The organism is Lentzea rhizosphaerae (assembly GCF_042649515.1).
Classification (GTDB): domain Bacteria; phylum Actinomycetota; class Actinomycetes; order Mycobacteriales; family Pseudonocardiaceae; genus Lentzea; species Lentzea aerocolonigenes.
Window position 1 is genome coordinate 233096 of sequence record NZ_JBHRZI010000046.1, and the last position, 54565, is coordinate 287660.

General features: G+C 67.6%; 43 protein-coding genes and 1 tRNA gene (1 of these 44 only partly in view). 13 read left to right on the plus strand and 31 right to left on the minus strand.

The window, feature by feature from the left end:
- A protein-coding gene (gene metG, locus ACFOWZ_RS42905) for a methionine--tRNA ligase (RefSeq protein ID WP_382379729.1) crosses the window boundary here: on the minus strand, positions 1 to 42 show its beginning. The gene continues 1749 nt to the left of window position 1, outside the view; only the first 42 of its 1791 coding nucleotides appear in the window; it begins with the start codon at positions 40 to 42; the stop codon falls past the left edge of the window.
- Between the two features lie 41 nt (positions 43 to 83).
- On the opposite strand from metG, the gene ACFOWZ_RS42910 reads away from it, so the two are divergent.
- The 3 genes from ACFOWZ_RS42910 to ACFOWZ_RS42920 are packed head-to-tail and all read left to right on the plus strand — an operon-like array spanning position 84 to position 2341.
- Complete coding sequence (locus ACFOWZ_RS42910; RefSeq protein WP_382379730.1) at positions 84 to 647, plus strand: PadR family transcriptional regulator; 564 nt, start codon at positions 84 to 86, stop codon at positions 645 to 647.
- 58 nt (positions 648 to 705) lie between these two features.
- Positions 706 to 1638 carry an ATP-binding cassette domain-containing protein gene (locus tag ACFOWZ_RS42915; RefSeq protein WP_382379731.1) on the plus strand — a complete coding sequence of 311 codons (933 nt, stop codon included), beginning with the start codon at positions 706 to 708 and terminating at the stop codon, positions 1636 to 1638.
- Positions 1628 to 2341: an ABC transporter permease gene (locus ACFOWZ_RS42920; RefSeq protein ID WP_382379732.1), complete on the plus strand. Its 714-nt coding sequence runs from the start codon at positions 1628 to 1630 to the stop codon at positions 2339 to 2341. Before ACFOWZ_RS42915 ends, ACFOWZ_RS42920 begins: the two co-directional genes overlap by 11 nt.
- Before the next feature lie 56 nt (positions 2342 to 2397).
- On the opposite strand, the gene rsmI is transcribed toward ACFOWZ_RS42920, so the two are convergent.
- Complete coding sequence (gene rsmI, locus ACFOWZ_RS42925; RefSeq protein WP_030467634.1) at positions 2398 to 3243, minus strand: 16S rRNA (cytidine(1402)-2'-O)-methyltransferase; 846 nt, start codon at positions 3241 to 3243, stop codon at positions 2398 to 2400.
- Positions 3244 to 3267: 24 nt separating this feature from the next.
- Here rsmI and ACFOWZ_RS42930 point away from each other — a divergent pair, with 24 nt between their 5' ends.
- On the plus strand, positions 3268 to 4806 hold the full coding sequence (locus ACFOWZ_RS42930) for a dolichyl-phosphate-mannose--protein mannosyltransferase (RefSeq protein WP_382379733.1): 1539 nt from the start codon (positions 3268 to 3270) through the stop codon (positions 4804 to 4806).
- Positions 4807 to 5058: 252 nt separating this feature from the next.
- On the opposite strand, the gene ACFOWZ_RS42935 is transcribed toward ACFOWZ_RS42930, so the two are convergent.
- The 5 genes from ACFOWZ_RS42935 to ACFOWZ_RS42955 form a co-directional block, all read right to left on the minus strand.
- Positions 5059 to 9519 (minus strand): ricin-type beta-trefoil lectin domain protein, encoded by a 4461-nt coding sequence (locus ACFOWZ_RS42935; RefSeq protein ID WP_382379734.1) that lies wholly within the window; start codon positions 9517 to 9519, stop codon positions 5059 to 5061.
- A gap of 33 nt (positions 9520 to 9552) precedes the next feature.
- Positions 9553 to 10158, minus strand: a complete 606-nt coding sequence (locus tag ACFOWZ_RS42940; protein WP_382379777.1) for an SMI1/KNR4 family protein — start codon at positions 10156 to 10158, stop codon at positions 9553 to 9555.
- A 2-nt stretch (positions 10159 to 10160) separates the two neighbouring features.
- Positions 10161 to 18872, minus strand: a complete 8712-nt coding sequence (locus ACFOWZ_RS42945; protein WP_382379735.1) for a DNRLRE domain-containing protein — start codon at positions 18870 to 18872, stop codon at positions 10161 to 10163.
- Between the two features lie 344 nt (positions 18873 to 19216).
- Complete coding sequence (locus tag ACFOWZ_RS42950; RefSeq protein ID WP_382379736.1) at positions 19217 to 19876, minus strand: hypothetical protein; 660 nt, start codon at positions 19874 to 19876, stop codon at positions 19217 to 19219.
- Entirely contained in the window at positions 19866 to 20387 is a 522-nt protein-coding gene (locus tag ACFOWZ_RS42955; protein WP_382379737.1) for an RNA polymerase sigma factor, read from the minus strand. The genes ACFOWZ_RS42950 and ACFOWZ_RS42955 overlap by 11 nt, the downstream gene beginning before the upstream one ends.
- 64 nt (positions 20388 to 20451) lie before the next feature.
- Here ACFOWZ_RS42955 and ACFOWZ_RS42960 point away from each other — a divergent pair, with 64 nt between their 5' ends.
- On the plus strand, positions 20452 to 21042 hold the full coding sequence (locus ACFOWZ_RS42960) for a hypothetical protein (protein WP_382379738.1): 591 nt from the start codon (positions 20452 to 20454) through the stop codon (positions 21040 to 21042).
- 143 nt (positions 21043 to 21185) lie between these two features.
- Here ACFOWZ_RS42960 and ACFOWZ_RS42965 read toward each other — a convergent pair whose 3' ends face one another.
- From ACFOWZ_RS42965 to ACFOWZ_RS43010, 10 genes are all read right to left on the minus strand, one after another.
- Positions 21186 to 23135: a serine/threonine-protein kinase gene (locus tag ACFOWZ_RS42965; protein WP_382379739.1), complete on the minus strand. Its 1950-nt coding sequence runs from the start codon at positions 23133 to 23135 to the stop codon at positions 21186 to 21188.
- 264 nt (positions 23136 to 23399) lie between these two features.
- Entirely contained in the window at positions 23400 to 23828 is a 429-nt protein-coding gene (locus ACFOWZ_RS42970) for a hypothetical protein (RefSeq protein WP_382379740.1), read from the minus strand.
- A 189-nt stretch (positions 23829 to 24017) separates the two neighbouring features.
- A complete protein-coding gene (locus tag ACFOWZ_RS42975) occupies positions 24018 to 24392 on the minus strand; it encodes a cupin domain-containing protein (protein ID WP_382379741.1) in 375 nt (124 codons plus the stop codon).
- Between the two features lie 71 nt (positions 24393 to 24463).
- Entirely contained in the window at positions 24464 to 25102 is a 639-nt protein-coding gene (locus ACFOWZ_RS42980; protein WP_382379742.1) for a DedA family protein, read from the minus strand.
- Between the two features lie 214 nt (positions 25103 to 25316).
- Complete coding sequence (locus tag ACFOWZ_RS42985) at positions 25317 to 26303, minus strand: glycoside hydrolase family 5 protein (RefSeq protein ID WP_382379743.1); 987 nt, start codon at positions 26301 to 26303, stop codon at positions 25317 to 25319.
- Positions 26304 to 26459: 156 nt separating this feature from the next.
- On the minus strand, positions 26460 to 27299 hold the full coding sequence (locus ACFOWZ_RS42990; protein WP_382379744.1) for a helix-turn-helix domain-containing protein: 840 nt from the start codon (positions 27297 to 27299) through the stop codon (positions 26460 to 26462).
- Between the two features lie 43 nt (positions 27300 to 27342).
- A complete protein-coding gene (locus ACFOWZ_RS42995; protein WP_382379745.1) occupies positions 27343 to 29106 on the minus strand; it encodes a copper resistance CopC/CopD family protein in 1764 nt (587 codons plus the stop codon).
- Between the two features lie 77 nt (positions 29107 to 29183).
- Positions 29184 to 29897, minus strand: coding sequence for a YcnI family copper-binding membrane protein (locus tag ACFOWZ_RS43000; protein WP_382379746.1), 714 nt, complete (start codon positions 29895 to 29897; stop codon positions 29184 to 29186).
- A gap of 54 nt (positions 29898 to 29951) precedes the next feature.
- The gene (locus ACFOWZ_RS43005; protein ID WP_382379747.1) at positions 29952 to 30935 is read right to left on the minus strand and encodes a multicopper oxidase family protein; all 984 of its coding nucleotides are present in this window, start codon (positions 30933 to 30935) and stop codon (positions 29952 to 29954) included.
- Between the two features lie 77 nt (positions 30936 to 31012).
- Positions 31013 to 33727: a cupredoxin domain-containing protein gene (locus tag ACFOWZ_RS43010; protein ID WP_382379748.1), complete on the minus strand. Its 2715-nt coding sequence runs from the start codon at positions 33725 to 33727 to the stop codon at positions 31013 to 31015.
- A gap of 567 nt (positions 33728 to 34294) precedes the next feature.
- On the opposite strand from ACFOWZ_RS43010, the gene ACFOWZ_RS43015 reads away from it, so the two are divergent.
- Positions 34295 to 34765, plus strand: coding sequence for an MmpS family transport accessory protein (locus ACFOWZ_RS43015; protein ID WP_382379749.1), 471 nt, complete (start codon positions 34295 to 34297; stop codon positions 34763 to 34765).
- A 297-nt stretch (positions 34766 to 35062) separates the two neighbouring features.
- On the opposite strand, the gene ACFOWZ_RS43020 is transcribed toward ACFOWZ_RS43015, so the two are convergent.
- The 5 genes from ACFOWZ_RS43020 to ACFOWZ_RS43040 form a co-directional block, all read right to left on the minus strand.
- Positions 35063 to 35135 (minus strand) — tRNA-Ala (locus ACFOWZ_RS43020).
- A 58-nt stretch (positions 35136 to 35193) separates the two neighbouring features.
- Positions 35194 to 35907: a divisome protein SepX/GlpR gene (sepX, locus tag ACFOWZ_RS43025; RefSeq protein WP_382379750.1), complete on the minus strand. Its 714-nt coding sequence runs from the start codon at positions 35905 to 35907 to the stop codon at positions 35194 to 35196.
- Between the two features lie 155 nt (positions 35908 to 36062).
- On the minus strand, positions 36063 to 36716 hold the full coding sequence (locus ACFOWZ_RS43030) for a GNAT family N-acetyltransferase (protein WP_382379751.1): 654 nt from the start codon (positions 36714 to 36716) through the stop codon (positions 36063 to 36065).
- 13 nt (positions 36717 to 36729) lie between these two features.
- Positions 36730 to 37953 carry a molybdotransferase-like divisome protein Glp gene (gene glp, locus ACFOWZ_RS43035; RefSeq protein WP_382379752.1) on the minus strand — a complete coding sequence of 408 codons (1224 nt, stop codon included), beginning with the start codon at positions 37951 to 37953 and terminating at the stop codon, positions 36730 to 36732.
- Positions 37954 to 37969: 16 nt separating this feature from the next.
- Positions 37970 to 38854, minus strand: a complete 885-nt coding sequence (locus ACFOWZ_RS43040; protein ID WP_382379753.1) for a UTP--glucose-1-phosphate uridylyltransferase — start codon at positions 38852 to 38854, stop codon at positions 37970 to 37972.
- 38 nt (positions 38855 to 38892) lie between these two features.
- On the opposite strand from ACFOWZ_RS43040, the gene ACFOWZ_RS43045 reads away from it, so the two are divergent.
- From ACFOWZ_RS43045 to mscL, 4 genes are all read left to right on the plus strand, one after another.
- The gene (locus tag ACFOWZ_RS43045; protein WP_382379754.1) at positions 38893 to 39459 is read left to right on the plus strand and encodes a 5-formyltetrahydrofolate cyclo-ligase; all 567 of its coding nucleotides are present in this window, start codon (positions 38893 to 38895) and stop codon (positions 39457 to 39459) included.
- A gap of 94 nt (positions 39460 to 39553) precedes the next feature.
- Positions 39554 to 39856 (plus strand): FmdB family zinc ribbon protein, encoded by a 303-nt coding sequence (locus tag ACFOWZ_RS43050; RefSeq protein WP_382379755.1) that lies wholly within the window; start codon positions 39554 to 39556, stop codon positions 39854 to 39856.
- 72 nt (positions 39857 to 39928) lie between these two features.
- On the plus strand, positions 39929 to 40483 hold the full coding sequence (locus ACFOWZ_RS43055) for an SAF domain-containing protein (RefSeq protein ID WP_382379756.1): 555 nt from the start codon (positions 39929 to 39931) through the stop codon (positions 40481 to 40483).
- Entirely contained in the window at positions 40483 to 40920 is a 438-nt protein-coding gene (gene mscL / locus ACFOWZ_RS43060; protein ID WP_382379757.1) for a large-conductance mechanosensitive channel protein MscL, read from the plus strand. Before ACFOWZ_RS43055 ends, mscL begins: the two co-directional genes overlap by 1 nt.
- Positions 40921 to 42041: 1121 nt before the next feature.
- On the opposite strand, the gene ACFOWZ_RS43065 is transcribed toward mscL, so the two are convergent.
- The 8 genes from ACFOWZ_RS43065 to ACFOWZ_RS43100 all read right to left on the minus strand — a co-directional run bounded on the left by ACFOWZ_RS43065 (position 42042) and on the right by ACFOWZ_RS43100 (position 49878).
- Positions 42042 to 42233 carry a hypothetical protein gene (locus ACFOWZ_RS43065; protein ID WP_081902122.1) on the minus strand — a complete coding sequence of 64 codons (192 nt, stop codon included), beginning with the start codon at positions 42231 to 42233 and terminating at the stop codon, positions 42042 to 42044.
- Positions 42220 to 42720, minus strand: coding sequence for a MogA/MoaB family molybdenum cofactor biosynthesis protein (locus tag ACFOWZ_RS43070; RefSeq protein ID WP_030467661.1), 501 nt, complete (start codon positions 42718 to 42720; stop codon positions 42220 to 42222). The genes ACFOWZ_RS43065 and ACFOWZ_RS43070 overlap by 14 nt, the downstream gene beginning before the upstream one ends.
- A 5-nt stretch (positions 42721 to 42725) precedes the next feature.
- Positions 42726 to 43586 carry a sensor histidine kinase gene (locus ACFOWZ_RS43075; protein ID WP_382379778.1) on the minus strand — a complete coding sequence of 287 codons (861 nt, stop codon included), beginning with the start codon at positions 43584 to 43586 and terminating at the stop codon, positions 42726 to 42728.
- Positions 43587 to 43609: 23 nt separating this feature from the next.
- Positions 43610 to 44296, minus strand: coding sequence for a response regulator transcription factor (locus ACFOWZ_RS43080; protein ID WP_382379758.1), 687 nt, complete (start codon positions 44294 to 44296; stop codon positions 43610 to 43612).
- Between the two features lie 164 nt (positions 44297 to 44460).
- Complete coding sequence (locus ACFOWZ_RS43085) at positions 44461 to 45951, minus strand: S1C family serine protease (RefSeq protein ID WP_382379759.1); 1491 nt, start codon at positions 45949 to 45951, stop codon at positions 44461 to 44463.
- Positions 45952 to 46014: 63 nt separating this feature from the next.
- On the minus strand, positions 46015 to 47100 hold the full coding sequence (gene galT, locus ACFOWZ_RS43090; RefSeq protein ID WP_382379760.1) for a galactose-1-phosphate uridylyltransferase: 1086 nt from the start codon (positions 47098 to 47100) through the stop codon (positions 46015 to 46017).
- Positions 47097 to 47894, minus strand: coding sequence for a DeoR/GlpR family DNA-binding transcription regulator (locus ACFOWZ_RS43095; protein ID WP_030467666.1), 798 nt, complete (start codon positions 47892 to 47894; stop codon positions 47097 to 47099). The genes galT and ACFOWZ_RS43095 overlap by 4 nt, the downstream gene beginning before the upstream one ends.
- Before the next feature lies 1 nt (position 47895).
- Positions 47896 to 49878, minus strand: a complete 1983-nt coding sequence (locus tag ACFOWZ_RS43100; RefSeq protein ID WP_382379761.1) for a beta-galactosidase — start codon at positions 49876 to 49878, stop codon at positions 47896 to 47898.
- A gap of 239 nt (positions 49879 to 50117) precedes the next feature.
- On the opposite strand from ACFOWZ_RS43100, the gene ACFOWZ_RS43105 reads away from it, so the two are divergent.
- The 3 genes from ACFOWZ_RS43105 to ACFOWZ_RS43115 are packed head-to-tail and all read left to right on the plus strand — an operon-like array spanning position 50118 to position 53274.
- Positions 50118 to 51425 (plus strand): ABC transporter substrate-binding protein, encoded by a 1308-nt coding sequence (locus tag ACFOWZ_RS43105; protein WP_382379762.1) that lies wholly within the window; start codon positions 50118 to 50120, stop codon positions 51423 to 51425.
- Positions 51422 to 52375 (plus strand): carbohydrate ABC transporter permease, encoded by a 954-nt coding sequence (locus ACFOWZ_RS43110; RefSeq protein ID WP_382379763.1) that lies wholly within the window; start codon positions 51422 to 51424, stop codon positions 52373 to 52375. Before ACFOWZ_RS43105 ends, ACFOWZ_RS43110 begins: the two co-directional genes overlap by 4 nt.
- Complete coding sequence (locus ACFOWZ_RS43115) at positions 52372 to 53274, plus strand: carbohydrate ABC transporter permease (protein WP_382379764.1); 903 nt, start codon at positions 52372 to 52374, stop codon at positions 53272 to 53274. The genes ACFOWZ_RS43110 and ACFOWZ_RS43115 overlap by 4 nt, the downstream gene beginning before the upstream one ends.
- A 708-nt stretch (positions 53275 to 53982) precedes the next feature.
- Here the strand turns inward: ACFOWZ_RS43115 and ACFOWZ_RS43120 are convergent.
- A partial coding sequence (locus tag ACFOWZ_RS43120; protein ID WP_382379765.1) for an HNH endonuclease signature motif containing protein occupies positions 53983 to 54565 on the minus strand: 583 nt, incomplete at its 5' end.

Below are 54565 nucleotides of genomic sequence, written 5' to 3' on the forward strand. Positions count from 1 at the left end.
GGCGTAAGGCCAGGCCACCGCGGTCAGTACGGAGGCACTCATGCGCATAGCCTACGGAGGCGGTGCCAGCCGCTTTTCACTGCATGGGAGGTCTGTTGTCCGCGACCCGGATGCTCGTCCTCGGCGTCGTCGAGCTCGTCGGTGAAGCACACGGTTACGTGGTGCGTCGCGAGCTGAAGTCCTGGGCGGCGGACAAGTGGGCGAACGTGCAGCCGGGCTCGATCTACCACGCGCTGAAGTCGCTGGCCAGGGACGGACTGCTGGAGCCGGTCGGGGTCGAGCCCGGCGAGGGCCCCGCCCGCGTCATCTACAAGATCACGGCGGCCGGCGAACGCGAGCTGCGGAACCTGCTCGGGCACGCGCTGGCCGACCCGGCCGCCGGCAACGACGAGGTCTCCGCGGCCGTGGCGATGATCAACCTCGTCCCCCGCAAGCAGGCCGTCGTGCTGTTGAAGAACCGGCTCGCGGGTCTCGAAGGGCAGCTCGCGCCGACCAGGCACGGCATCGACTCCATGCCGGAGATGGGCAAACCCGCGCACGTCAGTGAGCTCTTTCGACTGTGGCTCGTCCATCTCGAAGGCCAGGTGCGCTGGACTCAAAAACTGATCGAACGGCTGGAGGCCGGTGCGTACGACCTGACCGACTAGTCAAACTTGATTAGTTCCCGCTAGCCTCTAGTCAAACTTGACTAGAGGGGATTCAGTCATGATCAAGGCACGCGGCCTCGCGCGCCGTTTCACCACGAAGTCAGGCCCGGTGGACGCGGTGCGCGGGGTCGACATCGACGTCGCCGAGGGGGAGCTCGTCGGGTTCCTCGGCCCGAACGGCGCGGGCAAGTCCACGACGTTGCGCATGCTCACGACGCTGCTGCAGCCGACCGCGGGCGAAGCGATCATCGCCGGGCACGACCTGCTCACCGACCCGGCCGGGGTGCGGCGCAACATCGGGTACGTCGGGCAGAAGAACGGTGCCGGCCTCGACCAGCGGGTCGGTGACGAGCTGGACTTCCAGGCCCGCTTCTACGGCCTGTCCAAGCACGACGCCCGCAGGAAGGTCGCCGACCTGCTCGAACGGTTCGAGCTCCAGGGCATGGAGAAGCGGCCGGTCATCACGTTGTCGGGCGGCCAGCAGCGCAGGCTCGACATCGCGATGGGCATGCTGCACGACCCGCGGCTGCTGTTCCTCGACGAACCGTCGACCGCGCTCGACCCGCAGAGCCGCCGCAACCTCTGGGACCACATCAGGCAGCTGAAGGCCGACGGCACCACGGTCTTCCTGACCACGCACTACCTCGACGAGGCCGACTTCCTCAGCGACCGGCTGCTGGTGATCGACCACGGCTCGATCGTGGGCGAGGGCTCCCCCGACGAGCTGAAGAACAGCGTGTCCGGCGACCTGGTCGTGCTCGGCACACCCCAGGCCTCGGTCGTCGCCACGAAGTTCGACAACGCGGTCGTGGACGCCGAGTTGGTCAGCTTCCGCGTCCCGAACGGCGACCGCGCCCTGCCGGGACTGCTGCGCGACCTCGGCGACCTCGGCGTCGAGCTGCATTCCGTGCAGGTCCACCGGCCGACGCTCGACGACGTGTTCCTGACCATGACCGGCCGTTCCCTGAGGGAGGAAGCTGATGCTGCGTGACACCTGGCTCGTCTTCTGCCGCGTGATGCTGCCGGTGCTGCGCAACCCGGTGGCGATCGTGTTCGGGCTCGCCCAGCCGTTGCTGTACCTGGGGTTGTTCGGGCCGTTGCTCGGCGACACCGGCTGGCAGTGGTTCGTGCCCGGTCTGCTGGTGCAGATGGCGTTGTTCGGCACGGCCTACGCGGGGTTCTCGCTGCTGCCCGAGGTGCGCACGGGCGTGATGGAACGGCTGCGGGTCACCCCGGTGAGCCGGGTCGCGCTGCTCGTCGGCAGGGTCGGCAAGGACGTGGTGCTGCTGGTCGTGCAGGGCCTGCTGATCATGCTCGCCGCGATGCTGTTCGGGTTCCGCGCGTCATCGGGCGAGATCCTGCTCGGGCTCGGGCTGGTGGCGTTGTTGGGCATCGCCATCGGGTCGGCGTCGTACGCAATCGCGTTGAAGGTGAAGCTGGAGTACGTCTTCGCGTCCGTGCTGTCGTCGACCATCGTGCCGTTGATGCTGCTCTCCGGCGTGCTGCTGCCGATGTCCAACGGCCCGAAGTGGCTCTACTGGCTGTCTCGGGTCAACCCTCTCGCGCACGTCGTCGACGCAGAACGGTCGATCTTCAACACGGGCTCGGTGCTGCTCGGCCTCATCTCGGCGTCCGCACTGGTGCTGGTCGGCGTCTACTACGGCGTCCGCACCTTCCACCGCGAGTCTGCTTGACCGCACGCGGGGCCCTAACGTGCGCTCCAAGCGAACGAAAGCTCCCCGCGTGCACTTCAGCTCGACTTGATCGCGGCGTCGTAGAGGGTCTTCTTGCTGATCCCCGCTGCCTCCGCGACCTCGGCGGCGGCGGACTTCAGCCGTTCCCCGTCGGCGACGCGCTGCTTCACCTCGGCGACGAGCGTGTCCAGGTCGGGCTTCTCCTCGGCAGGAGCAGGGCCGAGCACAACGGTGATCTCGCCGCGTGCGCCCTCCACGGCCCACTCGGCGAGTTCTGCCAATGAGCCGCGCACGACCTCTTCGTACTTCTTCGTCAGTTCACGACACACGGCGGCGCGGCGGTCCGGCCCGAGCACCTCCACGGCGTCCGCGAGAGTGTCCGCGAGCCGATGAGGTGCCTCGAAGAAGACGACCGTGCGTTGTTCCGAGGCGAGCGGCGCGAACCAACGCTTGCGCTCGCCGGACTTGCGGGGCGGGAAGCCGTCGAACGCGAACCTGTCGCTCGGCAGGCCCGACACGGCGAGCGCGGTCGTCACGGCGGACGGGCCGGGCAGGCAGGTGACCTTCAGGTCCTGCTCGACACACGCGGCGACGAGCCGGTAACCGGGGTCGGACACGCTCGGCATTCCGGCGTCCGTCACGAGCAGCACGGTCTCGCCGCCCCGGAGCGATTCCAGCAGTCCCGGCAGGCGCGCGGTCTCCACCTGGTCGTAGAAGCTGATCACCCGTCCCGACGGCTTGACCTGCAACGCGGCCGCCAGACTGTGCAGTCTGCGGGTGTCCTCCGCGGCGATCACGTCGGCGGTCTCGAGGGCCTCGACCAGGCGCGCCGAGGCGTCGCGGATGTCACCGAGCGGGGTGGCTGCCAGGACAAGACGGCCTGAACCGGATACAGGACTCACAAGGTTCACCCTACGATCGGCGACGTGACAGTCCTCGTGCAGCCAGGAGAGGCGCCCGTCGTCGTCGAGGAACCGCGCACCGATCGTGCGGCCGCGCTCGACCCGCCTCCGTCCGGAGACCGCCTGCGCGGGTGGCTCGTCACGATCGTCGTGACGCTGGTCGGCGCCTTCGTCCGGTTCTGGAACCTCGGGTATCCGACCGACAAGGGCACACCGATCTTCGACGAGAAGCACTACGTGCCGCAGTCGGCGCAGGTGCTGCGCAACGGCGGCTACGAGGACAACCCCGGCTACGAGCTGATCGTCCACCCGCCGCTCGCCAAGCAGCTCATGGCGATCGGCCAGGACCTGTTCGGCTACGACGGCATCGGCTGGCGGTTCGCCTCGGCTCTCGCGGGCACGATCACGATCCTGCTGATCATCCGCATCGCCCGGCGCCTGACCCGCTCGGACCTGCTGGGCGCGCTGGCCGGCGTGCTGCTCATCGCGGACGGCGTCTCGCACGTCCAGTCGCGGATGGGCATGCTCGACATCTTCCTGGCGTTGTTCGTCGTCGGCGCGTTCGGCTGTCTCGTCGTCGACCGCGAACAAGTGCGAGAACGACTCGCAGTGGCCGTGCGCGACGGTTTCATCAACAACTCCGCGTTCGGCCCGTGGCTGGGCTTCCGCTGGTGGCGCTTCGGTGCGGGCGTGTGCCTCGGTCTGGCGTGCGGCGTGAAGTGGTCCGGCCTCTGGTACATCATCGCGTTCGGCCTGCTCACAGTCATCTGGAGCGCGCTGGCCCGGCGCGCGGCCGGCGTCGAGGAGCCGTGGCTCGGCGCACTCGCGAAGGACGTGCTGCCGTCTCTGGGTGGCCTGGTCGCGATCCCGGTGCTCGTGTACGTCGCGACGTGGTTCCCGTGGATGGCGAGCGAGACCGGCATCGACCGGCACGTCGTCGGCGGCAAGGTCAAGGACGTCGCGTACATCCCCGACGTCCTGCAGTCGCTTTGGTACAACGCGAAGAACGTCTACAAGTTCCACGTCGAGCTGGTCACCTCGGAGACCAACCGGCACCCGTGGGAGTCGAAGCCGTGGACGTGGCCCATGGGCCTGCGTCCGATGCTCTACTACTACGACAACGGCGTCACGGGCTGCGGTGCGGCGTCGTGCCTCGGCGCGATCATGCTGATCGGCACGCCCGCGATGTGGTGGCTCGCGTTCCCGGTGATCGGCTGGGCGGTCTTCCGCACCGTCGGCAGGATGGACTGGCGCTACGCCGGCGTCCTGGTCGCGTACGCGGCGGGCCTGCTGCCGTGGTTCCTCAACCTCGACCGCCAGATGTACTTCTTCTACGTCACGCCGATGGCGCCGTTCCTGGTGCTGCTGATCGTGCTGGCGCTCGGCGAGATCCTCGGGCGCAGGGCCGCGGGGTCGGAGCGCAGGGGCACCGGTCTGCTCGTCGTGGCGCTGTACGTCGGCATCGTGGTGGCGAACTTCGTCTGGCTGTGGCCGATCCTGAACGGCAACCCGATCACGCCGGAGATGTGGCAGCAGCAGCTGTGGCTGCCCAGCTGGCGCTGATCCCAGACTCGCCACTTCGGGTCAAAGTGACGGAAATCGTCCAACGTCTTCATGGTCATCTCCGGCTACCTGGTCACCTCGCAGCCAGCTGTTCCGAGAACACAACGCGGCCGGAACGGTCTGTTCCGGCCGCGTTGATGGGGGGGAGCCGCACATCGACAGGGCGCGTCTTCGTCGGCGTGCCCGCTACATGGATCCCTTAGTAACGCCTCGTGGCGTGTGCGTTGAGAGGGAGCCCAACACCTGGGCGGATCAACTCGGGTTCACCGGAGTCGCCCACCGCTGGTTGGCGCCGCGGTGGCAGGCGAAGACCTGCAACACAGCACCGTTGGCCGCTGAACTGTCGCGGTCGTCGAGGCACTTGGCAGCCCACGAGTTGACAAGCGTGCCGTCATGCCGCTGTGTCCACAGCTGACCGGTCGCGGTCCGGCAGTTCTGCAACATCACCGGCGCTGAGTCGTACGTGTCGGCGATGTCGAGACACCTGCCCCACGCACGAATCGCTCCGGTGCCCGTCGACGACCAGTTCTGGCCGATGCCGCCGTTGCAGTCCCAGTACAGAATCGTGTCGCTGGTCGGCGCGTTCGTCCACACATCCACACACTTGTTCGAGACACCCACGATTGGGCCGTGCATCAGCCACTCCGCCGTCTGCCGCCACATCTGCAGCTCGGACGCAGCGCAATTGCTGATCTTCAGCGTCGCGCCGTCCTCGGCAGACGCCGTGGTGAGGCAGCGACCGGACACGGGGTTCACCAGTGTGCCGTCCTGCTGGGCGAGCCACTGCTGTGCCGGGTGACCGTTGCATTCCCACAGCGCCACTGGACTGTCATTGGCGGTGTTGGCACCAGACACATCGAGACACTTGCCCTCGCCGCGCAGCGTGCCATCTCCAGGCGCCGCCCAGCTTTGTGCCGTGAGCCCGTTGCACGTCCAGAGAATCGCTTTGTTCTGCGTCGGGTCGTGGCCTGCTACGTCGAGGCACCTGTCTCCAGGACCCACGACCTTGCCGCTCCTGCCGCTCTGGTTCGGTACCGTCCACACCTGATCCGAACGCGACCTGTCGCATGCGCGCACGGCGAGTTGATCGCCTTCCCCCACGCCGTTCGGTGTGACACAGCGCCCGGAAGTCCTGTTGATCAACCGGCCGTCTGTGCGCAGCACCCACTGCTGGTTGTCCGCACCCGTGCATTCGTTCAGCACAACAGCACTGCCATCGGTGATGTCGCTGGCCGTGAGACACCGGCCACCCGCGAGCACAGCGCCGTCATTCGTGGTCCAGGTCTGCGAGAAACCGTTGTTGCATCCCCACATCCACACGACTGACTGCGTCGGGTCGCTGAACTTCATGTCCAGGCAACGACCGTTGGCGTTCTTCAACGTCCCAGACCGAACCGGGCTGTCCCGCTTGATCCGGACGTTGCGGAACCTGACCTCGCTCGTGTTCAGATCGTTCTGCAGGCCGATGTAGGTGTTGCGGCCGAGGGCCGTCGCGTCCCCCGACGTGTATTCGTTGATCTGCCGACCGTTCAGGAAGACGGTCGCCGTGTTCCACCGGACCCGGATCTCGTAGGTGTTCCACTCACCTACAGGTTTGACCGGGGGCGTTGCCGTCGGCGCCTGCACACCAGCGATGCTGCCGGTCTGACGGTTACCTGTCTCCGACGTCGCACCGATCTGGATCTCGTACCCACTCCTCGTGGGCGAACCAGTGTCTGTGCCGGGGTTGACCATCAACACGAACACACCGGAGTCAGAGCTGTTCGAGGTGGTCTTCCAGTCCACCTTAAGCGTGTAGTCGTTGCCATATGTGTGAGCGCTGTACCAGCTGACATCGTTGGTGTGGCCAGTGACCAGCTCGCAGCCGTCCGCTCTGATCTTCGTACCGGTGCTCTGCCAGCCCTCCAGATCGGACTCCAGCCTGCCGTCGAACGCGCTGTAGAAACCGGGCTCGTCCTTCGGGGGCCTGCAGTTGCCCGCCGCTCCCGAGGTCACCTTTGAGCCGCCGACGAAGTAGCCGGTGACATCAGCGGAAAGCCGGGTCTGGCCGCGCTCGTTGCGCACGTCGACCTTGCCGCTGTCACCGAGCGGCGTGAGGACCAGGTTCGCCTGCGCCTCGGTCTTGCGTGTGCTGCTGGCAGTGACCGGGGACCATCCGACCTCGCTGGCCGAGACGGAAAGCTCGGTGCCGAGGTTGTTGTCCAACCCTGTCATGACCAGCGCCGCGGTGGTCGCCGCCGCGCTCACCCCCGCGACCCCACCCACCTGAAACGACGCCGACTGCCCGTGTCCGATCAGCGCCTTGGGCAAGCCGTTGCCGGTCGCGGTGTCGGCAATGCGTGCGGCCTCCGGTAGAGCCACGTACCTGGCACCGGCGCTGTCCGGAGCAAACCAGCCGACGACGTCGACCGCGACGCCGACCTTGCCGTTGGACTGCTGGACGCCGAGGCGGATCTTGCCCGCCTCGTCGATCGGTACGACCGCGAGATTGGACTTGCGCTCACCCGGCATGACCACCAAGGTCGTCAGGCCCGGCGTACCACCTCCGTACGCGCTGACGTACGTCTGTTCCGTCGCCTCGAAGGCAGTAACGTTCACCACGGCCGACCTCGCGTTCGCAGGTACCCCGGCAACACCGCGCAGCGGTATCTCCTGGATCTCGCGACCGAGCGGCGTGTTGCGCGCGCTGCCCGCAAACCCGCGGGTGTCGAAGATCCGCTGCGGCTGGGGCTTGGCGAAGTACAGGTCCGTGCTCTGGGTAGGGCTGAAGTAGCCGAGTGAATCCACCACGACCCACGCGTCGTTGCTCTTCGTCCTCAAGCGAATCGAGCGGTCAGGCCCCAGGGGCGCGAACAGCGTCTGCGACACCCACGCGTCGCCGCCGCGCACGTGCAACGAGGTCGTCTTCCCCGAATCCAACGCTGCGACCGTCGGAGCGACGTCGATCGTGGTGCCCAGTGCGGACCGCGCGCTTACGGTGATCGCGACAGCCGTGGTGTCCGCAGGCACGCCCGCGAACGTCAACGTCTGCGTGCGGCTGTTGGGATCGTTGACGTTGTAGGCGGTGTTGTGCACCCGTGACGGCGTCGGGTCGACGGTGATGCCCGAGCTCGTGACCACCGGTGCGCTCGTCGGGCCGAGATTCAGGGTGCCGTTGCCCCAGTTGTTGTCGTACGTCTTCGGACTCGTCCTGCTGAGCAGCGCCGACTGCAGCTGGGCCGGGTCGATCCCCGGAGCAGCCGACTTCAACAGCGCCAGCGCACCCGCCACGTGCGCGGCCGAGGCCGACGTGCCCTGCAGCTGGCCGATGGAAGAGGTCGACACCTGGTCGAAGCCCGTGATGTCAGGCTTGAGCCTGCCGTCGATCGTCGGTCCGCGACCGCTGTAGTCCTGGATCCGCCCCGATGCGGGCGCCGTCGCACCGACCGCGATCACGTACGGCGACGTCGCGGGCTCGGTGACACTGCCCGCGGCGGTCCGGGTCTGGAGCTGACCGTTGGAGCTCGGGCCGCTCACGAACAGCTCGAAGGGCGTCGTGAAGTGTGCGTTGTTGTTCTTGACGTAGAGGTAGTACTGCTGCAACACCGAGTCGGTGTTCCTGAACGACAGCTCTTCAGTCGGGCTCAGACCAGCGCCGGAGTCCTTCTGCGATCTGCTGCCGACAGCGACGATGTCGGGATCGTTGGGACCGCTGGGCGCGTGTGGCTGTGCCATGACGTAAATGTCGAGGTCCGCCTTCGTCGTCGGCCACGCGTCCCAGCGCAGACCGACGGTCGCCGTTCTACCTGGGTCGAGCGTGAAACCGTTGTTCTGCAACGAAGACTCGAACTCGACCCAGCTGTCACCGTTGGAGTCCACTGCCTTCCCTGCGAAGTGCAGCCGCGCGAGATTGCCTGCCGCGACAGACCAGAGGATGCCGGCCGCACGGCTCCGCTTGACGACATCGGCCGGGCTGTCCGCAGGCCCTGTGCCATCACCACGGCCGCCTGTCGGACTGAGGAAACCGACCGCCGCCGTGATGATCTGCACACCCTGCGCTCGCAACCACGCCTCGGCAGCCGAGAAACCTGCGGCGTCCTCGATACACGCGAGGTAAAGCGCTGCTTCCGGCGCCATGTCGTATACGATCTCGGCGACGCCCGTGCCGTGAGGCGTCCTGGTCTCGGCCGAGATGCAGTTGTCGTCGTTGATGACCAACCGGTTGCCTGTCGGCAAGTCACCGTTGTTTTGAGCGTCCTGCAGCTTGCCGAATCCGACGTCGATGATTCCGACCTTGACTCCGGCGCCCTTCTTTCCGTCTTGGTGCCACACCCTGGCCTTGGACAATTCGACGCCCTCCGACGTCACGCCCATCGGCACCGCTCGGTCGGGCAGCCGCACCTCGGTGACACCGGGCTGGCGCGCCACAACGTCGAGCTTGTCACCGGGCACCGCAGCCTTGACCCGGCCCGTCGTGGTCACTGAGACCACACCGTCCGCCTTGGCAACAGCGGCCCGTAACTCCTGTTCCTGCGCGCCCTCGACATAGACCAGTGTGCGGCCCTTGTCGTCCTTCGGGACGTACTGGCGAGGTCTCGCGTCGCTCGCCGAGTTCACCACGTCGGGTCTGGCGCCGGTGGACGGCTGAGCGGCCGCCACGCTCGGCGATGCGACGACAGCCGCCCCCAGCGTGAAACACACGGCCATGGCGGCCGCACGTCGCAATCTTCTCATTTCATCCCATTATTCTGTCGCACGAACTGAAACTCATCTGCTGATCGCGGGCACGAACCGCACCCCCACTCCGGCGGCCGGCGCCTCCAGCTCGATGCCGTCCAACTCTCCCGTTGGCGAGTTGAGGTAGTCGGCAATGAATGTGCTGGCCGATCTGCACGGCTGGTACCAGGCGAGCCAGCTCGGGTCGGAGACCACTACCGGCCTTGCATCCGTATCGCTCGTCGGCTTCCAGAAGAACGTGAAGCCGCCGTCCATTTCCCCCCAGGGCACTAGACCACCCTCCTGCGGGTGGAATGGAGCGTTGAACGGCGGTTCCGTCGTCGGCCGGAACTCCTCCGCCTGTGCCTGGATCCTGTCGACGAGCGCGAACAGGTCGTACTCGGGCACGGACGCGTCGGGTGCACACACGCGGATCGAGCCGAACTGCCCCGCGCCGAATCGGTCCACGAGCCGCTTGTAGTCGGCGGGCAGCGTGGCGCCGAGCCGTTCTTCGACCGCCTCCCAGTCCTGTCCAGGCGGTGAGGCCGCAGGCGCGCCGACGATCTCCGTGAGCCGGTCGACAGAGTCCAGCGGATGATCTTCCATGAAGAAGGCCATGTGCGCGTGGACCCAGTACTTGGGATTGATATCAACCATCACTAACACCCCTTGAAGGTCGCTGGCCTGGCGGTCACATTCGGAATGTCGACAACACACTTGAAGCCCATGTCGCCCCTCGCAAAAATTTGCACGGTGTCGGGCACGACACTTTGTCCGCTGTAGACGGGTATGACCTGGTAGTAGATGGACTCACCAGCCTTGAGTCGCTCAGCCACTCTAGCTTCGACGCGGTGGTACATCATCGAGTTGTTCGTGGCGTTCTGGTTCAGTGGCACAAGGTTCTCAAGGATGTCTGCACCGCCGAGACAGTTGGCGATCAGGTGCCCACGCGCGTTCGCGAGTGTGTTATCGCACGAATAGCCGTCCGGATCTTCCAGCGGATTGCGATCCTTGCCACGATATCCGTCCTTGAAGCAGGCCGCCGCACCTTGAGCGCGCTTCTGCCCGGTGTCGACGGATTCCAAGGGCGCGTACCAAATGGTCGTTGGCATACTACTGGTAAGACAGCGGTTGCGGTCTTCCGAAGCAGTGTCACTGTTCGTTGGACGCGGCGAGTTGACTTCGTGTTGGTAACCGTCCTTGGTCACGAAAGTGACCTCGTCGACGATCCGTTGACCATTGTCGATCAAGTCTCGGCCGCGCAATAGCTTTTTGATCGTGTTGACACGTTCGAGAGTGGTGATCGCACCCTCGGCCAGCTTCGGCAGAGCCTTCAGCGCGTTGACGAGCCACGGCGGAGGCGGCGGCGGTGCTGGTGGAAGTGGCGGCGGACAGGACGTGCACCCTGAGGGAGGCTTGGGCTGGTCACCGCGCGGTTTCCAGGGCTCGGGCCGCTCCTGCTTGCACCGGCCGCTGCACGGATTCGGCAGCCGGGCGACGTCGGGTACCGCGACCGTGTCCGTTGTCGTGTCGAAGTCCCAGTCACGCGTCGTCGCGTCCTCGACAATGAACAGACCGGCAGTGAGAGCGGCCAGGCCGACGACGGCCGTGCCGATCGCCCAGCCCTCGACGATGCACGCGTCCCAGAAGCAGTGGCCGCTCGGGTCGGCGCCGTTGACCGGGTCGGCGTTGCCGTAGGTGTAGCGGTTGGCCGCGACCGACGGCACCGGGTTCAGCGTCCAGTCGTCGCGGCTCGCGAACTGGCCCGAGGTCGGCGAGTACCAGCGGGCGGTCATGTTCACCGTGCCGGTGTCGCCGTCGGTCCAGTCGCCCTGGTAGCCCAGCGGTGAGACGTCGCCGGACGACCCGGTGAGCTTGCCGAACGGGTCGAAGGTCTTCAGCCCGTCGACGGCCGCCCCGAGGTAGCGGCCCACCACGTCGCCGCGCTGGTCGGCGAAGAGCATCTTGCCCTTCGCCGTGCTGCCGACGGCCTTGTCGGAGATCGGCTTGCCCGACGGTGACCGGCTGATCAGCCTGGTGCCGTCCGAAACGGCCTCGTTGGACAGACCCGCGTACTGGAAGGCCTTGCCGTTGCGGGTGATCACCCGGTCGAGGCCGTCGTAGGAGTACTGCACCGCACCGCTGGTGACCATGCGGTCGAACGCGTCGAACGCCGAGTTCTTCGTCTGACCGTTCTCCACCACCGACGAGACGGTGCCGCGGGCGGTGTAGGTGTACGTGGCACCGCCGCCCGACGTCAGACGGTTGCGTTCGTCGTAGGTGTAGGTCGTGGCGCCGACACCGACTCGGTTGCCGGAGTCGTCCCACCGGTAGTCGGTCTTCGTGCCGGCGTTGTCCGTCCACGACGTCAGCCGGCCCACGCCGTCGTACTCGTACGAGTTCGTGGAGACGCTGGTGTTGGTGGTGGACTTCTTCGCCCTTACCTTGTCGTCGAGATCGTAGGTGTAGTCGGTACCCAACAGGATCGATGGTGGCAGCCCGCTGTCGATGATCTGGCGCAACTGGTCGGATGCGAGCCTGCCGAGCTCGTCGTAGCTCAGCTGGCGGTTCGCCCACCCGCTCACCGACCGGTCGGAGATGAGCGACAGCCGTCCGGCGCGGTCATAGCCGTAGTCCACCGTGCGCCCGGACAGCGGATCGGCGACGCTGGTGAGCCTGCCGGTCTTGTCGTAGCCGAACGTGGCCTTGCCGGTGGCGTCGTCACGCGTCGCCAGCGTGCGGTCGCCGTTGTAGGTGTACGTCGCCGTACCGCCCGCGCCGTACGACCGGAGCAGTTGACCGCGGTCGTCGTAGCCGAAGCCGCTGTCACCGCGCGCCGATCCGACGCCGATCACGCGTCCGGCGAGGTCGTAGGAGAACGTGCGGTCGTCGCTGGCCGCCTCGGCTCCCGTGCCGCGCTCGACGCTGACCCTGCCCTGCGCGTCGTACTCGCGGGTCACGGTGACACCGCCGGGCTTGACCAGCTTCACCAGCTCGCCCGCCGCGTTGTAGGACGACGTCCAGGTGCGGTCCGCCAGGCTCTGGTTCGCCGCCGTGGCGGGCTCGACCACCGACTCGATCAGACGCAGGGAGTTGAAGGCGTAATCGGTCGCCTTGCCCCTGCCGTCGACGAGACGACTGCGGTTGCCCGCCTTGTCGTAACCGAACGAAGTAGTGATCGACTTCGAGCTGTCGACCTTCTCGACCTGCCGCACGATTCGGCCGATCCCGTCAAAGACGTATGTTCTCGGCCGGCCCTCCGGGCTCACTTCCGACACCCGGTTGCCGGCCGGGTCGTACCCGAACGTCGTGGCGCGCTTCTCCACACCACCCACCAGTTGGGCACTGCGGGTGTTGCGGCCGAGCAGGTCGTAGGTGAGCGCCGTGACAACACCGGCCGGGTCCGTGGAGGTGGCCACGCGACCGGCGTTGTCGTACGTGTAGCTCAGACGTCGGTTGGTCGGGTCGGTTCTGGTGAGCTCGGCACCCGAGAGGTCGAACGTGCGAGTCTCGGTGGCATTCATCGGGTTCGTGATCGCCACGGCATTACCCGCCAGGTCGAACGCGGTCCTGGTGGCGTAGAAGAGCTTCGTACCGGACGACCGGTCGGTCTCCGTGACGGTGAGCTGCCTGCCCAGCTCGTCGTAGGTGTGCAGAACCTGGGCGCCAGACGGATCTGTCGTCCCGACCAGTTCACCGACCCTGTTGTAGGCCTTGCGGATCACGCTCGGCGTGTTCCCGACCTGAGGCAGCGTGGTCGTGATGACACGACCGTACGGGTCGTAGTCGTAAGTCGTGACGCGGTTGAGCGGATCGGTGACCTTCCTCGCCCGGCCACCGTGGTCGTGCTCGGTGCGGACGGTCGACTTGATGACCGTGCCGCCAGGCGGGGTGTAGTCGGGCGCTGCCACTACAGTCGCCCGTCCCATCGAATCACGCTCGGTCGTCGTGACAGCGCCACTCGCGTCCCTGGAGTGCGTCAACTCGCCGAACGCGTTGTAGCCCAACGTCTCCGTCGCGGCGAATCCGGTGGTCATGGCGCCGGCGACCCAGACCTCTGTCGGAGGTTTGGTGGTGCTGACCACCCTGCCGATCGCGTCGTAGCGGTAGGTGGTCGTCAGTTGCCGGCGATCCGTGAACGACTCGACCAGGCCGCGCTCGTCTCTGTCGTACCTGGTGGAAAATGCGGTCGTCGCGTTGAGGGAAGCGTTCTCCCGGATCACGCGGTTGGCACCGTCGTATTCGAATGCCTTGGTCTCGACCCGGTTCGGGTCCGCCGCACCTCTCATCTCGATTCGGACGGGATTGCCGTCCAAGTCGCGGAAATAGGTGGTGGCACGCTTCAGGCCATCGGGGTCGAACGTGCTGCTGGTCAGGTAGTTGGCTGCGTCGTAGGTCTCCACGGTCTTGCGACCACCTGGCGTGACGACCTGCGTGAGGTTCCCCGCGGGGTCGTACGTCCGGTCCTCCAGCGTGACGTCCTGGACGCCACCGTCCGGCCGGACGTAGTTCTTGCGCACCTTCGTGGCGAGCAGACCGTCGTCGTAGTAGGTGAACTCGGTGCGCCTGCCGATCGCGTCGTCGGACGCGCGAAGCACACCTGATACGTCATAGATGTGCGACTCCACCAGCAAACCGGTGGCGGATGGGTCCTCGGGGTCGACGTTCGCACCGGTCGCACCGCGGGACAGCAACAGGCCGTTCTCGTCGAACACCGAGTTCCACACCGTGCCGTTGACGTCGGTGACGATCTGAACGAGGGATTCGTTCCGGTAGGAACGGGATTCCAGCCCACCGTCGGGGAACCTGGTGGTGGCCAACCGGTCGTGTGCGTCATAGGTCATCACTGTGGTGCGCGTCGCATCCACGCCGAGTCCGTCGGACGAGGTCGTCGTGAGCATGTTGCCGTTGTCGTCGTAGGTGTAGGAGGTGACCTTGCGGTGGGACACCGCAGTGACCTCGTTCTTCACGGCCGACTCGGTCACCTTCGCGAGCTGCGATCGCGGTGTGTACTCGAGTGCCACCGAACCGAACACCGCGCCGCCGGCGTTCGCCGTGGTGATGGACTTGCGCCTGCCGATGGCGTCGTACGAGTACTGGACGCGGAGGCCGACCGGATCCCTGACCTCGCCGAGATCACCGTTGGCGCGGTAGGACCGCAGGGTCTCCTGGTCACGACGCCCGGTGGTCTTGATCAACAGCCCGGCTGGGACCTTGCCTCCGTAGACCGAGTCCTCGTTGCCGGTCGAGTACGTGTTGACCTCACGCGGCGCCACGGCCTGACCGTCGGGAACCGGGTACGTGGTCGTGGTGAGACGACCGGCGATGTCGTACTCGAACCTGGTGCGGTACCGACTGTCGTCTTCGTTGGCGGATCGTGCGTCAGACGACGACGCCATCTTGTCTCTGCGCGGGTCAAGCGGGTTCGTGGACTGGATGTACGAGAAGTACGAGGTGTTGCAGGAGTTCTTGACGCGACAGGTCTTGCGGCTCAGGACGTTGCCACGGTTGTCGGTCGTCTCCTCGATCCGACGGTCCACTTCGTCCACAGTGGCCGATCGGAAACCCTCGGTGTTGTAGTAAAAGGAGCGCTTCGCACCGTCGTGGCTGACTGAGGTCTGCCTGCCGCCGTTGTCGTTGTCGAACTCGTGCGTCCACTCACCGTGGTTGCTCGGGCCGCGCAGCACGGCGGTCCGCTTGGCACCCTCGATCTTCGGCGTGTCCGTTGACCAGGTGCGACCTTCGTGGTCGACAAGGGTTTTCACCCTGTCGTTCAGGTCGTCGTAGGTCAGCTTGGCGAACTGCCGGTCGTCCTGCGGCAGGGTGATCGTCGTCAGCTGATCGATGGCCTTGCGAGCCTCATGGTGCTGACGCGCGGCGAGCGACCCCAGCGGGTGCTGGTAGATCGCGACCTCGTCGATGGACCCGTTGAAGTGGAAGTTTCCACCGTTGGTGGCCGGCCAGTCCTTCGCAACGCCGGCACCGAGGCTGAGCTTGCCCTGCTGCCGTGCGTCAACGAACCCCGCCAACTCGCCGACCTTGTTGCCGTCCAGGTAGAGCGTCTGGGTGTCGATCGCAGCCGAAAGCACGGCGTGGTGCCACTGGCCGTTCGCGACCGTCGTGGTGCTCACGATCTGCCGTGGTCCACCATTGGCGCGCAACGACAAACCGCTGTACAGCAACCCGTCCGTGCCGACGTACAACGCAGGGGTCGACCGTGTCGGCGTGCCGGTGGGGAACGGCTGGTCGGCGTAGCTGATCAACGTGCCGTGCGACGTGGTCTTGAACCACAGCTCCACGGCCAGCGACATCGTGCCCTTGGTCAGGTCGTCGGGCAGCGTCGCGAAGCTGCTGTTGCCGTCGAAGACCGCGGCCTTGTCGGACGTTCCTGCGAGCGCACCCGCGCCGCCGAGCACCACACTGCGTGGAGTCGCCGCGTTCTCACCTGGCTGACGTGCCACGACGTTGACGAACGAGTCACCTGTGGACTCACCGAGCCGCCAATACGCGCTCGGACGATCGTCGAGCACCGTACTGAGGTAGTGCGACCCGTTGGCGTAGCTGTAGTCGGTGCAGTTCGTCGCGGATCCAGGAACACAGGCTCGGGTGAGGTTTTCGCCGGTGTAGGTGTAGGTCCACACCAACGGCTGGGCGCCCGGTTCGGGGGCTTCGGTCGACACGGTCGCGACGCGAACACCTTCCCAGGTGAGCAGGAGTTTGCGCCCACTCGTGCCGTTGGTGATCTCACGGACGTGATCGCCTTCGTACGTCAGCTGCTCGGTGAGGCCGTACGAGTCGGTGATCGTCACGAGTCGGCCGAGCGCGTCGAACTCCCACTTGCCGCCGGAGTTGTCGCGCAAGGTGTAGACCCCGGTCGACGCGGCGTACACGAGGTCGGTGCTGTCACCGAGCGGCGACCCGAAGGTGCCGTCGGGGTTCTGGCCGAAGCGGACCTGCCTGCCGGTCGGATAGGTGACGACCACGTTGCCGGACCGGTCGTCGTCCTTCGTGATCCGCATGTCGAGCCTGGACGCCCAGCCGATGCCGAACGCGGTGTCGCGCCGCGGGTCCAGGCTGTTGTAGGTGCGCGTGATCGTCAGGTCGGGGCCGGCCGTGCCGACGGACGCGTCGGTGACGACGGTGGAGTAGTTGCCGATGTTGGGATCCAGGCCGCGACCGTGCTGACCGTCGGGGTTGCCCGCGAGGTGCGAGGTGATCTGGGGCTGCGGCACGCGTGTCGACAGCACGAGCGGCCCGACCCAGTTCGGGGTGGAGTCGACGGTGTCGTTGGTCTTGACGCCCCAGTAGTAGGTCTTGGCCCAGCGCAGACCTGATGGTGCCCAGGACTGCGCGGTCCAGGGCGAATCTTCGCAGTTCTCGGTCAGCTCCGGGTTGGTGCAGATCCGGAACATGTACGTCAGGCCGCGGTTGGGCCAGTTGTCGTCGTCAACGCCCTCGGCGTAGAGCGTGGGTCGGAGCGTCTCGACCACGGCACCGCTGCCAGGCTGCTGGTAGTCAGACGTCGGCGGAACGTTGTTGACCTTGAGGTCGATCCGGCCGTACGGAACACCGTGCGCGACGAAGTAGTCCTGGCCCTGTGGCGTGAACATGCTCAGGTAGAGCTGGTAGTCACCGGGCTCGAGCGGGTCGATCGGCACGTCGAACGTCGTGGACGCCATCGGGCCGACGGAACCGGAGGGGGCGAACGTCGAGGTGCGGACGAACCTGTCACCCTGCTTGACGATGTAGCCGAACCTGACCCCGTTCGACGGCGTCCAGGTACCCGCACCCTGGTTGGTCACGGCCGCCGTCATCTGACCCGCACGGGTGTTGGTCGGCAGCGTGACCTGGGTGACGTCGAACGCGGCCCCCTCCGGCGAGTAGCGGACCTCGAGGTAGGGCTTGTTGCTCGGGGTGTTCGCCGACGCGAACCGCTTGCCGGAGCGGACAGTCTCGTCCGTGGCGCGGACGGACAGGCCGTGGTTCAACGCGCCACCGTGGGTCCACCGCGTCATCAGGTCGGGGTCGAGAGGGAACGGCTCCCAAGCGGGCGCGGCACACGCCGTGCCGGGAGCACCGTGAGCGAAGGAGCGGGTGGACAGCGCCTGGCCGACCGCCGCACCCGGCCACCGCATCGAGCTGCCCCACGGTTGCGTGACCTCGAAGACCGTCACGCCGGTGGCCGCACACGACGACGAGTAGATGTTGGCCATCGCGAGCGACGCGGCAACGACGTACTGGTTTCGCAACACGCCGAGATCGCCGAACCGGAGGTACGTGCGGGACAACGGATTGCCCTCCACGTAACCGACTTCCAGCTCCGGCGCGCCGGACTGGTCCCCGCCGTTGGACCGCACGTAGGTGTCGTCGGCGGACAGGTTGAACTGCCCGATGGTCGGGTCCATCACGACCGGGAAGACGCGAGCGGGATCGCGCAGCCAGGCCTCGTCCAGGTCGACGCGCAACGTCCACGTGTCATCACCGGACTTCTCCAGCCCGTAGCGCACACCGGTCGACCGCGTACCCGCGGCGTCGTCCATGAAACCGGCCGGGATCGAGGCGATGACCTTGCCCCCGTCGACCAGCTCGACGGCGCCGTCCGCGCCGAGCCGCGGCTGAAGGCGCTTGAGCTTCAACGTGAACAGGTGCGAGGCGGGCGCGCTCGCCGACGCGAGGACGACGTCCTCCTTCACACCTCCGCTCACGGCGGTCAGCCGGACGTCGGTGCCCGGCCGCACACCGCGATAGGTGATCTGGGAACCCTGCACGTCACCACGCACATCAGCCGCGTCACGCAGCCCGTAGGACAGCTGGTGGTCACCGTCGAACGCAACCGTGACCAGCGCGGGGTCAGCGCCGGTCGCAGCGAAGCTCAGGTCGAGCGGGAAAACCTTGGGCCGGACGCGGTCACCGCGAGTCAGCGCCGTGTCGACCGGCTTCCAGGAACCGTCGGGCTGCTGGACGTTGACCTGGCCGGTGTGCAGGCGCAACGTGCGACTGCCGTCGGGGTTGTCGAACGTCTGCGTCGTCGCAGTGCGGTCACCGGGCCGTTCGACGGCCTTCGGGTCGATCGCCGGGACCTCAGGCCTGCCGACCTTCGGCGCGGCCTTCTGCTGCTCGTGGGTGTACTTCTGCACCTCGGGCAGCGGCGCGGCCTGGTCCGGCACGGCGTTGCCAGGACGTGGCTGGTCGTGCCTGGGCAGGTCACGCCGGGCGCGCGTCGAGTCGGCCGGTGCCTCGTGCGTGGAACTGTCGGCCTTGCCCGTCCGCTGCTCCGGAGCCGCCGTGGAGGCACCCTGCGGCAACGCCCCCAGCAGCTGAAGCGGCGCCTGGGATCCGGAGACGATCGGCAGCGCGACGATCAGAACCATCAGCAGGCAGAGCTGCCTTCGAGCAGCACGAGATACCGGCACGCGTCTCACGCGGATCCCCCAACGAATCGCCCAGATCCTCCCCAGACCTGGTTGCCGGGCGATTCTGTCAGCGCTCGGTCACACTCCGCACACATTTTCAGCAGGTTGCAGTACAGACCCACGCGCCGGGCCCAGCAAGCCACGGCGGGATCAGCTCATCGGCGAGGCGCCCCAACCGGCCCCGACCTGGTGAGTCCAGCTAGAGCGGACGCCCAACTCAGGAGGGACAACATTGTCAAACGTGGACAGGAACTTCCTCTGTACCGCGGTTCGACGGATGCCGACGAAGTCGGGAACTCCAGTCAGCTCTCGCTGATCTCCAGCGCACGTTCGCGGGTCAGGTCGCCTTCGAGCCTGTTGGTGACCTGACCTCGTTGCCACAGCAGAGTTTGCCCGGCGCCTTGCGGTGCCTCGTCGCGCCACACACCGTTGCGGTCGATGTAGAAGAACACGTGCGGGTACGGGATCCAGACCTTGTCGCCGATCTGCTCGACGCCCTCCTGGTGGACGAGCTTGCCGATCGTCGAGGAGATGGTGCCGTCGAACTGGTCGAGCCTCAGGCCGCCGTAGTGCAGCGAGACGAACCGTCCTTCGTGGACAGTGATCTTGTCCGGGGTGCCGAGCTGGGCCGGCAGGTGGATCTCGAACGGCATCTGCTCGCGGGCCTGGGCGAGCGAGACCTCCTGGCTGGGCAACGGCGGCGCGACGCTGTGCGGTGCCTCGGTGCGGAACTCGACGCCGGCGAACTCCAGGAGGTTCTGCACGCCCGCCCGCACCGCCGGTGACACGGCGAAGGCGACCGCGAACGCCGTGACGGCCGCGATCAGCGCTGTGAGCCAGCGGTTTCGCTTGCGCGGGGCGTTGATCCGCGTGAGCACGCTCGCGGTGAGATCGGGCGGCTCCGGCACGTGGATCTGCCTGCCGAGGTCGCGGAGGGCGGCGCCCAGGTCGTCATCGATCACGGGCCACCTCCTCGAGCATCGGGCGCAGCTTGGCAAGCGCGCGGGACAGCCGCGACTTCACGGTTCCCTTGGCCAGGCCCAGGGTGTCCGCGGTCTCGGCCTCGCTCAGGTCCAGCAGGTACCGGCACGTGACGATCTGGCGGTCGTGCTCCGGCAGGCTCTGGACGGCTTTCAACAGCTTGGCGCGGGAGTCGTCGACCAGCGTGCCCGGATCGTCGTGGTCGACGGTCTGGGTCATCGCCCCGATCCTGAGCTCCATCAGGTTGCGGCGCCGTCTGCCGCGGTGCAGGTTCTTGGTCTCGTTGGCGACGATCTTGAGCAGCCACGGCTTGAAGTCGGCGTCCTGCCTGAAGGTGTCGAGCTTGCGGTACGCCTTCACGAACGCCTCCTGCACCACGTCGCCGGCGTCCGCACCCGCCCCGAGCAGGTACGCCGTCCGGTGCGCGAGCGCGGTGTACCGGGTGACCAGCTCGCCGTAGGCCGCCTGGTCACCTGCGATCGCCCGTGCCACCGCTTCGTCCGTGATGCCCTTCCTACACCGGGAACCCCGGGTTGGTTCCCGGTGTAACCGCTCCATGAGGATTCTCGCGTTGGTATGCGCATTCCTGCTGATCAGCACGCCGTCCGCGCACGCGGGTGGCTGGGCGGTCACGTACCTGGACCCGGTGCCGTCGATCGAGCCGTCGGTCACCCACACCGTCGGGTACTGGGTGCTGCAACACGGCAGCCATCCGTACTTCGGTGACGACCTCGGCAAAACCGGGCTGCGCTTCAGGTCCGGGACGGACGAGCGGGTGTTCACCGGCGTGCCGCTCGGCCAGCCGGGCCACTACGCAGTGACGTTCACCCTGCCCAAGGGCTCGTACGAGGTGTTCGGCGTGCAGGGGGTGTTCCAGGACCACTCGCTCGGCACGCTGACCGTGCCCGGGACGTTCCTGGTCGAGCCGCCGAACCCGGACATGATCGCGCCGGAGCCGAGCGGGGAGTCCCCGTGGCAGGAGATCGCGCCACCGCTGAAGAAGCCGGCTGTGGCACCGGCGGCCGCGGTCGTCCCGGAGAAGCAGCCGGAGCCGGCGCCGGTGTGGCTCGTCGGGCTGGTCGTCGTCGGTGCGGCGGGGCTGTTCCTGGTGCTGCGCAAGCGGTTGCGGCCGTTCGCACGGAGGTGAGTGGTGAGGCGATCGGCGGAAACCGCCTCACCACCCTTCGCAGGGCATCGCCTCCGATGCCGAAGCTTTCCGGGTGAACCAACGCCTAGGTCGTCGAACGGTCAACCACCGTTACGGTCCAATCGGACGTTCACCCGGATCGCCTACATCGGCATGTGCTTCGTGGGCGGCGGCGTCGGCTTGCTGATGATCTTCGTGACCGGGCCTTCCTTGCTCATCCCTGCCTGGTCGAGGAACTGCGCGAGCTGGCCGCGCACCTGACCCAGCGTCGGACGGCGGCCCGGTTCGGGGTCCATCGCGGCGAGCAGGAGCCTGGCGTGTGCGCTGTTCTGCGGCAGCTTGGTGATCGGTTCGCCCTGGGCGGCGGCCATCAGCGAGGAGATCGGGTTCTCGCGGGAGCCGCGCGGCGGGTGGCCGGTCAGCGCGTAGGAGACCGTCGCGGCCAGCTGCCAGGAGTCCGACGCCGGAGAGGCCGTCTCGCCGCGAGCCGTCTCCGGGGCGAGGAAGTCCGGCGTGCCGACCATCATGCCGGTGGCGGTGAGGGTGCTGTCGCCCTTGGAGCGGGCGATGCCGAAGTCGATCAGGTGCGCGGTGCCCTGGTTGTCGACGATGACGTTGGACGGCTTCACGTCGCGGTGCAGGACACCCCGGTCGTGGGCGGCGGCCAGCGCGTCGGCCATGTTCAGCCACAGCCGGGCGGCGAGCTTGTCGTCGATCAGGCCGTTGCGCAGCACCGTCTCGGACAACGATGCGCCCTCGATGTACTCCATGACCAGCGCCAGGCCGTCCGGGTCCTGCACGATGTCGAAGACCCGCACGCAGTTGGGGTGCCGGACCGCGGCCAGCGCGCGGGCCTCGCGGAGCATGCGCGCCTCGGTCTCGTTGTCCGGGGCGTGCGCGAGCTTCACCGCCACCGTGCGGTCGAGCTGCTCGTCGACGGCCAGCCACACCGTGCCGAAACCACCGGAGCCGAGCTGCCGGACGCGGCGGAACCTGCCGTTGCCGGGGTTCCAGACCTTGCCGGACTTCTGCACGGGCGACGGCGCGTCGGCGTTCGCGGCACCCGGCCCGAACGGCAGCGGCCCTGGCGTGTCCGCGAGCACCGCGGGCTGTGAGGGCTGTGAGGGCTGCGGCGGTCTGGGCTGCTGCACCTCGGCGACGCGCGTGGGCGGGTACTGCGGCGGCGGCTGGTTGACGGGCCGCATCGGCCGGTTCATCGGCGCGGGCTGGTACTTCGGCACCTGAGCCGGCTGGTAGGGCGGCGGCTGCTGCCCAGCCGCGTTGATGGGCTTGGTCGGCGCCTTCTTCTGCGGGCCCTGGGGGACCTGGGGCTGCGGCGTGCGCGCCACCGGCTGCGGTGGCGGCGGGTTCTGCGAGTTCCGGTCCTGTGACCGGTCGCGGCCGGGGCGGTTCAGCATGGCGGTAGTCAACCCGAAAATCCGCACAACGATTGAGCCGATTACCGCAATTGGCAGAAAGCCCAGCAGCACATGGCCCACAAGGGTCACGGGGAGTGCCGACGTGGCTGCGAGCAGCACCAGGAACGGCGGCCAGAACACGCGCCGCGGCCAGTTCGGCCCGAGCCGGAACGCCGAACCGGCCTGCAACATGACGAAGAGCAGGCACAACAGCGCCAGCACGACGGTGATGCAGGCCGCGACCAGGAACACGGGCTCAGCCAGCGGCCGCTGGAACACGCCGAGGATCGACGGAGTGCCGTCGACGAGGTAGTTGCCCTGCGAGAACGTCCCGAAGCAGGTGGCCTCGTCCAACGAGCCGGACCCGTCGATGGTCCGCCGGGCGAGCCCCTGCACCGTCCCGCGCATGATGAGCCAGGGCAGCACCAGACAGCTGGCGACGCCGAGCACGGCGAAGACGGCACCCGTCACCGCACCGTAGGAGTTGCCGACGATCCGGCGCACCACGATGGACAGCAGCGCCCCGATCGTGGGGAACAACCCGAGCACCGCGCCGAGCGCTGTGGTGGTCCACACCCAGTCACCGGGGCAGACACTGGCGCCCACGAAGCCGTGCAGCCACGTGAGCAAGGACTCCGCGAGCCCCACGACCCACACCACCCCTTCCGCGATCACCCCCAGCCTAGGCGCCTTGTCAGCCTACGGTGCGTGATTGGTCTGCGGTTGACGCCACAGCAACCCTTTCCTTGATCACTGCGTTGTACCTCCGTCCACACGCGCGTTCGGCCTGTTGGCCTCTACAACGCTGCTGTGCACGGCCCTGTTGACCGAGTCGCCCCGGCTGCACGATTCGTTATCGAAGGCAGCAAAAGGCACCCGGTGGAATCAACGAATGATCGAGGACGGCGAGATCCGCACTTTCGGTACAGGCGGTGAGCGTCAGCCGTCGTAGACCGAGTGGTCGGCCTGCGCCCGCGAGCTGCCCCACCCGACCGACCCGCTGGACGACCTCACAGCCGGATCAACGGGCACCGGCAGCTCGCCGAGGCCCGCGACGAACTCGACGGTCCACAGGTGCCGCGCGGCCGGGTTCTGCTCGATGAACGAGTCACCGAAGCTGTAGGTGGCGACGCGGGCGTCTTCCTGGTCGTGCATCTCGACGGTGGTGCGCGAGCCGAGCAGGCCCTTCTCACCGGGTGCGCAGACCAGTTCCAGGCGGGCGCGGACCCACTGCGGCACGTCCGCGGGGTCCGTTTCCAGCTCGGCGGCGACCGCGGTGCAGGAGGTGCCGTGGGCGCGGGCGGTGAAGGCGGCGCGGAAGACGACGAGCTCACCGGCCGTGCAGCCGGTGAGAACGCGTGCTTCCACAGCTGTCTCCGTGCTGGAGACGACGGGGCGGGCGGCCGCGCACCTCGCGGCTGGGGGTGCGGCCGACGCCGCTGCTCCGCCGGAGGTGACGGCCAGGAGTAATAACGCGGCGGCCACTGATCTCATGCGGAAAACCTATTTGCGGTCGCCGCGTTCCTGGCCGAACTTCACCCCACGGATGGGTGAGGGTCAGTGGTGGTGGTCGTGGTCGTGCTTCGGCGCGAACGGTTGGTAGATGTAGAACATCGTGACCGGCTCGTCGCCCGCGACGGTCTCGTGGTCGACGCCCGGCGGCACGAACGCGTAGGAACCGGCCTCGGCCTCGACGCCCCCGATGCTCACCTTGCCGTCGATGACCCACGTGTGCTGCGTCGCCGACGGGTGGTTGTGGCCGACGTCCCGCGCGCCCGGTGCCATCTGGATCAGGCCGACGATCGTGTCGCCGTTGGGGGACTTCCACAGGAGCTTGTTCTGCAGCCGTTCGTCGCCGTGCAGCGGGAACGCCTTCATCTGGGCGAGGTCTTCCCCTGAGACGACGGTGACTCTGTCGGGCGAACCGGTCATTGGGTGCGGCCTTTCGGAGGAGGGGCGCCGATCATTCCAGCACCGGTGCGGGCCGACAACAGCCGCCTGAGTCAGGCGACCTCCTCCAGTTCCCTCGACTGGGCGGCCTGCTTGCGCTTGCGCAGCACGACGACCACACCTACGAGCACCCCGACGCCCAGCACGACCCACATCGCTCCGTTGAAGACGGACTCGATGTACTTCGCGGAGGCGCCCGCGGCCGAGCCGATGCCGATGTGCAGCGCCGACCAGCACACCGCGCCCGCGATCGAGGCGGGCAGGAACCGGCGGTACTCCAGTTTCGACGCACCCGCCGACGCCGGCACCAGCGTCCGCACGACGGGCATGAACCTGGCGACGAACACCGCCCACGCCCCGCGCCGCCGCAGCAGCTCGCCCGCCTTGTCCCAGTGCTGCTGGCCGACCTTGCGCACGATCTTGCTGTCGCGCAACCGATCGCCGAACCGGCGGCCGAGGTAGTACCCGATGCTGTCCCCCGCCACGGCGCACAGCGTGACCACCAGCCACATGGCCAGGAACCTGGGCACGGTGGTCACCGTCGTCGAGGCCAGCAGGAGAGCGCTCTCGCCCGGCGCCAGGAAACCGACGCCGAGCGTGCACTCCGCCAACGTCAACGCGCCCGTCACCGCCAGGACGGCGGGCTGGGGCAGGTTCGCGAGCCCTGCGAGAGCGTCAGTCAACAAGGCCATGAACTCTCCCCAGCAGGACAACGAAGTGGTTTCGGCGAAGGAGGGTTGTCACCGCGACAACGCCCACCTGCCAACCATTTCACCGCAACGGACAGAGCTCGCACATCGGACCTCGGTCGGATCTGTGTCAGACCTCAGGACTAAGGGACATCCCCGATCGGCCCCGGTACGACAGCCGGGTGGCCCGGTGATCCAGCCGGTCAGCGGGTCGACGTCAGCCGTAGACGGTGGCCTGCTTCGAGGTCTGCCGCACTCCGTTGGGGCCGTTGAGGAAGCGCTCACCCCACGGGGTGAGGTCGGCGGGGTTGAACGAGCGCACCAGGTCGAGGTACTCGACGCCACCACCGTTGCCGCTCCACGACCAGCCGAGGTAGCCGAGGCCGCGGGCCTGCGACTGCGCCATGATCGTGTCCTCGTCCGGGTCGCCGTCGCTGTGCTTGTTCCCGAACTCTCCCACCACCAACGGCAGCCCTGCCTTGTGGAAGGCGTCGAAGTACGCGTTGACCTTCGCCGCCGTGTTGTAGACGCCGTACATGTGGACGGAGAACAGCGTGTTGTGCTGCGGGTCGGCGTTGAGCACCGAGGCGGCGTTGTTGCGCATGATGTTCAGCCAGTCCTGGCCCCACATGGGCGCGTCCACCATCAGCAGGTGCTGCAACCCGGCTGCGCGCAACCTCTTGATCGCGTTCTTGGTCGCGTCCGTCCACGTCCAGCTCACCAGCAGATTGGTGCCGATCGGCTCGTTGCCCAGGTTGACCACGACGTAGTTCTCCTGGCCCTTGAGCACGTCGGCGAGGCCGATCCAGTAGCTCGCCGCGTCGTCCAGGGTGGCCGCTCCGAGCTGATCACCCCATCCGGTGGTGTCGTGGGCCTCCAGCACGCAGATCAACCGGTTCTGCTTGCACAACGCGATGACGTTCGCGACGTCGGCCGCCGAGCTCGGCCCCCACCGCTTGCCGGTGCCCAGCACCACGCGAACCGTGTTGGCGCCGAAGGACTTGATGTCCGCGAACGAACTGGTCCTTTCGGGAAACCAGACGTGCGGGTGGTTCACACCCCGCATGACGAAGGCGTTCCCGTTCGCCTCGACGACCTTCGTGCCGCTCACCCTCAGGCCCGTGGCGGCCTCGGCGGGTTGCGTGCCGACCAGGATCGACGCCATCAACGCGAGCACGCTCGCGACACTCAGCCTTGTGGTCACAGCGGCAGATGCAACCGCACGCAGGTGACCTTGACAAGGCCTTCACATCAACAGCAACAGGTCCGGGAACCGTTGCTGCTGAAGGCATTCCGCCGAACGGTCCACTTCGGATCAAATCGCGTCCGCCCATCCGAACCACGCCACCCGGCGGGATCGTCACCGGGCATCTCCGCTCCTGGGCGCCGGAAACGACACGTCTTCGACCGCGATCCGCACCGACACCTCACCGGCCCGCTGCTCGATCCACGCGGTGAGGACGTCGGCCCGGCGCGTCGGTCTCCAGCCCTGCACGATGTTGAGCCGGCGACCGCGCTGGCGCAGGAGTCTGTCGTAGAACTCCGTCAGCCGGACACCGTCGAAAGGATCGTGCGAGCAGAGGAACAGCACCGTGCCGCGAGCGGACACCGCGTACAACATGGCACTCCCGTGACCGTCCGTCCCCGAGCAGGCGGACGCGCCGTCCGAGTGCAGTTGCGGACCGGTCAGCCAGTGGAAAGGCGCGCTGTGCATCCACAGCGTCTCCCCGCTCACCGCCACGGCGCACCCCGGATCCGCCTGACCTCCGCCAGGCCGGTTGGCGAGGACGGGGTCGGGGAGCACTCCCCACCGGATGAGGTAGTTGCGCACCGTCGTCACCGACAGAGCGATCCGGAACCTGTTGTTGACCAGTTCCGCCAGCGCCTGGTTCGTCCACAGCCAGTAGCTCAGCCCGACCTCGTCCGGCCCGCAGGTCGTCACGGTCCTGATCGTCCACAGCTGCTGCGCGTACGACAGGGCGAGCTGCTCACCGCGTTGTCTGCCCCGCCGCCTGCTCCGCAGCGCTTCTTCGCCCCTCGTGCGGTATTCGCGGTGCCAGACGCTGATCGTCTGCCGGGACACGCCGAGCATTCGCGCGACCTCCGCGCGGGAAAGGCCCGACTCGACCGCGGCGACGGCGCGCCGGCGCAGGGCTTCCAGCACGTCAGGGGATACCTTGCGGGCGTCCTGGGGGTACATGCCGTCACCATCCGTTCATGCGGGTCATCACCGCTCGCGCGGTTCAGGGAATGCCCACGGAGACATGCACATTGGCTTCATCGACATCTGATGTGCGAATTTTCAACGACATGTCCCAGCGCCCGGATACGGGCAGGGAGAGCGCATCTGAGATGTAATGTCCCGGCAAACCGCTGTAACGCAACGGCACGGTCAACGGCGCCGGTGACCGTTCGGGATGGCTCAGCGTCGCCCCCACCTCTGCGACGTCCTTCTGGCGCCCCCGCTCGTCCAGCACCGCCAGGTGCACCTCGTTGCCCCCGGACGCACCGGGTGCGACGACGACCGCGATCTTGCCGCGGCCGGCCGCGCCACCGGTGTCGAAGTCCGCGATGACGGGCTCACCGGGCACGGGCTGCGCCACCTCGGCCGCCTGTTCCCGCTCTGCCAGCTCCGCCGCGGCGGAGCTGGTGCCGACCAGGACCGCCGTGAGCCCCAGCACGAGGCCCGCGATGACCGCCTCGGCGACGACGACCGCCCCGAAGCGCCGCACCTGACGATCACCGGGCCCGCGCGCCGCCCGGCGCCGGTCGGAAGGCGACACGACGGGGAAACCGTAGTGGCGCTGGACCCAGCGCCTGGCCAGCGCTCCCAGCGCGAGCAGCACGGCCGCCACCGCGACCTTGCCCAGCAGCACCCGCCCGTAGGACGTGCCGATCAGAGCCGACGGGGTGCCCACGAGCCGCCACGACTGGAACAGACCGGTGGCGACCAGCACGAGGACCGACACCAGTGCCACCTGGGAGAAGCGCGGTACCGCCACGCGCATCGCCAACGCGTCGGCGGACCTCACTACGACACCGACCACGACGAGGCCACCGAGCCACACGGCCATCGCGGTGAGGTGGGCCGCGTCGGCCACCACGGCCAGCCAGGCCAGGTCACCGGCGCCGCTGTGCGAGGCGGCACTCCAGGTGAGGGCGAGCACGGAGGTCGTCCCCAGCACCGCCGCGCCTCGGCGTCGGCGTTGGCGATCGGTGGCTTCACTCTCGTCGGCGCGGCGCAGGAACCTCAGGAGGACGACGCCCACCAGCCCGAGCAGCAGCAGGCGGGACAGCACCGCGAGGCCCAGCCGCGTGCCGGCCGTGTTCGCGACCAGCGACAGGTCGGCCGCGGCGGTGAGCGGCCGGCCCGTGGCGTAAGGCCCGTACAGCAGCAGCACCAGCACCGTGGCGGCCAGCAGGCTCCACCACCCGCTCGCCAGCAGCACGCGGACCCGACGGCCGACTGCGGGCCCGGTCTGGCACCACACGACGAAGAACGCCGCTCCGGCCAGCAGCGCCAGCCCGGCGAAGGACAACCACCGCGCCAGCCCGTACGACAACGTCACGGCCCGGTCGGCCGAGGTGTGCGTCTGGGCCGGTGCCGGCAGCGCCGCCGACGTGGACGGCTGGCCCACGCTGAACACGAAGGCCCCGTGCACCGGATGGGTGTCCGCGGAGGTGACCTGCCAGTTCACCGTGTAGGTCCCGTCGGACAACGCCCTCGGCACGGCGACCACGAGAACTTCGGGCCTGCCCGCGGCGTGCGCCGGGGCGGCGGTGGTGATCGTGTCCCCGGCCGGCCCGAGCATCCGCACAGTCGCCAGCCCGAGCTCCACCGGCTCGCTGAAGGTCAGCGACACCTCGGCGGGCGAGGTGCCGAGCACCGCCCAGCCAGCGGGACTGGTCGAGATGACCACGGCGTGCGCACCGGCAACGCCCTGGACTCCCAGCACCGGCAGCAACGCCAGGACGAACGCGATGCACACGCGCGCGAAGTTGTTCACCGCTCTTCCTCTCACCGGGATGACGTGGCGGGGTGCGAGGTCGACGGCCGGCGAAGGACCGTCGACCTCGCTGGCTCTCAGACCCGTGCTGGCTCGTTCGCGACCGGTTTCTCCTGCGCGGCAACGCTGTCCGCCGGTGCGAACGGCCGCCTGCGCGCGACGACCGACACCCCGAGCGCGACGAGACCTGCCAGCAGTCCTGCCCCGCCGAGCACTCGGCCGAGCACGTCGGTTCCGGCAGCGGGCACCGCGGGCGGGGCGGAGACCGCCGACGTGGCCACCGACAGCGTCGGAGCCGGGTGCTCGGGGCGCGGCCCGCCGTCGGCCTGGACGTCGATCCACCGCACGACCTCACCGCTCGAGTAGGTCTGCAAGGCCTTGAACACCAGCTTGGTGTTCGCCGCCGGCAGCTTCCCCATCGAAACGCCGAACTCCTGGAACTGTCCGGGTTGGACGGTCCCTCCCTCCCAGACGATGCCCGTCACGACCTCACCGGAGGAGTCCTCGTCCGACTTGCCGGCCACGTCCGCCTTCTCCTTCGTGGTGGTCGCCGTCCAGCCGGGAACCGGTTGCACGGACACCGAAGCGAACCGGTGGTCGGAGGGGAAGGTCACCTCCAGCCGCGTCGTCGAGGCGTCCGCACGCTCGTTCGGCACCCTGAACACCACCCTGGCGTAACCGCCCGGTTCCGCGGTGCCCGGTGAGACGGTGACGTGGGCCGACGCGGTCGACGGGAACAGGATGATGAGGAACGCCGCCAGGGCGACGAGCGCGGTGCCGGGCCGGACCATCGTTTTTCCTTCCGCAGTGGGGATTCCATCGCGATCGCGGGTACTCGTCATGCGTCAGCCGCCCAGCGGGAGTGGCAGGCCGACCGCGGGCGGGTCGACGTTGAAGATGGACACGAGCCCCGCCATCCCGTGGTGGGTCTCGGCGTGGGAGAAGATGTGGCAGTGGATCATCCACTTGCCCACCCTGGTCGGCACCCAGACGATGTCGAAGGTCTGCCCGACACCGACGAGCAAGGTGTCCATCTGCTGCGGGACCGGTAGTCGCCTGCCGTCCTGCGCGACCACCTCGAAGTACCCGCCGTGCAGGTGGATGGGGTGGATCATCTCCGGGCCTGCGCCGATCAACCGGATGCGCACCCGCTCGCCCACTCGCGCCCGCAGCGGCGCGGTGGCGGGAAAGCTCTTGCCGTTGAACACGAAACCCAGCGGGCCGTCCCCGATGATCAGCCGGTAGTCGCGGGCGGCGACGATGTCACCGAGCCTGGGCACCACCTCCAGCGAGCCGTAGAGTCCCTTGCCCTCCTGATCGCCGTGCATGTGCGAGTGGTACCAATGGGTTCCGGTGCTGATCGCCTTCCACTCGTAGGTGAAACTCTGCCCCGGCTCGATTTCCGGCTGGGTGAGGCCGGGCACGCCGTCCTGGTCGTTGGGCAGGTCCATGCCGTGCCAGTGCAGCGCGGTGTTCTCCGGCAGGTCGTTCTGGACGATGAAGCGCACCGTGTCGCCCTCGTTGACCCGGATGACCGGGCCGGGCACGGTTCCGTTGTAGGCGAAGGCCTGCCGGACGTTGCCGGGCGAGACCTCCCACGACAGGGGCGCCGCACGCAGGCGGAACACCTTGACCCCGCCGACCACCTCGTACGGGGCCAGGCGGGTGCCGTCACCGAGGTCGTCGCCCGCCGCGGCCGGCAGCACCGAGTCCGAAGTGGACTCCTTCAGGACGCTCGACGCCGTCACACCCGCCAGAGCGATCAGGACGGACAGCAGAACCGTCAGCACCGGCAGGACTTTGCGCTTTCTAACCAACTCTGTGGACATGAGTCGCCTCCCGCTGGGAAGCCGCGGGCCGGGAAGCCGTCCTCGAACGGCTTCCCGTCCCGCGGTTGGGGTGGGTGTCAGCAATCAGTGGCGTAGGTGAGCGGGTGCCGCTGACGACAGGTCAGCTGGTCGTTCACCGGATTGCTGGGCACCCTCTGCGCCCAGCCGTTGTAGACGAGCGGCACGGCGAGCACGCCCATACCGCCCATTCCCATGTAGTCCACGACCTGGTCGTCCATCGCGGTCGTGGAGGTCGCGTCGAGCACCATCTTGCCGACCACGGCGGCATCGGACGGACTGCCGTCGCCGTTCGGGTCGATGTCGACGACCGCGAGGGTGTTGGCGAACTTGCTGGAGACGTAGGCGTAGTAGCCGCCGCCCTTCTTCGCCCCGTAGTTGATGCCGTGGCAACCGGAGTCGCAGGGCAACCACTTCACGATCTCGTCGGTCTTCGGGTCGATGACGGTGATGTTCGACGACAACGTGTTGGCCACCAGCAGCGCGTTGCCGTCCGGGCTCACCGGCAGCTGGATCGGCAGGCCGCCGAACGAGCCGCGTTCACCGGCCACCGGGTCGTAGTTGCGCCACAGGTCGATCTGCTTGTGGTGCACCGTGGCGCCGCCGTCCTTGCAGGCGTCGGCTTTGAGCGAGATGCAGGACACCGTCGCGCCCATGAAGTTCGCCTCGTACGCCTTCGCACCGTCAGGCGTGATGCCCGTGGCAATCGGCAGCTCGCCGGTCGCCTCCTTGCGGATGTTGCCGGTCGCGATGTCCACGACGGTGGAGTCGTAGGTGTTGACGTTCGGCGTGACCATGGTCGCGCCGTCACCGGTCATCCAGTGCGCGTGCGGGTGCGCGACCTTCTCACCCGGTCCCTGGACCGGAATGCGCCGGTCGATCTTCGTGCCGCCCGGCGAGAGCTCGACCACCGACGCGCCACCGTTGATCGCGACGTGCAGCTGGTCGGTGTCCGTCCTGGTCATCACGTGCGAGGGATCGGGCCCGACCTCGATCTGCCGGACGTACCTGCCCGTCGCCCGCTCGAAGACGGTGAGCTTGTTGCCGAACCACTCGGTTTGGTAGATGTACTTCTCCTCCTTGTCGGTCCACATGTTGTGCGGGTTGTTCATGTTGATCTCGGGCAACGCGACCTTGCGGTCCACCTTCCAGCTGGCGACGTCGACCTTCGTCGCGGTGCCGGACTTGGTCTTGCCCGCTGTCCGCTCCTTCTGGGTGTCGATCCAGACCTCACCCACGCCGGGAGTTCCCGGCCGCTGGTTGAGTGCCGGCAGGGTCTTCGGCAGGCCGAACTTGTTCTTGAAGTAGGCGTCCAGCAACGGGACGAGCTGCGGCGATCCGTTCGAGTCGTACATCAGGATCGGCGCGGGCGGGAACGTCGGGTTCCACGTCCGCTGCTCGGTGTTGCTGAACTTCTGCCAGTTGTTCGGCGCGGTGATGTTGAAGAACTTCAGCACCAGCTGCGAGATGATGTCGGCGTCGGACGGGACGTTCATCGCACGGCTGTTGATCTTGAGCTTCTTGCCGAAGTCGAGGCCGGGCGTGAGCGGGTCGTCGACGACGACCGCGCCGAGCATGTACGGGTGGATCTTGCAGACGAACGCGTAGAGACCGGGTTCGGTCAGCTGCGCGGTCGTGCTGCCGACGAAGGCGCCCGGCTGGTCGAACGGGAAGCCCGCCGCCCCCTCCGGCCAGATCAGGTTCGTGATCGTGTGCGCCGACTCCGCGTTCGGGCTCGAGATGTCGAAGTTCACCGTCACGGGCAGGCTGATCGTGGCGGTCTGCACGTACTTCTGGATGTCGGCCAGCACCTTCATCAGCTCCACGCCGACCGGCAGGTCGGTCAGCGCGGTCTTCGTGTTGGCAGGACGGGCCGCCATCTGCTGGGACAGCTGGGTGATCAGGGTGTTCGCCTTGATCGCCCGCAGGTCGAGTGGCGGCATCACCTTGCCGATCGCGGTGCGCAGCCCGTCCAGCCCGAGCAGCTTCTCCGTGTCCACGCCGAGGCTCGAGATCAGCGGCGTGCCGTTGTTGAACGGCAGCTGCGTCAACCGCGCCAGGTCACCGTTGAGCAGGTTGCTCGCGTCCGAACCGAGCAGAGCGCCGTTGCCCAGCAGCGGAACACCGTTCAGCGGAACACCGGGGATGAGCCCGCCGGTCTTCACCCGCGGCAACTCGGCCACGGCGAGGGACTTCGTGCCGAACAGGTTCAGGTTCGTGTCGTACCACGACCCCTGGTTGTCCGTGAGGTGGAACGACACCGGCAGAGGTCCGCCACCGACCGGAAGCCCACCCGAACCGGTGGTCGTCGTCGGGGCGGGTGTGTTGGAACTCGTGGTGCTCGTCGTTGTCGGCGGCACCGTCGTGGTCGTAGGCGCCGTGGTGGTGGTCGTCGGTCCCGTCGTGGTCGTGGGCGTGGTGCCACCGACCACGATCGACCCGAGCATGTCCGGGTGGAAACGGCAGCGGTAGTTGACGGTGCCCGTGGACGTGAAGGTGAACGAGTAGGACTCGCCGGGGTTCACGTCCGAGGACAGCGGACCACCGGTCACGCTGTGAACGACACCGTTGGTCTCGTTGTTGGTCCACTTGACGGTGTCACCGACGTTCACGTTCAAAGTCGCCGGGTTGTACTGCAGGTTCTGCATCGACACCGAGAAGGTGGCCGCGGTGGCCGCCGGCGTGTTCAACCCGATCGCGGTCAGGGCGACCACCAGCGCGGAGCCGAACGCGAGTACTCGCGCCCCGCGCCGTCGCCTCCCCGACGAGAACATCCGTGATAGGTGTGGAGAGCGCATCGATTTCCCTTCTGACACCTGCTGCGGCACATCGGAAAACTCCACGCATGACAAACAACACCCCGTTGAGGTTTCGTTTCTCCGCATTAGCGTCCAACAGCGCTGCGGTTCACATCCGCGGGTGGTGCACCGGCCGTCACGTGAAGACACCTAAATCGTCGTGCGGCCAATGTCCGAGGAATTACCCGAATGTAAACGATCTGTCAACTGGGTCGCACTCGCGACCGTCCCGTGATGTGACCAAGACCTAACGAGATATTCCGTGGCACACCATGCGCGACATTGCACCCAACACCATTCGGCGCGTATATGTGCAGGTCAACACGGCCTTGAGCAGGCCTACGACCTGCATGCCAAGTGACAGGTGTTTGCTTTTCAAAGTTGACATCCGACAGTTCCGGAGCCATTCGACAACGCGGAACCAAGAAATTTCTTCCCCGAATGGACCTGGCCAAAACATCCGCACAGCTGCCACCATGGCCCGGCGCAACAACGACCAGCGCAGCAATACCCGAATCCACCGACAAGAGGGAGTGGTGGGATATGCCGTCAGCCACGAGCACCCGCAAAGCCGGCCCACTCGCGCCTCCCACCAGCGGCCGAGGCCGCCGGCGAGCCCGGTGGGCGGCGGCAGCCGGCCTGGCCGCGGCCGTGGTTCTCGCGGTGGCGGCCCTGAACCTCACCGGCGACGACCCCGCGCCCGTTCCGACCACCCACACGGTCGTCTACGAGGTCACCGGCCCGGGAGGCAGGGCACCGGAGATCAGGTTCGCGGTCGAGGGGACGAACACCGTCGAGAAGGCGGAAGCCGTCGGCCTGCCGTGGCGCAAGGAACTGACCATCCCCGCAAGGCCAGGTCTCGCCGTGGCACAGGTCATGGCGACCAACGGTCAGGGCGAGTCGATCTCGTGCACCATCACGGTCGACGGCCACGTCGTCGCCAACAACACGGCCAAGGGCGAGTACACCACCGTGTCGTGCTCGAACATGATCGCGCCGGCGGCGCAGGGGTGATGGCACCGTCCGATGTGGACGGAGTCGTCAGCGAGGACACCCGACGCCTGCGCAAGACGCGGAGGCGGCAGATCTGTCCCCGAATTTCAACAGGTCCTGAGACAGCCGTGTTGCTCACTCCGGGGTTCGCAAGATCACGGTCCACGACGGACAGCGGTCCTGCGGAACGCTGCTGGTCACAGATGAAGAGGTATGCGCTCAAGAGGCTTGGCGAGAGCCTTGATCAGCAGCGCTTCGCTGCCGCACCGGCAAGGAAAGAGGCCGCCCACTCCAAAGTGGACGGCCTCTGACGTGATGTGGAGCTGAGGGGAATCGAACCCCTGACCTTCTCGATGCGAACGAGACGCGCTACCAACTGTGCTACAGCCCCTTGCGGTGTTACGAGAGAACTATAGCAGGGCCGGAGGGGGTGTTTTCACCACCCCCTCCTAAGCCCCCACGGCACCTCGGTACCGCAGCGACTCCAGTCCGTCCAACTCGACGAACACCGGGTCCTCGTCGTCGGAGTCGACCGGAATGGTGCCCGGTCGCACGTGGTGCTCGTAGCGCGGCAACGGTGGCAGCGCCGGCTTCTCGTCGACCACGACGACCTCGACCTGGGTGGTCTCGGCCTCCGCGGCGACGACCGGTTCCGCTGCCGGGGCCTCCTGCTGGGGCTGCGGGCCCGTCGCCCGGCGGCGGCGGACCTGCTGCAGGCGGGCCAGCCGGCGGGCGCGGATCTCCTCCTCGATCCGCACCTGGCGGCGCAGGTACGTCAGGTAGCCCACGATCATCAGGTCCAGCGCGGCGTGGCCGTACCAGAGCGGCGTGTAGAACACGCCGGCCACCACACCGGAAGCGACGGCGGCGACCAGCAGGAACGCCACGACTCTGCGGCGGAACGCGTACTTCGCCTGGGCCACCAGTGCGGCGGTCTCCGGGTCGTAGCCACCACGGCCGCGCCGGAACGGGCGCTCGACGTACTCCTCCTCGTCGAAGTAGTCGTCGTCGATGTCGTGGATGTCGTCGTACTCGGCGTCGGGCATGGCGTCGTACTCCTCCCCCACGCTGCGCGCACTCTCCTGGCGCTTGCGGGCCATCATGGGGACGAGGACCACCAGCCACGCCACGACCAGCGCAACGATGATCAGCGAACTCGGCATTCCCCGTTCACCTCCCCCGGCCCACGCGTGGTGCTGTCACCACGCTAGTCACAACAGTCACACCAGTGTCGGAGGCTCGCCGAGCGCTGTGCGTACCAAAGTGTGGTGTATCACCCACTTTTGGGTGAAGTGATTACGGCGAACGGAAGCAGCCCTCAGGGAAGACGGGCCTCTCCGCGTGCGACCAAACGGCGCACTAGGCCATCCGAGACCTCTTCGACCGTGAGCGCGAAGCAGAGGTGGTCGCGCCACTGTCCTGCAACATCCAGATAACGCTTGAAGAGGCCTTCCTCGCGATATCCGGATTTCGTGAGCACGCGGATCGAGGCGGCGTTCTCCGGGCGGACGGTGGCTTCGAGCCGGTGCAGACCAGCCTCGCGGAACGCGTGATCGGTGAGCAACGCCACAGCGGCCGTTGCGACGCCCCCACCCGCCCGATCAGCGGCAACCCAGTAGCCGATCCAGGCGGACAGCAGCGAACCGCGCACGATGTTGCCGACGGTGATCTGACCGGCCAGCTCGCCGTTGACCATGATCATGAACGGCAACGTGCTGCCGCGCCGGGCCATGGCGCGCAGCGACGACCACTGGGCGGGCCAGGACAGCGTCGCGTTGCGCTCGTCCCAGCCCTCCTGCGCCGTGGGCTCCCACTGCTCCAGGTACGCGCGGTCGCGGATCCGCAGCTTCGACCAGCTCGAGCCGTCGAAGAGCCGGGGCCCACGCAGGGTGACGGTGCCCGCGCGCACCTCGACGGGCCCCAGCCGGACCGGCCAGCCGGGGTGACGTCCCAGATCGGAGAAAGCGCTCATCCCCCGCCGCTCGTCAACCGCGTTGGGCGAGGAAGCTGACGAGAACCTCTTCGCCGACCGAAACCTCAGTGACGTCCTCTTCGACCATGATCAGGCAGTTCGCCTCCGCCAGCGACGCGAGCAGGTGCGCCCCGGACGTGCCGAGCGGCTGCACCAGGTACTCGCCGTTGTCCGCGTCGCGCAGCAGCTGGCCGCGCAGGAAGCCCTTGCGGCCCTTCGTCGACGACAGTGGCGACAGCAACCGGGCCGACACGGCGCGGCGGTACGGGTTCTTCTTGCCCAGCGCGGCCCTGATCAACGGCCTGACCAGCACCTCGAACACCACGAGCGCGCTCATCGGGTTCGCCGGCAGCAGGAACGTCGGCACGGCGTCCGGCCCGAGCCGCCCGAAGCCCTGCGCGGAGCCGGGGTGCATGGCGACGCGGCTGACGTCCATGTCGCCGAGCTCGGCCAGCGCCGCCTTGACCTCGTCGCCGATCGTGCCGCCCACGCCGCCGGCGATGACCACGATCTCGGAGAGCAGCAGCCGTCCCTCGACGACCTCGCGCAGCCTGCGCGGATCGGCCGACATGATGCCGACCCTGCTGACCTCGGCGCCCGCGTCACGTGCGGCGGCGGCCAGCGCGTACGAGTTCACGTCGTAGACCTGGCCCTGTCCGGGCGTGCGGTCGACGTCGACGAGCTCCTCGCCGAGCGAGATCACCGACACTCGCGGGCGCGGGTGCACGAGCACCTTGTTGCGCCCGACGGCGGCCAGCAACCCCACCTGAGCAGCACCGATGGACGCACCGCGGCGCACGGCGACGTCACCGGTCTGCACGTCCTCGCCGGTGCGGCGGACGAACCCGGCGGACGGCACGCTGCGGTTCACCGTCACCTTGGCGTGGTGGCCGTCGGTGTAGCCGAGCGGCACGACGGCGTCGGCCAGCGTCGGCAGCGGCGCACCGGTCGCGACCCGCACCGCCTGCCCCGGCTGGAGCCGGCGCGGCTGCCGGGAGCCGGCCGGGATCTCGCCCACGACCGGCAGCTGCACGGGGTTCGCGTTCGCGCCGGACACGTCGACGCTGCGCACCGCGTAGCCGTCCACCGCCGCCTGGTCGAAGCCGGGCAACGCGCGTTCCGCGACGACCTCCTCCGCGCAGAGCAGGCCCTGCGACTCCGAGATCGCCACCCGCACGGGTGCGGGCCGCACCGCGGCCGCGATCACCCGAGCGAGCTGCTCGTCCACTGACCTCATCTGTTGGTCCTCGCGCTCAGGAGTTGTCGAGGCGTTCCCGCAACCACTCGCGCAGGTCGGGTCCGTACTCCGGGGTCTTGAGTGCGAAGTCAACCGCAGCGCGCAGGAATCCGGCGGGATTGCCGAGGTCGTGTCGCCCGCCGCGGTGCACCACGACGTGCACGGGGTGCCCCTCGTTGATCAGCAGCGCGATGGCGTCGGTCAGCTGCAGCTCACCGCCCGCACCAGGCGTGATGCGCTTGAGAGCGTCGAAGATGGCCCGGTCGAGCAGGTACCGGCCGGCCGCGGCGAACGTCGACGGGGCCTCCTCCGGCTTCGGCTTCTCGACCATGCCGACGACCTGCTTGACGTCGTCGCTGCCGGTGTCGCGGACGTCGAACACGCCGTACGCGGAGATCTGCTCGCGCGGGATGTCGAACGCCAGCAGGACGCTGCCGCCCTTCTCCTCGCGGACCTTCGCCATCTTCTTGAGCGCGTCGGTGGGCAGCACGATGTCGTCGGGCAGCAGCACCGCGACGGCCTCGTCATCGCCGGTCAGGTTGCCCTCGGCGCACCCGACGGCGTGCCCGAGGCCGAGCGCCTGCTCCTGGATCGCGGTCTCGGCCTTGATCAGCCGCGGCGCCCGCCGGATCTTCTCGACCAGGTCGGTCTTGCCCTTGTCGGTCAGCGACTGCTCGAGCTCCGGGCTCTCGTCGAAGTAGTTCGCGACCGACGCCTTCGTCGGCGAGGTGACGATGACCAGCTTCTTCGCGCCTGCCTCGGCCGCTTCCCTCGCCACGTACTCGATGGCGGGGGTGTCGACCAGCGGCAGCAGTTCCTTCGGCACGGCTTTGGTCGTGGGGAGGAAACGGGTGCCCAGACCGGCCGCGGGCACGATAGCGGTGTGGAAGGCGCTGCTCATGGGCTGCGATGCTAACGACATACCGAGGGATACCCACCATGACGTCCGATCTTCGTGACCGGAAGGCCACACTGCGTTCACGGTTGCTGGCCGCGCGCCGATCGTTGTCGCCCGAGGTCCGCGCCGTCGAGGCGGCCGCGCTGGCGGCTCACGTCGCCGCTCTGGACGTCAGCCCTGATCAGACGGTGTGCGCGTTCCTGCCGGTCGGTTCGGAGCCCGGTGACGCGTCGTGGCTCGACGGCCTGCGGTGCCGGGTGCTCCTACCGATCGTGACGGGCGACTCCCCGCTCGACTGGGCGGTCCACACCGGACCCTCCGGGCTGGTGCCCGCGGCGTTCAAGCTGCTCGAACCGTCGGGTCCCCGGCTCGGGGCCTCGGCGATCGCTGGAGCCTCGCTGGTGCTGGTGCCCGCGCTGGCGGTGTCGGTGTCCGGGGTGCGGATCGGGAAGGGGCAGGGGCACTACGACCGGTCGTTGCCGCTGGTCACAGCGCCGCTGGTGGCTGTCGTGCGGGACTGCGAGGTGCTGGAGGAGGTGCCCGCCGAGCCTCACGACGTGCGGATGAACGGCGTTCTGACCCCCTCGGTGGGGCTGCGGTGGTTGTGACTTTGACCTGGGGTGTTTGCGCTCCGGGAAGGTCCTGGGCGAAAATCGTGTTGGCACTCACAACGGTCGAGTGCCAGATCTAGGAGCGAACCCAGTGCCTACGTACCAGTACGCCTGCACCGCTTGTGAGCACCGGTTCGAGGCTGTGCAGTCGTTCAGCGACGCCTCCCTCACCGAGTGCCCGGAGTGTTCGGGCAAGCTGCGCAAGCTCTTCGGCGCCGTCGGTGTCGTCTTCAAGGGCAGCGGTTTCTACCGGACGGACAGCCGGTCGGGCTCGTCCAAGAGCACGTCGTCCTCTTCCACGGCGTCCTCGTCCACGTCCTCGTCCTCCACGACTTCGTCGTCCTCCTCGGACTCGAAGCCCTCGACGAGCGCTCCGGCGGCCGCGGCCTCCTGAAGATCGCGAGTTGTCCACAACTTGCGGCTGAGCCCCGTTCGACATGCCTCCGACGGCCCTACCGTCGGAGGCATGACTCTTTCCAGCACCTTCCTCGACCGGCTCCGCTCGCTGTCGCGCCGCCGTCCTCCCGTTGCGTGGCGCAGGTTCCTGGCCGGCGCGCTGGTCCTGCTAGCCGCGTTGACGGCCTTCTGGCCGGACGTAGGCCATCCCGCCGTGGCAGCCGCACGAGATCTACCCGCCGGAGTGCCACTCACGGCTGATGACGTGCGCGTCGTGTCGTTGCCCACGCCTCTGCCGGGTTCGTTCTCAGGCGCTTCGGACGTGCTGGGCCGAGCGTTGTCGTCGCCGGCGCGGGCGGGCGTTCCGTTGACGGACTTCGATCTCGCCGGAGCGTCGGACGATCTGGCTTCGGTGGCCGTGCGGGTGGCTGACCAGGGCCTCGCCGACGTGGTGCGGGTCGGCAGCAGGGTCGACGTGGTCTCGGCGTCGGCGGAGGTGCTGGCGGAGAACGCGTCGGTGCGGGAGACGCGCGGCCAGGTCGTCGTGCTGACGTTGCCGAGACTTAATGCAACTCGTGTGGCCGCGATGTCACTGGACCATGCGTTAGCCGTTACTCTCCGCTGATGCTGAAGGGATTCAAGGACTTCCTGATGCGCGGGAACGTCGTCGACCTGGCTGTGGCCGTGGTCATCGGCGCCGCGTTCGGAACGATCGTCACCGCGTTCACCTCGAACATCATCAATCCCCTGGTGGCGCTGTTCGGTGGCAACAACGTCGAGGGCTTCGCGTACCAGATCCTCGACTCCAACGAGAAGACGAAGATGGACTTCGGTGCGCTGATCACCGCGGTCATCAACTTCGCGATCGTCGCGGCCGTCGTCTACTTCGTGTTCGTGCTCCCGATGAACAAGATCAAGGAGCGCCGCAAGAAGGGCGAGGAGCCGGGCCCGTCGGAGCCCACCGACGTCGAACTGCTGAAGGAGATCCGCGACCTGCTGGCCGCGCAGCAGAACGGGCAGCCGCAGGTGCAGGGGACGGACGTGCGCAACCCGAAGGTCTAAGGACACGCCGACAAATAACCTGGACGCTTTCTTGTCTGGGCTTGTTGATCGCGAGAGAGTCACCGTGCCGATGTCGTCATGTGGCTGATCAGCAACGCCCTGTTGTTTGGCGCGAACGTCACGTTCGGGCCATCTATCGGCCCGAACGTGCTTCTCGCGCCAAACAGCAGGGGCGACACGCCGTGCGCTGACCGTTCAGGCTCGGCAAGTACAGGTCAGGATCGACTGCGCAATGAGAGCGCGCACATCAAGATCAAACGAGCGTGTCGTTCATCTGCGCGCCCTAAGCACCTGGTCAGAAGTCTGTCCGTTACTCGCCTGGCGGACCTGCTTCCGGCCCTGATGGCGTCTGCAAGTACCACCAACTCAACATCAACAAGCACTTTCCCGCTACCAACAGGCCGTGGTGCACAGCCGGCGACGAACGGGTTGGGTGCGGGTAGCGGCGATTCGATCAAGAGTTGGTGGTACTTGCAGGACTCTGCTGGCGGATCGGGGACCGTCTATCGAAAGCGAGCCAAGCAGGTTCACCCACCCTGATGGTTGCGCTCCCACGGACGTGAACAGGCCAGTTGGCTGTAGTTGAGGTGATCTGACAACGATGTCATCGGCACTTTTCTACCACCAACTTGGGGTGGGCAGCCCGTGAGAGCGCTTCCATAGCTTCCTCGAACCGGAGGCCTCGCCGCGCCGTCAGGATTCGCCAAAAGAGTCCTTGCAGACGCACTCGGCACCAACGAACCTCACGGCTTCGGACAAGACTTCCGGCCAGGTCCAGTGACGTGACCCGGAACGTTGCCGGGTGAGTTCGCGGTCGGCCAGGGAATCGTGGTGTCGCCAGGGTGCCCCTGCTGGACGTGAGTCGCCCGGCCAACGTTCCGGGGTCGCGCCATCAGGCTCAGGGTGTCGTGGGTGCAGTGCAGCGATGCCAGGCCAGCTCATCCGGGCCAGAGAATCGTGGTGCCGCCCGCAACGTCGCCAGCCAGACCCACGGCCTGCCAGGAAGCCGCAGCGCCAGGCGAACTCACGGCCCTCCGCGACACCAGGCGAACCCACCGCCCACCGCCGCAAAGCCCCGGCGAACCTCGAACCACCCAATGCCCCAGACCCCGCCACGGGCGTCAGCCACCGTGATGCGGCGGCCTGTTCTCCCGGTACCAGTCCTCACGGTCCCCAGAACCGTCCCCAGAGCCCCCACCGCGCTCGTCCGACGTCGTCTCCGGGAGCACGTCGCCGAACACCTCAGCGAGCCGACGACGGCGCTTCACAGCAGCGTCGTCGTCGGCCGGCTTCGGCGAATCACTCTTCGTCAAGACCGCTCAGCTGCTCGATGACGTAGGGCACCAGCGAAGACAGCGTCGCCATGCCGTCGCGGACCGCGGAGCGCGAGCCCGCGAGGTTCACGACGAGCGTGCTGCCGGAGACGCCGACCAGGCCTCGCGAGATGCCTGCGTCCACCGCGCCCGCGGCCAGCCCCGACGCACGGAGTGCCTCGGCGATGCCGTGGATCGGGCGGTCGAGCACACCCTGCGTGGCGTCGGGGGTCACGTCGCGCGGTGACACGCCTGTGCCGCCCACGGTGACCACGAGGTCGACGCCACCGATGACGGCCGTGTTGAGCGCGGCCCGGATGTCGACCACCTCACCTTCGACCGCGACGGTGCCGTCGACGATGAAGCCCGCTTCTTCGAGCAGTTCGGTGACGAGAGGGCCGGAGTTGTCGTCCTGCTCGCCGTGCGCCACCCGGTCGTCCACGATCACGACCAAAGCGCGGCCAAGGCGCTGCGCGCTGCGTTCCATACCGATCACCGTAGCGGGAGTCTGACTTCGAAGCGGCAGCCAGGACCGTGGTTCTGGACGCCGATCCGCCCGTGGTGCGCGTCGACCAGCCCGCGAGCGATCGAAAGTCCCAGTCCCGCACCGGTCGGGTTGCGGGCGACGCTGCCGCGGAAGCCCACGTCGAAGACGTGTGGCAGCACGTCTTCGGGGATGCCGCCGCACCCGTCGTCCACCCGCACCACCGCTTCGCCTCCGTCCACATCGACCTGAACGGAGACCGCGCCGCCCTCCGGTGTGTGCCGTATGGCGTTCGACACGAGGTTGCGCACGACACGCATCAGTTCCGGATCTGACCCGCGCACGACCGGCCATTCGCGAGCGACCGCGCGCAACTGGACGCCCTTCAAAGCAGCCACGGGACGCGAAGCGGCGACCACGTCGCTCACGACGTCCGTCAGCCGCACGTCGTGCAGCGTCAGGTTCAGCGCACCGGCCGTGATGCGTGAGAGCTGGAACAGGTCGTCCACCAGCTTGGAGAGGTGGTCCGCCTCCAGCGCGATCTGCTTGGCGTAGACGGCGACCTCACCCGGCTCGGAGACGACGCCGTCCTCCAGTGCCTCCGTCATCGCCCGGATGCCGGCCAGCGGCGTCCGCAGGTCGTGACTGATCCACGCCACCAGCTGCCGCCGGGCCGACTCGGCCTCGCGCTCCCACATGGTCCGCCGCGCGATCGCCCGTCCGAGCATGATCGAGAACGGCACGGTGACCACACCGACGACCGCACACGCCATCAGAGCGGCGTTGAGCATCGGCGTGAACATGAACCTGCTGACCACGAGCACACCCGCGATGGTCGCGACCACCGGCACGATCACCATGACGGTCATCACGGTGGTCAGCGACACCTTGCTCAGTCGATCGAACACTTGTCATACCTGTAGCCGACGCCCCACACGGTGCTGAGGCGCTTGGGTTTCGCCGGGTCCTGCTCGATCTTCTCGCGCAACCGTCGCACGTGGACGGTCACCGTCGACTGGTCGCCGAACTGCCAGCCCCACACCCGGTCGAGCAGCTCCGCCCGCCCGAACGCCTTGCCCGCGTTCGCGATGAAGAACGCCAGCAGGTCGAACTCGCGGGTGGTGAGCTGCAACGGCATGCCGTCGAGCGTCGCGGTGTGCGCGGCGACGTCGAGCACCAGGTTCCCGTCGCGCACCATCCGCGGCTCGTAGGTCCTGCCCGCCCGCCGCAGCACCGACGAGACGCGCAACGCGAGCTCGCGCGGGCTGAACGGCTTCGTGACGTAGTCGTCCGCGCCGATCTGCAGGCCCGCGATGCGGTCCTCCTCCTCGCCCAGCGCCGTCAGCATGACCACGGGGGTGCTGCCGCGTTCGCGGATGCGCCGGCACACCTCCAGGCCGTCGACGCCGGGCAGCATCAGGTCCAGCACGACGATGTCCGGCTCGTTCGCGGCCAACAGCCGCAACGCCTGCTCCCCGTCACCGGCCAGCTCGACCTCGTACCCGGCGTGTTCGAGGTAGCGGCGCACCACGTCCCGCACCGTCGTGTCGTCGTCGACGACCAGCACCCGTTCCACCACGTCCCCACGCTAAGCCACGAACGCCCTCAGGGCCCGTGACCGTCACGAGGACGTAAGAAGGGGCTGTACCTGAGAGCGGGGCAGGTGCGCTCAGGTACAGCCCCTCTGGGGTCGTCACGTCCGGTTCTGGCGGGCGGCGGATGCCAGAACCGGACGCCCCCGACCTAACCCACCTCGACACCTCCGAGGGTGGCTTCCACGGTCCGGTTGTCGGACAGCGTGATGGTCACCTTGTCGCCGGGCGCCTTGGAGCGCACGGCCGCGACGAGGGTGTCCGAGCTGTCGATGCGACGGTCGCCGAACTTGGTGATCACGTCGTTCTCCTTCAGGCCGGCCTGTTCCGCGGCGCCGCCAGGGGTGACCTTGCTGATCACGGCGCCGCCGTTCTCGGCCTCCTTCACCTCGACGCCGAGGACCGTCTGCTTGGCCTTGCCGGTCTTGACGATCTCGTCGATCGTGCGGCGCGCCTGGTCCATCGGGATCGCGAAGCCGATGCCGACGGAGCCCGCCTGGCCGCCCGCGGAGTTCGGGCTGTAGATCGCGGAGTTGATGCCCACGACCTGGCCCTGCATGTTCACCAGCGGACCGCCGGAGTTGCCGGGGTTGATGGCCGCGTCGGTCTGGATGGCGTTCAGCACGGTCGCCTGCGAGTTGCGGGCGTCGCTGCCGGCGGAGACCGGGCGGTTCACCGAGCTGACGATGCCGGAGGTCACGGTGCCGGACAGCTCGAACGGCGAACCGATCGCGACGACGCCCTGGCCGATCTTGAGGTCACCCGAGTTGCCGAGCTGGACGACGGGCAGCCCGGAGACGCCGTCGGCCTGGATGACCGCGATGTCGGAGCTCGGGTCGCGGCCGAGGATCTTGGCGGTGGCGGTCTTGCCGTCCTGGAAGACCACCTTGATGTTGCCTCCGGCCGCGGCACCCTCGATGACGTGGTTGTTCGTCACGATCTGGCCGTTGCTGGAGACGATGAACCCCGAGCCCTCGCCGGCGCCGGACCGCGTCACGACCTGGATCTGCACGACGGACGGCAGCAGCTTGTTCGCCACGTCCTCGACCGAGCCCGCGGGGGCGTTGCTGGTCTGCGAGGCCGGGCGCGGCGTGTCGAGCGAGCTCACCGCGGACGAGTCGTTGGCGAAGTTGTAGCCGAGGTAGCCGCCGAGGCCACCGGAGACGCCGCCCACGAGCAGCACGAGGGCCGCGACACCCGCCACGACCTTGCCTCGGCCCTTGGGACGCGGCGGGACGGGCGGCGGCTGGTAGCCGGGCGGGAGGTAGTACTGACCCGTCGAGGGCGGTCCGGCGTGCGGGTGCTCCGCGCCGAACTGGGCGCCAGGACCGAGCGGGTGAGGTTGGCCGGACCCAGGAGGAGGAAGCTGCTGGCCGGGTCCGGACCCGCCGAGCTGCGCCTGGCCCGCGTCAGGTGCGTGCACCTGCGGCTGGGCCGGAGAGAACGAGGCGGGCACGTCGCCCAGGCCGGCAGGGGCGTGTGTTGCCCCGGCCTGGCCGGATCCCCCCTGCAAAGGATCCGGCTGGCCGGGTTCCGGCTGCTGCGGGCCCTGCTCCCGCACGCCGGAGTCGGTCTGACCGGCGTTCGGCGGCACGGAGTGGGGCTGTTCCGGCTGCTGCGCTGGCTGGTTGCTCTCGGTCATGGCCATAGTCTCGCGGCCCGTCCTGAGAGAACCCTTAAACCAGCCTTGGAGGTCTGTGAGGGTTCAGCTGAGCCCGCGCAGCCGCTCCGCGATCTGCTCCGGGGTCACGTCGTTGATCCACACGGCCTCGCCCGATTCAGAGCCCGCGAGGTACTTCAACTTGTCCTTGGTCCGGAGCACCGAGAAGACCTGCAGGTGCAGCCACATCTCGTCGCGGCCGACGTTCACCGGCGCCTGGTGCCAGGCCGCGATGTACGGCAGCGGGCGGTCGTACAGGGCGTCCAGGCGGTGCAGGACCTTCAGGTACAACGAGCTGAAGTCGTCACGTTCCACAGAGGACAGACCGGCCAGGTCCGCGATCTGCCGGCGGGGCGCCAGCACGACCTCGACGGGCCAGCGCGCGGCGGCCGGCACGAAGGCCACCCAGTGCGGGGACTCCTCGACCACGCGCGCGCCCGCGCGGAGCTCGGCCTCCAGCACGTCGCCGAACAACGGACGCCCGTGGGCCGCGTAGTGCTCCAGCGCCGCTTCGAGCATCCGCTCGGTGCGCGGCGTCACGAACGGGTACGCGTAGATCTGGCCGTGCGGGTGCGAGAGCGTCACGCCGATCTCTTCGCCGCGGTTCTCGAACGGAAAGACCTGTTCCACGCCTGGCAACGTTGACAGGAAGGCGACCCGGTCCGCCCAGGCGTCCACGACGGTCCGCACGCGCGCCTCGGAGAGCTCGCCGAACGACTTGTTGTGGTCGGAGGTGAAGCACACGACCTCGCACCGTCCACGTCCCGGCGCGCGCACGAACAGCTCCTCACCATCCACAGTGGACGGCACGTCCGGCACGTTCTGCGCCAGCGACGGGAATCTGTTCTCGAAGACGACGACGTCGTAGTCGGCCTCGGGGATCTCGGTGGGCCGGCCGGGCGTCGACGGGCACAACGGGCAGAGATCCGCCGGGGGCTTGTAGGTGCGTGTCTGACGGTGAGCCGCCATGGCGACCCATTCGCGGGTCAACGGGTCCAGCCGCACTTCGGACATCGGCTGCGACTCCGGAAGGTCCCGGGTGTCCACCGCGACCCGCGGTGGAGCTTCAGCGCTGTCGTCGAAGTAGATGATCTCCCGGCCGTCCGCCAGCTTTCCCGCGGTACGCCTCACGCCAACTCCTCGCCACTTCCTGGTACGTGTGCCAACACCAACTCGCCGACCTGCTCGGTGAGGATGGCCCGTGCGTCGTCCGGCAACCCCTCGTCGGTCACCAGGACGTCTGCCTCGTCGAGGTCGGCGATCGTGGAAATGCCCACGGTGCCCCACTTCTCGTGGTCCGCGACCACGACCACGCGTCCCGCGGCGTCGACGAGCGCGCGGTCCGTTTCACTCTCGTTGAGGTTCGGGGTGGTGAAGCCGGAGCGCTCGGCCATGCCGTGCACGCCCAGGAACACCACGTCGAGGTGCAGCGACCGCAACGCCTGCACGGCCACGGGTCCCACCAACGCGTCGGACGGCGTGCGCACGCCACCGGTCAGCACGACCGTGCGGTCGGTGCGCCCGCTCTGCTGCAACACGTCCGCGACGCGGATCGAGTTCGTCACGACGGTCAGGTCCGGGATGTCGTCGAGGAAACGCGCCAGCGTCCACGTCGTCGTGCCCGCGGACAGACCGATGGCGGTGCCGGGACGCACGAGGCCCGCGGCGGCGGCCGCGATCGCCTCCTTCTCGGGCAGCTGCCGCACCGACTTGGCCTCGAAACCGGGCTCGTCGGTCGAGCGCCCGACGACGGACGTGGCGCCGCCGTAGACCTTCTCCACCAGTCCGCGCGAGGCGAGCACGTCGAGGTCGCGGCGCACGGTCATGTCCGAGACGCCGAGCCGCACGACCAGGTCGCTCACGCGCACCGCGCCGGTCCGCCGGACCTCCTCGATGATGACCGCTTGCCGTTGACGTGCCAGCACCTCACACCTCTTCCCTGAGGACGACGACGTCCCCGGCTCGCACGGTGAGGCGTCCGGAGACCTGCTCGCCGGACAACACGTCGACACCGGACGCCTCGATCTGCGCGTCGGTGTCGGTGTGGTTGACGGCGAAGAGCCACGATACGTCGCCCTTGCGCCTCACGAGCTCGATCCCGGGAGCCGACACCGCCACGCCTGCACCGGAAAGCGCGTTTTCCACCGTTCGGCCGAGACCGCTCTCGTCGAGGTCGCACGCCACGTACCAGGCGACACCGCTGCCGAACGCGTTCCGCGTCACCGCGGGCACACCCGGCAACGGCCCGTCGGCGTAGGAAACGACGACGTCAGCGCTGCGCACGTGGAGGTGCTCGGTCCACAGCGTCGCGGTCGAGCCGTCCGTCAGCGAAACGGTTTCGTCCTGCCGCAGCGGGAAGAACTCCTCCGACCACACGCCCAGCACGTCGCGGAACGCACCGGGGTAACCGCCCAGTCGCACTCGCGTGTGCTCGTCGGCAACACCGGACAAGTACGTGACCACGACATGACCGCCGCCTGCCACGTAGTCCGCGATCACGGCGGCGTGCGCGTCGGACACCGTGTAGAACGCCGGCACCACGACCATCGAGTACTTCGACAGGTTCGTGCCCGGTGCCACGAAGTCGACGGTGACACCCGCCTGCCACAGGGCCTTGTAGTAGCCGAGGACGTGCCGGTAGTAGTCGAAGTCCTGCGTCGGGTGCGCGTCCTGGCGCAGCGCCCAGCCGGACTGGAAGTCGAACAGCACCGCCACGGGAGCGTCCACAGTGGAGCCCATGACCTCGCGCAGCTTCGCGTACTCGCCACCGACCTCGCAGACCTCGCGGTACACCTTCGTGTCCGCGCCGGCGTGCGGGACCATCGCCGAGTGGTAGCGCTCGCCACCACCGCGCGACTGCCGCCACTGGAAGAACAACGTGCCGTCCGCGCCGCGGGCGATGTTCTGGAACGAGTGCCGCCGCATCTCCCCCGGCAGCTTGGCGATGTTGCGCCGCTGCCAGTTCACCGCGGAGGTCGAGTTCTCCATCAGCAGCCACGGCTTGCCGCCTGCCAGGCCGCGCACGAGGTCCGCGGACATCGCGAGCTCGACGTGCCGGTCGGGTGACTGGGCCTCGGTGTAGTGGTCGTTCGAGACGAAGTCGACCTCGCGCGCCCACTTCCAGTAGTCCAGGTCGCGGAAGGTCCAGTTGGCCATGAAGTTCGTGGTGACCGGCACGTCCGGCGTGATCATCCGCAGCACGTCGCGCTCGGCCTTGTACTGCGCCAGCAGCGCGTCGTCGCTGAACCGGTCGTAGTCGAGCACCTGGGCCGGGTTCGCGTACGTCGGCGTGACGCGCGGCGGCAGGATCTGCGCGAAGTCGGTGTAGCCCTGGCTCCAGAACGCCGTCGACCAGGCCTCGTTCACCTGGTCGAGCGTGTAGCGGGCGGCGAGCCACTCGCGGAACGACTCGGCGCACGTGTCGCAGTAGCAGCGCGCGACGTGGCACCCGTACTCGTTGCCGACGTGCCACGCGGCGAGCGCGGGGTGGTCGCGGTAGTGCGAGGCCATCTCGGCGGCCAGCGCGGTCGCCCGGTCGCGGTAGATCGGCGACGACGGGCAGTAGGCCTGCCGTGAGCCGTGCGAGAGCCGCACACCGTCGGCGCGGACGGGCAGCATCTCGGGGTACTCGGTCGTGAGCCACGGCGGGGGCGCGGCGGTGGCGGTCGCGAGGTCCACGCGGATGCCTCCCGCGTGCAACTGGTCGAGCACCCGGTCGAGCCAGTCGAACCGGTACTCGCCCTTGCTGACCTCGATCTTCGCCCAGCTGAAGATCCCCACGCTGACCAGGTTCACCCCGGCCCTGCGCATGAGCTCGACGTCCTCGGCCCAGACGTGTTCCGGCCACTGCTCGGGGTTGTAGTCAGCTCCCCAGGCGAGCCCTTGCATGCCAGTCGGCCAAGTCGTCACGGCGGCAAGCGTGGCCGACAAACCCCCCAACGTCAACACAAGCAAACACAACTTCACGTTTAGGTCTGTTCGGCGGTTGACCGGCACGAGTACCGGGATCGTGCTAGAAACCCGCTGTGCACGGGTTTAACAGCTGAGTAACGGGACTTGACATGATGTGTGCCTGGGACCACATTGTGCGCAACTTTGTTGGAGTCCTGTTCGGTTCGTTCGAGCGAGTGTCACCTGTAGGAGCGATGATGGTTCGGTACACGCCTGGTTCCTCTCCGTTGCCCCACTTCGGCAGGCGCGCGATGCTGCGGATCATGCTGGCCGGCGCAGGTGTCGCCGCGACCGGTGGCCTCGCGGCGTGCGGCGGCGGTTCCAGCTCGGGCGGCGACTCCAAGGTCGTCACCTTCGGCAACAACCTGTCGGACCAGGTGCCGAAGGACGCGATCACCGCCGCGCTGAAGGGCTTCGACGCCCAGTCGGGCGGTTACTCCGTCACGATCAACACGAAGCAGCACGAGCAGTACCAGGAGCAGATCAACAACTACCTGCAGGGCAAGCCGGACGACGTGCTCGCGTGGTTCGCCGGCTACCGCATGCGGTTCTTCGCCGACCAGGGTCTCACCGGTGACCTCAGCGACCTGTGGGGCAAGATCGGCGGCAACTACTCCGACGCGCTCAAGCAGGCGTCCACGGGCTCGGACAAGAAGCAGTACTTCGTGCCGTTCATCCAGTACCCGTGGGGCATGTTCTACCGCAAGAGCGTCTGGCAGGAACGCGGCTACACGGTCCCCAAGACCCTCGACGAGCTCGTCGCGGTCTCCACCAAGATGAAGGCCGACGGCCTGATCCCGATCGCGTTCGCCCAGAAGCAGGGCTGGCCGGGCATGGGCACGTTCGACCAGCTGAACTTCCGCATCAACGGCTACCAGTTCCACGTCGACCTGCTCGCGGGCAAGGAGAACTGGCAGGACAAGAAGGTCAAGGACGTGTTCGACACCTGGAAGCGGCTGCTGCCGTTCCACCAGGAGAACGCCCTCGGCCGCGAGTGGCAGGAAGCCGCTCAGGCGTTGCAGCAGAAGAAGGCCGGCATGTACCTGCTCGGCTCGTTCGTGGGCCAGCAGTTCCCGGACGCCGACAAGGACGACCTCGACTTCTTCCCGTTCCCGGAGATCAACCCCGAGCACGGCACCGACACGGTCGAGGCGCCGATCGACGGCTACATGATGGCGAAGAAGCCGGCGAACCCCGAGGGTGCGCTCAAGCTGCTCGAGTACCTGGCGAGCCCCGAACCGCAGCTCGCCTACCTCAAGGCGGACCCGAACTCGATCGCGACCAACACGAAGGCCGACACGTCCGGCTACAGCGCGCTGCAGAAGAAGTCGGCCGAGGTCATCAAGAGCGCCAAGCACATCACGCAGTTCCTCGACCGCGACACCGACCCCGGCTTCGCGAGCGAGGCGGCGACCAACGGGCTCATCGCGTTCATCAAGAACCCCGATGACATCGACTCCGTGCTCAAGGGCATGGCCGACCAGGCGAAGAACATCTTCAAGTGACCGCGTTGCAGGAGAAGCCGAAGGCGGTGGCCCCCAGCGGGCCGCCGCCTCGTCGGCGTGGAAAACGTGCCACCGCCCTCGCCGGCACGGACAAACTGGTGCTCGCGATCATGCTCGGCATCCCCACGATCGTGCACCTGCTGTTCGTGTGGATCCCGACGCTGGGCTCGATCGCGCTGTCGTTCAGCAGGTGGAACGGCATCGGAGGGTTCGAGGACATCGAGTGGATCGGTGTCGAGAACTACGTCGAGATCTTCACCGAGTACCCGCGGTTCTGGCCGGCCGTGCAGCACAACCTGATCTGGCTGGCGTTCCTGCTGATCGTGCCGACGTGCGCGGGCCTGCTGCTGGCCGTGCTGCTCGACCGCGAGCTCAGGTTCAGCCGCATCTACCAGAGCGCGCTGTACATGCCGATGGTGCTGTCGCTCGCGCTGATCGGCTTCATCTGGCAGCTGATCTACACGCCCGACGGCGGTCTGCTGAACTCGGTGCTGGGCCTCGACAAGCCGGTCGACTGGATCGGCGACTCGGACATCAACCTCTACTCGGTGCTCGTAGCGGCCGCGTGGCGGCACACCGGCTACATCATGCTGCTGTACTTGGCGGGCCTGAAAGGCGTCGACCCGTCGCTGAAGGAAGCCGCCGCGCTCGACGGCGCCTCGGCGACCCAGACGTTCTTCCGCGTCACCTTCCCGGTGATGAAACCGGTCAACATCGTCGTGGCCGTCGTGACGGTGATCGAGGCGCTGCGAGCGTTCGACATCGTCTACGTCATCAACAAGGGACGCAACGGGTTGGAGCTGTTGTCGGTGCTGGTGACCGACAACATCATCGGTGAGGCGTCGCGCATCGGCCGCGGCTCGGCGGTCGCGGTGATCCTGCTGACGATCTCGCTCGGCGTCATCATCCCGTACCTGTACCAGACGTTCAGCAAGGAGAACCGGACGTGACGGCCACCTTGGAACGGCCCTCGGTGCCGGCTGTGAACAAGCGGACGGTGACCCCGGCGCGGATCGCGTTGCACGTGTTCCTGATCCTGACGTGCCTGATGACGCTGGCACCCCTGCTGTGGGCGGTCTACGCGTCGTTGCGCACGTACGAAGACACGTCGGTCAACGGCTACTTCTCCATCGCGAAGTCCCTCACCCTGGCGAACTTCGCGAAGGCGTGGGAAATCGGCGACCTGCCGCACTTCTACCTGAACACGTTCCTGATCACCATCCCCGCGCTGGTGCTCACGCTGCTGCTCAGCTCGATGGTGGCGTTCGGCGTGTCCCGGTTCAGCTTCAAGCTCAACCTGGCGCTGCTCATGATCTTCACCGCGGGCAACCTGCTGCCGCAGCAGGTGATCGTGACGCCGCTGTGGAGGCTGTACCGGCTGATCGAGGTGCCGGAGTGGATCTCCGCGAGCGGGTCGTTGATCGACTCGCAGCTCGGTGTGATTCTGATCCACATCGCTTTTCAGTCCGGGTTCTGCACTTTTGTTTTGTCGAACTACATGAAGACTATTCCGTACGAGTTGACTGAGGCTGCTCGGGTGGATGGGGCTTCGGTGTTCCGGCAGTACTGGCAGTTGACTCTGCCGTTGTGCCGGCCGGTGCTGGCTGCGTTGGCCACGCTTGAGTTCACCTGGATTTACAACGACTTCTTGTGGGCGTTGGTTTTGATTCAGGATGGGGACAAGATGCCGGTCACTTCTGCGTTGCAGAACTTGAAGGGGACGTTCTTCACTGACAACAACCTCATTGCTGCTGGGTCGTTGTTGGTGGCGTTGCCCACGTTGGTGGTGTTCTTTGTTTTGCAGCGGCAGTTCGTGGGTGGGTTGACGTTGGGGTCCACCAAGGGTTGAGTGTTGCGGTCTTTGGCGCCCCCTGGCCTTCGGGCTGGGGGGCGCTGTTGTGCGGGCCGCCTTGTGTTGGTGGTTGCGTGGGTCGTATGACGAGCCGGGTCATTTCATCGCCGCTTCGCGACGATTGCGATTGGGGCTTGACTTCGGGGCCCTTGCGAGGCGCTGTGTCGGGCGGAAAAGGTCGGATGCTTCGCACCCGCCCGATCCGAAAAGGCTAGCACCTCGCTCCCAAAGTCAAGCCCCAATCGCTTTGTAACGTGGTCCCGTTTGTTGGTCAGCTTCCGCCATTACCGCTTGCCCGATGACGCATTGCCCTGTCCGGCTCGGCTTCGCCATCGCGGCTGGTGGGGTGCTCGGCTTCGCCATTGCCAGCGTTGCGGTGGGAGATCCGGCTCGGCTACGCCATCGCGTTACCGGCTTCAGGAGATTGGCTGCGCCGGATGCCTCGCGAGATTGGCTCGCAGGATTGGCCGCGCCGGACGCCTGCGGGTTGGGTTCGCGGGTTACCTTCGGAAGGTAGGCCTCGAGGGGCATCTGGACGTGAACCAGAGCGGCATTCATCAGCCCGCCTCCAGGCAGCCTCATCAACACCGCTTCCCCGTAGCGAGACGGCCTTCATCACCACCGCCTCCTCCGTAGCCTGGTGACCCTCATCAACCCGCGCTTCCCCGGAGCCAGGCGGCCTTCATCACCACCGCCTCGCTGTGGTCAGGCGGTGTTGATCAGGTTGCGTCTCGGCCTTCGTTGCGGGTCGAGCCAGGCCGGTGCGTAGAACGTCGGTATCCCGGTCACCAGCCTGACTTCCCACTTGCTCTGGTGGATCAGGGTGTGGTGGTGGCGGCAGAGCAGCACGGCGTTGTCGACGGAGGTGTCCCCGCCGTCGGCCCAGTGGCGGATGTGGTGGGCGTCGCACTGTCTGGGTGGTCTGCCACAGCCCGGGAAGGCACAGCCCCGATCCCTGGTCACCAGGGTCCGGCGGATCGCGGCCGGGAAGGTACGGGTCTTGCGGCCGACGTCCAGCGGCTGGCCTGCCCCGCCCAGGACCATCGGGATGATCCCCGCGTTGCAGGCGAACTGACGCACCTGCTCGGCCGAGACACGATCGCCGTTGTCCAGGGTGGCGTGACCGACCTGGTTGGCGAGGTCCTCGTAGGACATGGTCAGCGTCAGGGTGACCGGTTCGCCGCCGTGTTCGGGCAACTGGTCGGCGCGCAGCATCAGGTCGACCAGTTCGGCCAGGGCGTCGCCTTCGCGTTCCTCGCGGGTGCGCAGGTCCGGGCCTTCCTCGGCG

What these genes read in the sequence shown, in the direction of transcription:
- ACFOWZ_RS42915 (WP_382379731.1), top strand. Translation starts at nt 706, where the DNA reads ATGATCAAGGCACGCGGCCTCGCGCGCCGTTTCACCACGAAGTCAGGC.
- ACFOWZ_RS43070 (WP_030467661.1), bottom strand. Translation starts at nt 42,720, where the DNA reads ATGGAACGCAGCGCGCAGCGCCTTGGCCGCGCTTTGGTCGTGATCGTG.
- ACFOWZ_RS43010 (WP_382379748.1), bottom strand. Translation starts at nt 33,727, where the DNA reads ATGTTCTCGTCGGGGAGGCGACGGCGCGGGGCGCGAGTACTCGCGTTC.
- ACFOWZ_RS42940 (WP_382379777.1), bottom strand. Translation starts at nt 10,158, where the DNA reads ATGGTTGATATCAATCCCAAGTACTGGGTCCACGCGCACATGGCCTTC.
- ACFOWZ_RS42990 (WP_382379744.1), bottom strand. Translation starts at nt 27,299, where the DNA reads ATGTACCCCCAGGACGCCCGCAAGGTATCCCCTGACGTGCTGGAAGCC.
- ACFOWZ_RS42945 (WP_382379735.1), bottom strand. Translation starts at nt 18,872, where the DNA reads ATGGTTCTGATCGTCGCGCTGCCGATCGTCTCCGGATCCCAGGCGCCG.
- ACFOWZ_RS43040 (WP_382379753.1), bottom strand. Translation starts at nt 38,854, where the DNA reads ATGAGCAGCGCCTTCCACACCGCTATCGTGCCCGCGGCCGGTCTGGGC.
- ACFOWZ_RS43045 (WP_382379754.1), top strand. Translation starts at nt 38,893, where the DNA reads ATGACGTCCGATCTTCGTGACCGGAAGGCCACACTGCGTTCACGGTTG.
- ACFOWZ_RS42960 (WP_382379738.1), top strand. Translation starts at nt 20,452, where the DNA reads ATGAGGATTCTCGCGTTGGTATGCGCATTCCTGCTGATCAGCACGCCG.
- ACFOWZ_RS42975 (WP_382379741.1), bottom strand. Translation starts at nt 24,392, where the DNA reads ATGACCGGTTCGCCCGACAGAGTCACCGTCGTCTCAGGGGAAGACCTC.
- ACFOWZ_RS43085 (WP_382379759.1), bottom strand. Translation starts at nt 45,951, where the DNA reads ATGACCGAGAGCAACCAGCCAGCGCAGCAGCCGGAACAGCCCCACTCC.
- sepX (WP_382379750.1), bottom strand. Translation starts at nt 35,907, where the DNA reads ATGCCGAGTTCGCTGATCATCGTTGCGCTGGTCGTGGCGTGGCTGGTG.
- ACFOWZ_RS43030 (WP_382379751.1), bottom strand. Translation starts at nt 36,716, where the DNA reads ATGAGCGCTTTCTCCGATCTGGGACGTCACCCCGGCTGGCCGGTCCGG.
- ACFOWZ_RS42980 (WP_382379742.1), bottom strand. Translation starts at nt 25,102, where the DNA reads ATGGCCTTGTTGACTGACGCTCTCGCAGGGCTCGCGAACCTGCCCCAG.
- mscL (WP_382379757.1), top strand. Translation starts at nt 40,483, where the DNA reads ATGCTGAAGGGATTCAAGGACTTCCTGATGCGCGGGAACGTCGTCGAC.
- glp (WP_382379752.1), bottom strand. Translation starts at nt 37,953, where the DNA reads ATGAGGTCAGTGGACGAGCAGCTCGCTCGGGTGATCGCGGCCGCGGTG.
- ACFOWZ_RS43055 (WP_382379756.1), top strand. Translation starts at nt 39,929, where the DNA reads ATGACTCTTTCCAGCACCTTCCTCGACCGGCTCCGCTCGCTGTCGCGC.
- ACFOWZ_RS43075 (WP_382379778.1), bottom strand. Translation starts at nt 43,586, where the DNA reads ATGACCGTCATGGTGATCGTGCCGGTGGTCGCGACCATCGCGGGTGTG.
- ACFOWZ_RS43105 (WP_382379762.1), top strand. Translation starts at nt 50,118, where the DNA reads ATGGTTCGGTACACGCCTGGTTCCTCTCCGTTGCCCCACTTCGGCAGG.
- ACFOWZ_RS42920 (WP_382379732.1), top strand. Translation starts at nt 1,628, where the DNA reads ATGCTGCGTGACACCTGGCTCGTCTTCTGCCGCGTGATGCTGCCGGTG.
- ACFOWZ_RS42910 (WP_382379730.1), top strand. Translation starts at nt 84, where the DNA reads ATGGGAGGTCTGTTGTCCGCGACCCGGATGCTCGTCCTCGGCGTCGTC.
- ACFOWZ_RS43000 (WP_382379746.1), bottom strand. Translation starts at nt 29,897, where the DNA reads ATGGTCCGGCCCGGCACCGCGCTCGTCGCCCTGGCGGCGTTCCTCATC.
- ACFOWZ_RS43015 (WP_382379749.1), top strand. Translation starts at nt 34,295, where the DNA reads ATGCCGTCAGCCACGAGCACCCGCAAAGCCGGCCCACTCGCGCCTCCC.
- ACFOWZ_RS43005 (WP_382379747.1), bottom strand. Translation starts at nt 30,935, where the DNA reads ATGTCCACAGAGTTGGTTAGAAAGCGCAAAGTCCTGCCGGTGCTGACG.
- ACFOWZ_RS42935 (WP_382379734.1), bottom strand. Translation starts at nt 9,519, where the DNA reads ATGAGAAGATTGCGACGTGCGGCCGCCATGGCCGTGTGTTTCACGCTG.